The organism is Arthrobacter sp. BG3 (genome assembly GCF_056680185.1).
Genome location: NZ_CM155270.1, coordinates 974,542 through 1,032,212 on the forward strand (window position 1 = coordinate 974,542; position 57,671 = coordinate 1,032,212).

50 protein-coding genes and 1 riboswitch (1 of these 51 running past the window's edge) are annotated in these 57,671 nt (G+C 67.7%); of the genes, 21 read left to right on the forward strand and 29 right to left on the reverse strand.

Annotation, left to right across the window (positions count from 1 at the left end):
* Positions 1–6 precede the first annotated feature (6 nt).
* The 12 genes from AC1MFL_RS04315 to AC1MFL_RS04370 form a co-directional block, all read right to left on the reverse strand.
* Complete coding sequence (locus AC1MFL_RS04315) at positions 7–642, reverse strand: DedA family protein (RefSeq protein ID WP_479813624.1); 636 nt, start codon at positions 640–642, stop codon at positions 7–9.
* Between the two features lie 133 nt (positions 643–775).
* A complete protein-coding gene (locus tag AC1MFL_RS04320) occupies positions 776–2,098 on the reverse strand; it encodes a thymidine phosphorylase (protein ID WP_479813625.1) in 1,323 nt (440 codons plus the stop codon).
* Positions 2,095–2,499, reverse strand: coding sequence for a cytidine deaminase (locus AC1MFL_RS04325; RefSeq protein ID WP_479813626.1), 405 nt, complete (start codon positions 2,497–2,499; stop codon positions 2,095–2,097). Before AC1MFL_RS04325 ends, AC1MFL_RS04320 begins: the two co-directional genes overlap by 4 nt.
* A 2-nt stretch (positions 2,500–2,501) precedes the next feature.
* On the reverse strand, positions 2,502–3,839 hold the full coding sequence (locus AC1MFL_RS04330) for an ABC transporter permease (protein WP_479813627.1): 1,338 nt from the start codon (positions 3,837–3,839) through the stop codon (positions 2,502–2,504).
* On the reverse strand, positions 3,836–5,254 hold the full coding sequence (locus AC1MFL_RS04335; RefSeq protein ID WP_479813628.1) for an ABC transporter permease: 1,419 nt from the start codon (positions 5,252–5,254) through the stop codon (positions 3,836–3,838). Before AC1MFL_RS04335 ends, AC1MFL_RS04330 begins: the two co-directional genes overlap by 4 nt.
* Positions 5,247–6,899: an ABC transporter ATP-binding protein gene (locus AC1MFL_RS04340; protein ID WP_479813629.1), complete on the reverse strand. Its 1,653-nt coding sequence runs from the start codon at positions 6,897–6,899 to the stop codon at positions 5,247–5,249. The genes AC1MFL_RS04335 and AC1MFL_RS04340 overlap by 8 nt, the downstream gene beginning before the upstream one ends.
* Positions 6,900–7,066: 167 nt before the next feature.
* On the reverse strand, positions 7,067–8,176 hold the full coding sequence (locus AC1MFL_RS04345; protein WP_479813630.1) for a BMP family lipoprotein: 1,110 nt from the start codon (positions 8,174–8,176) through the stop codon (positions 7,067–7,069).
* A gap of 282 nt (positions 8,177–8,458) precedes the next feature.
* A complete protein-coding gene (locus AC1MFL_RS04350) occupies positions 8,459–9,490 on the reverse strand; it encodes an NADP-dependent oxidoreductase (RefSeq protein ID WP_479813631.1) in 1,032 nt (343 codons plus the stop codon).
* Positions 9,487–9,918, reverse strand: a complete 432-nt coding sequence (locus AC1MFL_RS04355) for an organic hydroperoxide resistance protein (protein WP_479813632.1) — start codon at positions 9,916–9,918, stop codon at positions 9,487–9,489. Before AC1MFL_RS04355 ends, AC1MFL_RS04350 begins: the two co-directional genes overlap by 4 nt.
* Positions 9,919–10,060: 142 nt before the next feature.
* A complete protein-coding gene (locus tag AC1MFL_RS04360) occupies positions 10,061–10,510 on the reverse strand; it encodes a MarR family winged helix-turn-helix transcriptional regulator (RefSeq protein ID WP_479813633.1) in 450 nt (149 codons plus the stop codon).
* Positions 10,511–10,710: 200 nt separating this feature from the next.
* Entirely contained in the window at positions 10,711–11,910 is a 1,200-nt protein-coding gene (locus AC1MFL_RS04365) for an amidohydrolase (RefSeq protein ID WP_479813634.1), read from the reverse strand.
* A gap of 182 nt (positions 11,911–12,092) precedes the next feature.
* Entirely contained in the window at positions 12,093–13,238 is a 1,146-nt protein-coding gene (locus AC1MFL_RS04370; RefSeq protein WP_479813635.1) for a mannose-1-phosphate guanylyltransferase, read from the reverse strand.
* Positions 13,239–13,552: 314 nt separating this feature from the next.
* Between AC1MFL_RS04370 and sdhC the strand changes: the two genes are divergently transcribed.
* The 5 genes from sdhC to AC1MFL_RS04395 all read left to right on the forward strand — a co-directional run bounded on the left by sdhC (position 13,553) and on the right by AC1MFL_RS04395 (position 18,011).
* The gene (gene sdhC / locus AC1MFL_RS04375) at positions 13,553–13,933 is read left to right on the forward strand and encodes a succinate dehydrogenase, cytochrome b556 subunit (RefSeq protein ID WP_079553238.1); all 381 of its coding nucleotides are present in this window, start codon (positions 13,553–13,555) and stop codon (positions 13,931–13,933) included.
* A gap of 2 nt (positions 13,934–13,935) precedes the next feature.
* Positions 13,936–14,424: a succinate dehydrogenase hydrophobic membrane anchor subunit gene (locus tag AC1MFL_RS04380; RefSeq protein WP_479813636.1), complete on the forward strand. Its 489-nt coding sequence runs from the start codon at positions 13,936–13,938 to the stop codon at positions 14,422–14,424.
* A gap of 127 nt (positions 14,425–14,551) precedes the next feature.
* Positions 14,552–16,360 carry a succinate dehydrogenase flavoprotein subunit gene (gene sdhA, locus AC1MFL_RS04385; protein WP_479813637.1) on the forward strand — a complete coding sequence of 603 codons (1,809 nt, stop codon included), beginning with the start codon at positions 14,552–14,554 and terminating at the stop codon, positions 16,358–16,360.
* A gap of 1 nt (position 16,361) precedes the next feature.
* A complete protein-coding gene (locus AC1MFL_RS04390; RefSeq protein ID WP_024365819.1) occupies positions 16,362–17,144 on the forward strand; it encodes a succinate dehydrogenase iron-sulfur subunit in 783 nt (260 codons plus the stop codon).
* A gap of 96 nt (positions 17,145–17,240) precedes the next feature.
* Positions 17,241–18,011 (forward strand): alpha/beta hydrolase family protein, encoded by a 771-nt coding sequence (locus AC1MFL_RS04395; protein ID WP_479813638.1) that lies wholly within the window; start codon positions 17,241–17,243, stop codon positions 18,009–18,011.
* On the opposite strand, the gene AC1MFL_RS04400 is transcribed toward AC1MFL_RS04395, so the two are convergent.
* The 10 genes from AC1MFL_RS04400 to glyA form a co-directional block, all read right to left on the reverse strand.
* The gene (locus AC1MFL_RS04400; protein WP_479815311.1) at positions 17,968–18,975 is read right to left on the reverse strand and encodes a YihY/virulence factor BrkB family protein; all 1,008 of its coding nucleotides are present in this window, start codon (positions 18,973–18,975) and stop codon (positions 17,968–17,970) included. The genes AC1MFL_RS04395 and AC1MFL_RS04400 overlap by 44 nt on opposite strands.
* A 103-nt stretch (positions 18,976–19,078) precedes the next feature.
* The gene (locus AC1MFL_RS04405; RefSeq protein ID WP_479813639.1) at positions 19,079–19,735 is read right to left on the reverse strand and encodes a 2'-5' RNA ligase family protein; all 657 of its coding nucleotides are present in this window, start codon (positions 19,733–19,735) and stop codon (positions 19,079–19,081) included.
* 4 nt (positions 19,736–19,739) lie between these two features.
* Positions 19,740–20,873, reverse strand: coding sequence for a tryptophan--tRNA ligase (trpS, locus tag AC1MFL_RS04410; RefSeq protein WP_479813640.1), 1,134 nt, complete (start codon positions 20,871–20,873; stop codon positions 19,740–19,742).
* A 17-nt stretch (positions 20,874–20,890) separates the two neighbouring features.
* Positions 20,891–21,724, reverse strand: a complete 834-nt coding sequence (locus AC1MFL_RS04415) for an exodeoxyribonuclease III (protein ID WP_479813641.1) — start codon at positions 21,722–21,724, stop codon at positions 20,891–20,893.
* A 10-nt stretch (positions 21,725–21,734) separates the two neighbouring features.
* Positions 21,735–22,307 carry a hypothetical protein gene (locus AC1MFL_RS04420; protein ID WP_479813642.1) on the reverse strand — a complete coding sequence of 191 codons (573 nt, stop codon included), beginning with the start codon at positions 22,305–22,307 and terminating at the stop codon, positions 21,735–21,737.
* 113 nt (positions 22,308–22,420) lie between these two features.
* Positions 22,421–23,254, reverse strand: a complete 834-nt coding sequence (locus AC1MFL_RS04425) for an ABC transporter permease (RefSeq protein ID WP_479813643.1) — start codon at positions 23,252–23,254, stop codon at positions 22,421–22,423.
* Positions 23,251–24,072 (reverse strand): ABC transporter permease, encoded by an 822-nt coding sequence (locus AC1MFL_RS04430; RefSeq protein ID WP_479813644.1) that lies wholly within the window; start codon positions 24,070–24,072, stop codon positions 23,251–23,253. Before AC1MFL_RS04430 ends, AC1MFL_RS04425 begins: the two co-directional genes overlap by 4 nt.
* Positions 24,065–25,015 (reverse strand): ABC transporter ATP-binding protein, encoded by a 951-nt coding sequence (locus tag AC1MFL_RS04435; RefSeq protein WP_479813645.1) that lies wholly within the window; start codon positions 25,013–25,015, stop codon positions 24,065–24,067. The genes AC1MFL_RS04430 and AC1MFL_RS04435 overlap by 8 nt, the downstream gene beginning before the upstream one ends.
* A gap of 204 nt (positions 25,016–25,219) precedes the next feature.
* Positions 25,220–26,152 carry a bifunctional methylenetetrahydrofolate dehydrogenase/methenyltetrahydrofolate cyclohydrolase gene (locus AC1MFL_RS04440; RefSeq protein ID WP_479813646.1) on the reverse strand — a complete coding sequence of 311 codons (933 nt, stop codon included), beginning with the start codon at positions 26,150–26,152 and terminating at the stop codon, positions 25,220–25,222.
* 3 nt (positions 26,153–26,155) lie between these two features.
* The gene (glyA, locus tag AC1MFL_RS04445; RefSeq protein ID WP_479813647.1) at positions 26,156–27,457 is read right to left on the reverse strand and encodes a serine hydroxymethyltransferase; all 1,302 of its coding nucleotides are present in this window, start codon (positions 27,455–27,457) and stop codon (positions 26,156–26,158) included.
* A 172-nt stretch (positions 27,458–27,629) separates the two neighbouring features.
* A riboswitch (ZMP/ZTP riboswitch) is annotated at positions 27,630–27,715 on the reverse strand.
* A gap of 60 nt (positions 27,716–27,775) precedes the next feature.
* On the opposite strand from glyA, the gene purU reads away from it, so the two are divergent.
* From purU to AC1MFL_RS04460, 3 genes are all read left to right on the forward strand, one after another.
* Positions 27,776–28,636, forward strand: a complete 861-nt coding sequence (gene purU / locus AC1MFL_RS04450; protein ID WP_479813648.1) for a formyltetrahydrofolate deformylase — start codon at positions 27,776–27,778, stop codon at positions 28,634–28,636.
* A gap of 61 nt (positions 28,637–28,697) precedes the next feature.
* Positions 28,698–29,111 carry a class I SAM-dependent methyltransferase gene (locus AC1MFL_RS04455; RefSeq protein WP_479813649.1) on the forward strand — a complete coding sequence of 138 codons (414 nt, stop codon included), beginning with the start codon at positions 28,698–28,700 and terminating at the stop codon, positions 29,109–29,111.
* Between the two features lie 102 nt (positions 29,112–29,213).
* Entirely contained in the window at positions 29,214–29,732 is a 519-nt protein-coding gene (locus AC1MFL_RS04460; protein ID WP_301228728.1) for a gamma carbonic anhydrase family protein, read from the forward strand.
* A 14-nt stretch (positions 29,733–29,746) separates the two neighbouring features.
* On the opposite strand, the gene AC1MFL_RS04465 is transcribed toward AC1MFL_RS04460, so the two are convergent.
* Together AC1MFL_RS04465 and AC1MFL_RS04470 are read right to left on the reverse strand one after the other, a co-directional pair.
* Entirely contained in the window at positions 29,747–31,453 is a 1,707-nt protein-coding gene (locus AC1MFL_RS04465; protein ID WP_479813650.1) for a flavin monoamine oxidase family protein, read from the reverse strand.
* Positions 31,450–32,991, reverse strand: a complete 1,542-nt coding sequence (locus AC1MFL_RS04470) for an amino acid permease (RefSeq protein ID WP_479813651.1) — start codon at positions 32,989–32,991, stop codon at positions 31,450–31,452. Before AC1MFL_RS04470 ends, AC1MFL_RS04465 begins: the two co-directional genes overlap by 4 nt.
* 149 nt (positions 32,992–33,140) lie before the next feature.
* Here AC1MFL_RS04470 and AC1MFL_RS04475 point away from each other — a divergent pair, with 149 nt between their 5' ends.
* On the forward strand, positions 33,141–34,850 hold the full coding sequence (locus AC1MFL_RS04475) for a PucR family transcriptional regulator (protein WP_479813652.1): 1,710 nt from the start codon (positions 33,141–33,143) through the stop codon (positions 34,848–34,850).
* On the opposite strand, the gene AC1MFL_RS04480 is transcribed toward AC1MFL_RS04475, so the two are convergent.
* On the reverse strand, positions 34,829–35,620 hold the full coding sequence (locus tag AC1MFL_RS04480; protein WP_479815313.1) for a nitrilase-related carbon-nitrogen hydrolase: 792 nt from the start codon (positions 35,618–35,620) through the stop codon (positions 34,829–34,831). The two genes, AC1MFL_RS04475 and AC1MFL_RS04480, sit on opposite strands and share 22 nt — an antisense overlap.
* A gap of 299 nt (positions 35,621–35,919) precedes the next feature.
* Between AC1MFL_RS04480 and AC1MFL_RS04485 the strand changes: the two genes are divergently transcribed.
* From AC1MFL_RS04485 to AC1MFL_RS04525, 9 genes are all read left to right on the forward strand, one after another.
* The gene (locus tag AC1MFL_RS04485) at positions 35,920–37,110 is read left to right on the forward strand and encodes an ROK family transcriptional regulator (RefSeq protein WP_301228718.1); all 1,191 of its coding nucleotides are present in this window, start codon (positions 35,920–35,922) and stop codon (positions 37,108–37,110) included.
* Positions 37,111–37,240: 130 nt separating this feature from the next.
* Positions 37,241–38,797 carry a multiple monosaccharide ABC transporter ATP-binding protein gene (mmsA, locus tag AC1MFL_RS04490; protein ID WP_479813653.1) on the forward strand — a complete coding sequence of 519 codons (1,557 nt, stop codon included), beginning with the start codon at positions 37,241–37,243 and terminating at the stop codon, positions 38,795–38,797.
* A gap of 58 nt (positions 38,798–38,855) precedes the next feature.
* The gene (mmsB, locus tag AC1MFL_RS04495) at positions 38,856–40,124 is read left to right on the forward strand and encodes a multiple monosaccharide ABC transporter permease (protein WP_301228714.1); all 1,269 of its coding nucleotides are present in this window, start codon (positions 38,856–38,858) and stop codon (positions 40,122–40,124) included.
* Positions 40,125–40,187: 63 nt separating this feature from the next.
* The gene (locus AC1MFL_RS04500; RefSeq protein WP_479813654.1) at positions 40,188–41,288 is read left to right on the forward strand and encodes a substrate-binding domain-containing protein; all 1,101 of its coding nucleotides are present in this window, start codon (positions 40,188–40,190) and stop codon (positions 41,286–41,288) included.
* Between the two features lie 192 nt (positions 41,289–41,480).
* Complete coding sequence (locus AC1MFL_RS04505; protein ID WP_479813655.1) at positions 41,481–42,941, forward strand: ABC transporter permease; 1,461 nt, start codon at positions 41,481–41,483, stop codon at positions 42,939–42,941.
* Between the two features lie 2 nt (positions 42,942–42,943).
* Positions 42,944–43,651, forward strand: coding sequence for an ABC transporter ATP-binding protein (locus tag AC1MFL_RS04510; RefSeq protein ID WP_479813656.1), 708 nt, complete (start codon positions 42,944–42,946; stop codon positions 43,649–43,651).
* 91 nt (positions 43,652–43,742) lie between these two features.
* A complete protein-coding gene (locus AC1MFL_RS04515; RefSeq protein WP_479813657.1) occupies positions 43,743–44,813 on the forward strand; it encodes a Gfo/Idh/MocA family protein in 1,071 nt (356 codons plus the stop codon).
* A 2,235-nt stretch (positions 44,814–47,048) separates the two neighbouring features.
* Positions 47,049–48,314, forward strand: a complete 1,266-nt coding sequence (locus tag AC1MFL_RS04520) for a serine/threonine-protein kinase (RefSeq protein ID WP_479813658.1) — start codon at positions 47,049–47,051, stop codon at positions 48,312–48,314.
* Positions 48,311–48,826, forward strand: coding sequence for a mucin-associated surface protein (locus tag AC1MFL_RS04525; RefSeq protein ID WP_479813659.1), 516 nt, complete (start codon positions 48,311–48,313; stop codon positions 48,824–48,826). Before AC1MFL_RS04520 ends, AC1MFL_RS04525 begins: the two co-directional genes overlap by 4 nt.
* A 172-nt stretch (positions 48,827–48,998) precedes the next feature.
* Here the strand turns inward: AC1MFL_RS04525 and AC1MFL_RS04530 are convergent, their stop codons facing one another.
* Positions 48,999–51,218 carry an NADP-dependent isocitrate dehydrogenase gene (locus tag AC1MFL_RS04530; RefSeq protein ID WP_479813660.1) on the reverse strand — a complete coding sequence of 740 codons (2,220 nt, stop codon included), beginning with the start codon at positions 51,216–51,218 and terminating at the stop codon, positions 48,999–49,001.
* Between the two features lie 245 nt (positions 51,219–51,463).
* Between AC1MFL_RS04530 and AC1MFL_RS04535 the strand changes: the two genes are divergently transcribed.
* Entirely contained in the window at positions 51,464–52,468 is a 1,005-nt protein-coding gene (locus AC1MFL_RS04535) for a trypsin-like serine peptidase (RefSeq protein WP_479813661.1), read from the forward strand.
* 444 nt (positions 52,469–52,912) lie between these two features.
* On the opposite strand, the gene purH is transcribed toward AC1MFL_RS04535, so the two are convergent.
* Positions 52,913–54,598 (reverse strand): bifunctional phosphoribosylaminoimidazolecarboxamide formyltransferase/IMP cyclohydrolase, encoded by a 1,686-nt coding sequence (purH, locus tag AC1MFL_RS04540; protein WP_479813662.1) that lies wholly within the window; start codon positions 54,596–54,598, stop codon positions 52,913–52,915.
* A gap of 153 nt (positions 54,599–54,751) precedes the next feature.
* Between purH and AC1MFL_RS04545 the strand changes: the two genes are divergently transcribed.
* A complete protein-coding gene (locus AC1MFL_RS04545) occupies positions 54,752–56,104 on the forward strand; it encodes an MFS transporter (protein ID WP_479813663.1) in 1,353 nt (450 codons plus the stop codon).
* 157 nt (positions 56,105–56,261) lie between these two features.
* Here the strand turns inward: AC1MFL_RS04545 and purN are convergent, their stop codons facing one another.
* Positions 56,262–56,837 carry a phosphoribosylglycinamide formyltransferase gene (gene purN / locus AC1MFL_RS04550; RefSeq protein WP_479813664.1) on the reverse strand — a complete coding sequence of 192 codons (576 nt, stop codon included), beginning with the start codon at positions 56,835–56,837 and terminating at the stop codon, positions 56,262–56,264.
* A gap of 39 nt (positions 56,838–56,876) precedes the next feature.
* Here purN and AC1MFL_RS04555 point away from each other — a divergent pair, with 39 nt between their 5' ends.
* On the forward strand, positions 56,877–57,308 hold the full coding sequence (locus AC1MFL_RS04555) for a hypothetical protein (protein WP_479813665.1): 432 nt from the start codon (positions 56,877–56,879) through the stop codon (positions 57,306–57,308).
* A gap of 13 nt (positions 57,309–57,321) precedes the next feature.
* Here AC1MFL_RS04555 and AC1MFL_RS04560 read toward each other — a convergent pair whose 3' ends face one another.
* Positions 57,322–57,671: the end of a cell division protein PerM gene (locus AC1MFL_RS04560; RefSeq protein ID WP_479813666.1), read on the reverse strand. It continues 967 nt past the right edge of the window; only the last 350 of its 1,317 coding nucleotides appear in the window; its start codon lies off the right edge, out of view; the stop codon is at positions 57,322–57,324.

Below are 57,671 nucleotides of genomic sequence, written 5' to 3' on the forward strand. Positions count from 1 at the left end.
GTTGGTCTAGGGCTCCGCCGGCGGGGCGGGCTGTTCGGCCGCTTCCGGCAGCGGCCGGCGCAGCTTGCCGATGACGCGGTCCACGAGGATGCCCAGGCCGATCGCGCAGATGACGGCGACGATGACGCCGAGCAGATGGTTCTCTTCGAACCATTGGCCGAAGAAGAGGCCGATCGCGACGGAATAGCCTGCCCACAGCACAGCGGAAAGCACGGTCAGCCCGACGAAGCGTGACCGCTGGAAATTTGTGGCGCCGGCCGTGAGGTTGACCGCCACCCGGCCGATCGGGACGAAGCGTGCCACGAGGATCAGGGAGGCCGGGCGTTTGCGCAGCTCGGTTCCGGCCCAGCGGAAGGCCCGCTGCATGCGGGGGCCGCGCATCCAGGCCCAGCGCTGCGTGCCGGCACCCCGGCCGAGGAGGTAGGCGATGTTGTCGCCAAGGAAGGCGCCCGCCGCGGCCGTGGCGGCCAGCAGTGCCGGGTTGGGGATGTCGGCGGCGGCCGCTACTGCGGCGAGTCCGACCACCACCGATTCGCTCGGAATGGGCGGGAAGAAGCCGTCAATCACGCAGCACACGAACACGAGGAGGAGCACCCAGGGTTGCCCTGCGGCGGCCAGGATGAAGTCGTTGATTGCCTGCACGGTTTCCTAACAAACAACGGGTGGACGGCTGTCGTGCCAGTGTACTGCGGGGCCCTCGCCGCAGCTTGCCCTATCACTTGTGGCGGTCAAACCGGGCGGTTGGGGACCAAAAGTGATAGGGCAACGGGGGGAATCAGGCGATCCGGTCGATGATGAGCTGCTGCGCGGGGCGGGAGCCTTCCGGGGCAATCACCGCGGCGTGTTCCAGCACTGCCTTGGCCCGTTCGAACCTCTCCGGGGTATCTGTCAGGAGGGTCATGAGCGGCTCGCCGGCCCGGACCAGGGCGCCCGGCTTGGCGTGCATCCGCACCCCGGCGCCGGCCTGGACCTGGTCTTCCTTGCGGGCGCGCCCGGCGCCGAGCCGCCAGGCGGCGACGCCGACAGCCATCGCGTCGAGTTCCACCAGCACGCCGTCGGCCGGCGCGTAGATGACCTCAGATTCCCTGGCGACGGGAAGCTTGGCGCGCGGGTCCCCGCCCTGCGCCTCGATCATGCGGTTCCAGACGTCCATGGCGCGGCCGTCCCGGAGCGCGGCCCGGGGATCGGCGTCATGGACGCCGGCGCAGGCCAGCATCTCCTCGGCGAGCCGGACGGTGAGTTCGACGACGTCTTCCGGACCCCCGCCGGCCAGCACCTCCACCGATTCCTCGACCTCGATCGCGTTGCCCGCGGTGAGTCCCAGCGGCGTGTTCATGTTGGTCAGCAGGGCCACGGTGTTGACCCCGGCGTCCTTGCCCAGGGCCACCATGGTCTCGGCGAGTTCGCGGGCGCGTGCCTCGTCCTTCATAAAGGCGCCGCTGCCGACCTTGACGTCCAGCACCAGCGAACCGGTGCCTTCGGCGATCTTCTTGCTCATGATCGAGGACGCGATCAGCGGGATGGCCTCGACCGTCCCCGTGACGTCCCGGAGGGCGTAGAGCTTCTTGTCGGCCGGGGCGAGTCCGGCGCCGGCGGCGCAGATGACCGCGCCGACGTCCTGGAGCTGGGCCAGCATTTCCTCGTTGCTCAGCGCCGCGCGCCAGCCCGGGATCGCTTCGAGCTTGTCCAGGGTGCCGCCGGTGTGGCCGAGGCCGCGGCCGGAGAGCTGTGGAACGGCCACGCCGAAGACCGCCACCAGCGGTGCCAGCGGCAGCGTGATTTTGTCGCCGACGCCGCCGGTGGAGTGCTTGTCGGAGGTGGGCTTCACACTGCCGTCGGGCCGGCGCAGGCTGGAGAAGTCCATCCGTTCACCGGAGGCGATCATGGCCGCCGTCCAGCGCGAGATCTCGGCCCGGTCCATGCCGTTGAGCAGGATCGCCATGTTCAGGGCGGCCATCTGCTCGTCGGCGATCGCGCCGCGGGTGTACGCGTCGATCGTCCAGTCGATCTGGGCGGGGCTGAGCACGCCTTTGTCCCGCTTGATGCGGATGATGTCGACGGCGTCGAACGCTTCGGTCTTGTGCGGGGTTGGTGTCACCGGGGTTCCTCCAGGTGTTGGGGGCCAAAGGCATCGGGAAGGACCTGGTCCATGGTCTTGATTCCCTGGGTGGTCATGAGCTCCATGTCGGGAGCCCGGAATTCGTAGAGCAGCTGCCGGCAGCGCCCGCACGGCATGAGGACGTTGCCGCCGGCATCGACGCAGTAGAAGGCGCGGAGCAGGCCGCCTCCGGTCATGTGCAGGTTGCCGACCAGCGCGCACTCGGCGCACAGGGTCAACCCGTAGCTGGCGTTTTCGACATTGCAGCCGCTCACGATCCGGCCGTCCGCGGTGAGGGCAGCTGCCCCCACCGCGAACTTCGAATACGGCGCATAGGCATTCTTCATGGCGGCGGCCGCGGCGGCCTCGAGGGCGGCCCAGTCGACGGTGGTGCGTGCCATGGTCAACCCTTCACGTACGGTATGCCGTCGGCGGCCGGCGGCCGGGACCGGCCGACCAGTCCGGCGACGGCAAAGACGGTCACGAGGTAGGGCAGCATGGCCATGAACTGGCTCGGCACCGGGGTGCCGATGATCGTCACAATGCTCTGCAGGTTGTCGGCGAAGCCGAACAGCAGCGCGGCGAAGAACGCCCCGATCGGATTCCAGCGCCCCAGGATCATCGCGGCGAGGGCGATGAAGCCGCGGCCGCCGGAGATCTCCTTGGTGAAGCTGTCTATCGCCACAAGCGTGAAGAACGATCCGCCGATCCCGGCGACGGCCCCGCCGAGGGTGACGTTCCAGAACCGGGTCGCGTTGACCTTGATGCCCAGCGTGTCGGCGGCCTGCGGGTGCTCGCCCACAGCCCGGACACGCAGGCCCCACTTCGTCTTGAACAGCCCGATCCACACCACAACCACGGCCACGTACATCAGGTAACCCACCACGGACTGCTTGAAGAGGATGGGGCCGAGGACCGGGATGCTGGACAGGACCGGGATTTCGATGATGGGAAGCCGGCCCGGCGAGTTGAACATTTCCTTGTTGGCCTGCATCACGGTGCTGAACAGGAACCCGGTGAGGCCCGAGATCAGGACGTTGAGCACCACACCGACGATGATCTGGTTCACCACGTACTTGATGCTGAACACCGCCAGGACCATGGACACGAGGGCGCCTGCAACGGCCGCCGCGAGCAGGCCCAGGTACGGGTTGTCCGTCAGGCTGGCCACGATCGCTGCCGTGAAGGCGCCGCCCAGGAGCTGGCCTTCGATGGCGATGTTCACGACGCCGGCGCGTTCGCACAGGACACCGGACAGGGACCCAAAAACGATCGGCACGGCCAGGGTCACGGAGCCGGCGATGAGGCCGGCCAGCGAGATGCTGGGGGTCCTGGCGCCGCCCACGACCCAGATCAGGAAGGAGACCACGAAGAGGACTGTAAACACGACCGGCAGCCAGCGGGGCGGCCGGGCGTTCTTCGTCTTCAGGAACATGGCGTAGCCCGCGAGGCCCAGCATGATCACGGAGAGCAGCATGCCGGCGAGGTAGGCGGGCACTTCGATCGCGGGCAGCTGGAAGAAGTCCCCGCCGGAGGAAATGCCGAACTTGGCAGTCCCATGGGGGCCCAGCAGGCCAAAAACGATGAATGCGACGACGGCGAGCACGGCCAGCGTCACCGGCAGCTTCCAGGTGACCGGCTTGGCGGACACCGCCGGTTTGCGGTTCCTGTCCGGGTGCGGTGGCCCCTGCTGTGGCTTGAGGGGTTTTCCCGGAACGGGAGAGGTAGCTGTTGTGCTCATGCTGCACCTCCGGTGGTTGCTGCCTTCGGGGACTTGCCGGCGGGTGCGGCCTTCTTCTTGCGCGGGTTGAGTCCGAAGATCGCCCGGACCAGCGGCGGCGCCGCGATGAACAGCACGATCAGCGACTGGACCACCAGGACGATGTCGATCGGGGTTCCGGTCTGGATCTGCATCTGGACCGCGCCGGCGCGGAAGGCGCCGAACAGCACACCGGCGGCGAAGGTGCCCCACGGCGTCGAACGTCCCAGCAGCGCGACGGTGATGGCGTCAAAACCGTAGGTCGCCGCGACGCCGTCGGTGAGGACCTTTTCGGTCCCTGCCACCTGCGCGACGCCGGCCAGCCCGGCCAGGCCGCCGGCGATGGCCATCACCAGGATGGTGGCGCGGGGAACATTGATGCCGGCAGTCAGGGCCGCTTTGGGGTTGGCCCCGACGGCGCGGAACTCGAAGCCGAGGGTCGAGCGGTTCAGCAGCCACGAGACGAACACTGTCGCGGCGATGGCCAGCAGGAAGCCGATGTGCAGCCGGTACTGGCTGCCGAAGATCTGCGGGTACACCGCTGTCGGGTCCAGGATCGGGGAGATCGGGGTGGTTTCGCCAGGCCGCTGGAACGCCTCCGAATCGAGGAGGTACCGGACGAAGTAGAGGGCGATGTAGTTGAACATGATGGTCAGGATGACCTCATGGGCCCCGGTCCTCGCCTTGAGCACGCCCACCAGGCCGCCCCAGACGGCGCCGCCGATGACGCCTGCGAGCAGGACCAGCAGCAGGTGGAGCCCCACCGGCAGGTGCAGGGCGAAGCCCACCCACGAGGCCAGGATGCCGGCCATGATGATCTGGCCCTGGGCACCGATGTTGAACAGGCCCGCGCGGAAGGCCAGGGCGACGCCGAGGCCGGCGGTGATCAGCGGGGTGGCGATGGTGAGGGTCTCCATCAGCGGGGCGAACTGTCCGCCCACCCCGCTCCCCCGCGGGTTGAAGACCGAGCCCTGGAAGAGCGCTACGTAGGAGCCGGTGGCGGCCGACCAGACGGCGGACAGGAAGTCGGCCGGCCGGGCGAAGAAGTAGCTTGACGTGGCCGCGACCACCTTGTCCGTGCTGGCAATGAGCAGTCCGCCCAGGATCAGGGCGAGGAGGACGGCCAGGATGGTCACCACGCCGTTGCCGGTGAAGATCTTGCGCAGAACCGAGTCCGGCTCCTCGGCTCCGGGGAGGGTTCCGCTCTGCGCCGAGACCGGAACCGCCGACGGCTGCATCGCCCCGCCGGCGGTGTCCAGCGCGGTGACAAAGGCGGCGTCCTCCGCGTCGGGGGTCTCAATGTCCGCGTCGGTCGCCAGCGATTTCGGGGACTGAGCTGCCGGAATCCGGTCCGGGCCCGGTTCAGCCGTGCGTCGCGGCTCGTTGTTCTCACTCATGGTCGTCTCCTACGGCGCCGGAGCGGGACTCCTGCACTGGCTGGGCGGCGGGCGCTTGGTTTGTTGCCTGGGGTGCGGCGGGGCTCCCCGCGGTGGTGTCCGCGGTGGGTACCGCGTGGCTGCCGGCGGTGTCGCCGAGGGCGTCCTCCGGGGACAGCCCGGCCATCATCAGGCCGAGGACGCCGCGCCCGGTGCCGGCCGGGACGATGCCGACGAGTTTGCCCTTATAGAGGACGGCGATCCTGTCGGCGAGGTCAATCACCTCGTCCAGTTCGGTGGAGACGATCATCACCGGGGTGCCGTGGTCGCGCTCTGCGACAATGCGCTTGTGCAGGAACTCGATGGATCCGACGTCCACGCCGCGGGTGGGCTGGGAGGCGATGAAGAGCCGCAGCGGCCGGGAGAGCTCCCGGGCCATCACTACTTTCTGCTGGTTGCCGCCGGAGAGGGTGCCGGCCGCCAGCGAACCCGACGGGGTGCGCACGTCGAACTCATCGATCCTCGTCTTGGCGTTCTCCAGGACCTTTGCCGGGCTCATGCTGATGCCCTTGGCGAACGGGGCCTGGTCATAGCGGTCCAGGATCAGGTTTTCGGCGATCGAGAAGGTACCGATCAGCCCGTCGACGGAGCGGTCTTCCGGCACGAAGCCGACGCCGGCGTTGAGGACTTCCTTGACGCTGCGGCCCAGGAGCTCCTCGCCGTCGAGCAGGATGGAGCCGTGGACGCGGTCCTGGAGGCCCAGGATGGCCTCGGTCAGCCCCGTCTGGCCGTTGCCCTGGACGCCGGCGATGGCGAGGATCTCGCCGCGGGCGATGTCGAAGCTGATGCCGTCCACAACGTGCTGGCCGCTGGGCGCGATCACGGTCAGGTCCTTGACCTCGAAGGTGGTCTCCTGGGGCTTGGCCGGGGCCTTGTCCAGTGTCAGGTTCACGGCGCGGCCCACCATCATGGAGGCCAGTTCCGTCGTCGAGGCGCCGGGATCTGCAGTGCCGACCACCTTGCCGCGCCGGATCACCGTGATGGTGTCGGAAACTGCCTTGACCTCGCGGAGCTTGTGCGAAATGAAGACGATCGAGGTTCCGTGGCTCTTGAGCTGGCGCATGATATCCAGCAGCTCATCGGTGTCCTGCGGGGTGAGCACCGCCGTGGGCTCGTCGAGGATGAGCACCTTCGCGTCGCGGACGAGGGCCTTGATGATTTCCACCCGCTGCTGCACCCCCACCGGCAGGTCCTCGATCAGCGCGTCGGGGTCGACGTCGAAGCCATACCGGTCGGAGATCTCCTGGATCTTCCGGCGGGTGTCATCGAGGTTGAGGAATCCTCCGGCCGTGGTGGTTTCCGCCCCCAGGGCGACATTTTCGGCAACCGTGAAGACCGGGACCAGCATGAAGTGCTGGTGCACCATGCCGATGCCCGCGGCCATGGCGTCGCCCGGGCCGCGGAAAGTGACGGGTTTGTCGTCGACGAGGATCTGGCCCTCGGTAGGCTCGTACAGCCCGTACAGGACGTTCATCAGCGTGGACTTACCCGCGCCGTTTTCGCCGAGCAGACAGTGAATCTGCCCGGGTTCAACAACCACATCGATGTGATCGTTGGCTACCAGGGAGCCGAAGCGTTTGGTGATCCCCTTGAGTTCAAGTTTCAAAACCCTGACCAATCTCGAGGTGTCCGGCTGGCCTTGCCCGGACGGATGATGGGGCTGCAGGAACAGCCTAGTGCCTGCAACCGGAAGCGGAGTCGGTCCGCTCAACGAAAAGCGCCACAGCCCGTGCGGTGGATGACCGGACGGGCCGTGGCGCTTGGCGGAGGGAGTTAGACCTTCGGGCTGGCTTCGGATTCAACCTTCAGCTTGCCGTCGGCGATGTCCTTCTTGATCTGCTCCAGCTGGGTCTTCACTTCGGCCGGAACCGCGGAATCCATGTCGTGGAACGGGGCCAGCTGCACGCCGTCGTTCGCGAGGGTGCCGACGTACGGCGTGTTGCTGAACTGGCCGTCCTTGTCCTGCTTGACGACCGTCTCGACGGCCTCGCCCATCAGCTTCATGACGGAGGAGAGCATGATGTCCTTGTAATCCGGAGCCGTGAGGAAGCCGTCGGAGTCAACCCAGATGAGCTTGACGTCCTTGCCTGCTGCCTTGGCTTCCTTCAGGGCCGCGCCCGCACCCTTGCCCACCGGACCGGCGACGGGCATCACGATGTCCGCGCCCTGGTCCAGGAAGTTCTGGGTGAACTGCTTGCCCTTGTCCTGCTTTTCGAAGTCGCCGGTGAAGGAACCGTCCTGCTTGGCCTTGTCCCAGCCCAGCACCTTGACGTCCTTGCCGTTCTTCTCGTTGTAGTACTTGACGCCGTCGGCGTAGCCGTCCATGAAGATGGTGACGGTGGGGATCTTGATGCCGCCGAAGGTGGCGACCGTTCCGGTCTTGGTGGTGCCGGCCGCGAGGTAGCCCGCCAGGAATGCAGCCTGGGCCGTGTCGTAGATGATCGGCTTGACATTGCTGATCGGGGTCTCGTAGCCGAAGTCGATGATGGCGAAGTGCTTGTCCGGGTTCGCCGTTGCCTGGGCCTTGGTGGCGTCACCGAGCAGGAAGCCGACCGTGACGGTCAGGTTGCAGCCTGCAGTGACCATCGCGCGCAGGTTGGGCTCGAAGTCGTTGTTGGTCTTGGACTCGGCCTGGTTGACCTTGATGCCCAGATCCTTCTCGGCCTTCTTCAGACCCTCGTATGAGGACTGGTTGAAGGACTGGTCGTCGAATCCACCGGAGTCGGAAACGATGCAGCCGGTGTAGTTGCTGGCCGACGGCGTGGCGCTGCTGCTGGCGGTCGGGGCGGCTCCGCAGCCGGTCAGCAGAAGGGCAGCCGCACCCGCGGTGGCGACCCCGGCCATGGAACCGCGCTTGAAGGTTGCACGCAGAGAGTTCTTCAATTTTCCTCCAGGAAGAAAGAGTAGGCGCTACGACGGAGCTCAATGAGTGTCTGTTGGCGGGGTTGCCGCTGAAACGCTGTTTTCACTGATGGATTTCGCAGCACTGCGCCAAGGCGCACTGATGGAAGCAACACTAGTGTCCTGCGACACATCTAAGTAGCACAGTTCACAGCAATTCCACAGATTGTTGAGAACTTGTTACCAAGCGGTAGGGACGGCAAACCCCGCCCCGGATTCACCGGGGCGGGGTTTGCAGCTGTCAGCCTTTTTGGGCGAGGCGCCTTAGACGCGGACCAGCATCTTGCCGGTGTTGGCGCCGTCCAGCAGATCCATGAAGGCCTGCGGGGCGTTCTCCAGTCCGTCCACAATGGTCTCGTCGTACCGGACGGTGCCGTCGGCGAGCCAGCCGGACATGGCCTCCACGAACTCGGGCATGTACTGCCAGTAGCCGCTGACCAGGAAGCCTTTGAGGGTCAGCTGCTTGCCGATGGCCTGCATGAGGTTCCGCGGGGCCGGTGTGGGCTCGGTCGAGTTGTACTGCGAAATGGCTCCGCACATCGCCACCCGGCCACCGACGGTAAGCGCCGACAGCGCCGCTTCAAGGTGTTCCCCACCGACGTTGTCGAAGTACACGTCGATCCCGCGTTCGCCTGCGGCCGCGGCGAGCTGCTCGGCAACCGGGCCATCGTGGTAGTTGAACGCCGCGTCGAAGCCCAGCTCCAGCAGCCGCGCCACTTTTTCCGGAGAGCCGGCGCTGCCAATGACCCTGGACGCGCCCATGGCCTTGGCGATCTGGCCGACCAGGGAGCCGACCGCCCCGGCGGCACCGGAGACGAAGACGACTTCGCCGGGCTTGTTGCCGGCGACCTTGATCAGGCCGGCGTAGGCCGTCAGGCCGGTCATGCCAAGCGCGCCGAGGAAGGCCGTCGCGGGGGCGAGGTCGGTGCGGGCAGGGGTGGTGGCACCGGCGTCGAGCACGGCATATTCGCGCCAGCCCAGTGAATGGACCACCGTGTCGCCCACTTTGCGGTCAGCGGACCGGGAGGCGATGACCTCGCCGACGGCGCCGCCGTCTAGCGCGGCGTCGAGGGCAAACGGCGCCGAGTAGGACTTGACATCGTTCATCCGGCCGCGCATGTAGGGGTCCACCGAGATGAAGAGGTTGCGGACCAGGACCTGGCCGTCCTCGAGTTCGGGCAGGGCCGTATCGGCAAGGCGGAAGTTCTCCGGCACGGGGCGGCCGTGCGGGCGGGATGCCAGCTGGATCTCGCGGGTGGTGGCGGGAAGGGTGGCGGTTTCGGTGATGGTGCTCATGCGGCGACCTCCAGGATCGTAATGTCGACAGTGATGTTGCCACGGGTGGCATTGGAGTAGGGGCAGACTTCGTGCGCCTTGGCCACGAGGGCCTCGGCCGTTTCCCGGTCCACGGCGGGCAGGGCAATCTCGAGTTCCGCGGCGATGCCGAAGCCGGGTCCGTCGGCGAGGGCGCCGAGGTGGATCCTTGCGGCGACGGCGGAATCCGTCAGGTCCGCCTTGGCCTGGCGGCCGACGAGCCGCAAGGCGGAGTGGAAGCAGGCCGCGTAGCCCGCCGCGAAAAGCTGCTCGGGGTTGGTGCCTTCGCCGTTGCCGCCGAGTTCCACGGGGCTGGCCAGGGTCACCTTGAGCTTGCCGTCCTTGGTGACGGCGGTGCCGTCACGGCCTTCGCCCGAGGCCAGCGCCTCAGCCGTGTAAAGGGTTTTCATGGGATCCAATCTGTTGGGAAAATCTGGTGGCCCGCGGCGAACTCGCCGGACGCCTGCGCAGGCGCCGTAAACTTCCGGCGAGCTGGCGCGCCTCCCGCGATTCCGACGTCGGCGGCGTCCGCCACCCCGACGCGGGGGGGCTTCAGCGGGAGCCGTGCAGCGCGGCGGTGAGCCGGGCCAGGGTCTCGCGGAGCTGGTCTAGCTCCGCGGGCGAGAGCCCGGCCGCGTCGGCGAGCCGTTGCGGGATGCCGGTGGTCCGGGCGCTGAGAGCGGTGCCGGCCTCGGTCAGGAAGACCTCAACCCGGCGTTCGTCCTCGGCCGAGCGCCGCCGTTCCACAAGGCCCAGGGACTCAAGCCGCTTGAGCAACGGGGACAGCGTGCCGGAGTCAAGGCCCAGCTCCTCCCCCAGTTCGCGGACGCTGCGCGGCTCCTCTTCCCAGAGCACCAGCATGACGAGGTACTGCGGGTAGGTCAGGCCGAGCTCGTCGAGCACCGGCCGGTACGCCGCGGTGGCGGCGCGGGAGGCCGAGTACATCGCGAAGCAAAGCTGCCGGTCCAGCCGGGGGGCGTTAAGCGGGAAACCATCGGTCATAGCTATACGATAGTCCACAATTAAGTTGTGCACAACTCATCTACGTCCCGACACCCCCGCCGAGGTCAGAGTTCGCGCCCATGAAGCGCCCGACGACGGGCACGTGCTCTCACCTCGGCGGGAGCGGGCCGGCTGGGGGTGGGAAGTACGAGGGCGAGCCGGGCGCGGCGCAGAACGGCGGCGCCGCTGGCGGCAGGGGCCTAGAGGTCGCGGAGGGTGCGCAGGGCCGCGGCGGTGAGCACCTTGATGCCCAGGCCCAGGGCGCGTTCGTCAAGAATGTAGTCGCCGCGGTGCAGGTCGTACTCCTCGCCGCCGGGCGTCTTGGTGCCCAGGCGCATCATGGCGCCGGGGAGGTCAGCGAGGAACCACGCAAAGTCTTCGCCGCCCATGGACTGCGGCGTCAGGACCACTGCGCCTTCGCCGATCTCGGCGCGGGCCGCGGCTTCGATCAGGGCGGTCTCGTGCTCGGAGTTCACCACGGGAGGCACGCCGCGGGTGTGTTCCAGGTGGACATCGACACCGTACGGAGCGGCGATCTGCTGCACGACCTCGTCGAGGATGACCCCGGCGCTGTGCCAGGCGTCGCGGTCCAGGCAGCGCATGGTGCCCGCCATGTAGCCGCTGGCCGGGATGGCGTTGGGCGCGGAGCCTGCGGAGATGTGGCCCCAGACCACGGAGACGCCGCTGCGGACATCGACGCGGCGGGAGAGCACGGCGGGAACGTTGATGGCGATCTGCGCGAGGGCGAAGACGAGCTCTTCGGTCAGGTGCGGCCGTGAGGTGTGGCCGCCGCGGCCGGTCAGTTCGATCTTGATCGTGTCCGAGGCGGAGGTGATGGCGCCGATCCGGGTGCCGATCTTGCCCACTTCGATCCGGGGGTCGCAGTGCAGGGCGAAGATCCGGGGAACACCATCGAGGACGCCCTGCTCGATGCAGCTCTGGGCGCCGCCGGGCATGGTTTCCTCGGCCGGCTGGAAGATGATCCGCACGGTGCCGCGCAGCGGCGACTCCTCGTGCATGCGCTGCAGGACCAGGGCCGCGCCGAGCATGGTGGCGGTGTGCACGTCGTGACCGCAGGCGTGCGTGACGCCATGGTTCTTCGAAGCGAAGGGAAGACCTGTTTCCTCGATGATGGGCAGTGCGTCGATGTCGCCGCGCAGGGCGGTGGCGATCGGACCGTCCCCGATGTCCACCGTCAGGCCTGTGCCTTCGAGGCGCCGCGGCTTTAGGCCCGCTTCCTCAAGCCGTTTCGCGAGCTTGTCCGTGGTGCGGAACTCCTTGAACGACAGTTCAGGGTGCGCATGCAAGTCCCGGCGGAAGGCGATCAGTTCCGGCAGCAGGGGCTCGAGCCACGGCCCCACCAATGTGGTGGGGTCAGTTTCAGTGGAGTAGTTGCGCACGGGACAACTCTAGCGAGCGCACAAAAAATAGCGGCATCGCGTACGGCGCGTTACGGATCGGGAAACACTCCGGGCCCCGCCGAAGGTCAGGGCAGGGCCCGAAATCCCGCACGGCTCCGCAGATTAAAGGACGCCGGACGCTGACTCCGGAAACTGACGCCGCCGGACGCCGTCTCCGGAAACTACAGCACGTCCGTGTCGCCGCTGGCCTTGAGTGCATCGACGGCCTGCTTCACGCGCTGGGAGTGTTCCTTGTGCATGACCAGCAAGGCGTCAGGGGTATCGACAACGACGACGTCCTTGATGCCGATCAGCGCGATCACCCGTTTGGTATCGGAGACCACCACGCCGCTCGCGTCCTCGGTGAAGACGCGGGCGCCCTCGCCGATCACGGTGACGTCCTTGACTTCCTTGGCGCTGTTGAGCCGGCCCACCGAGGCGAAGTCCCCGACGTCGTCCCAGCGGAAGGTGCCGGGAACGACGGCGACGTCGCCGGCGGCCGCTGCCGGTTCGGCCACGGCGTAGTCAATCGCAATCTTGGGGAGGGTGGGCCAGATACGGGCCTTGACCTCGTCGCGCTGCGGGGTGTCCCAGGCCCGGGCGATTTCCTGCACGCCGGCGAAAAGCTCGGGCTGGTTGGCTTCGAGGTGCTTGAGCATCAGCGCGACGGGGGCCACGAACATGCCGGCGTTCCAGACGTATTCGCCACTGTCGACATACTCCTGGGCGACCTCTTCGCTGGGCTTCTCCACGAACTCAACGACGGCCTGGGCGCTGGGGGCACCGTCAACGCCGAGGTTCTTCCCGGCCCGGATGTAGCCAAAGCCGGTGGAGGGGTGGGTGGGCTTGATGCCGATCGTGACGATCTTGCCGGCCGCCGCGGCGTGGATGGCTTCCCTGACGGCCGCGTGGAACAGTGCGTCCGGGCTGATGACCTGGTCCGCCGCGAAGGAGCCCATGATGGTGTCCGGATCGCGTTCGTGCAGGATCGCGGCGGCCAGGCCGATGGCGGCGCCGGAGTCCTTGGGCTCGCTCTCGAGCACCAGGTCCGCGTCGTCGATCTCGGGGAGCTGGCGGCAGACCGCGTCCCGGTGCGCCATCCCGGTAACCACGAGCATGTGTTTTCCGGCGAGCGGCTCGAGCCGGTCGTAGGTGGACCTCAGCAGGGTACTGCCCGAGCCCGTGAGGTCGTGAAGGAACTTGGGGGCTGCAGCACGCGACAGGGGCCAGAGGCGGGTCCCCACACCGCCTGCCGGAATCACCGCAATAAATCGGCCCAGGGCCGAGCCTTGAAGTGAGTCCTGGCTTGTCGCTTTGTCTGTATTCATCACGGCTACTTTAGCTGAACGGACCGAAACAGTCCCCGACCCGGCGGCGGACACGACACATCACGGTCTTCCGGGGCCGCAGACCGGAAGCAGACCGGAAGCGGTACGGGCGCTTCCGGCGGACAAGGAAATGTGGCGTTCGTCTCAAAACTGGACGAAAACCGCGCCGGGCGCCGTCACCAAGCGGTGGCTGAATTGAATAAGCTGTGGGCGAAGCCTAGATTTAGGCTTGAGCTTACGAGTGCTCTCGCAGCAGGCGTTCCCCCCGCGTGGATCCCATGCCAGCGCCGCTGTGTTGCAGGGAGGTTTATTCAGTGCCGACAAAACCAGCTGGCACCTTGTACCGCGGCCGTGAAGGCATGTGGTCCTGGGTTGGACACCGCATTACCGGTGTAGTGATCTTTTTCTTCTTGTTGGTCCATGTGCTGGACACCTCATTGGTGCGTGTGTCCCCCGAGGCCTACACCGCCGTGATTGGTGCCTACAAGAACCCCCTGATGGCCCTGGGTGAAACGGGCCTTGTCGCAGCGATCGTGTTCCACGCCTTTAACGGCCTGCGGATCATCGCCGTCGACTTTTGGAAGAAGGGCGCGAAGTACCAGCGCCAGATGCTGTGGACGGTGCTCGGTCTCTGGGTAGTCGTCATGGTGGGCTTCTCCATCCGCCACCTTTCCCTCGCCCTTGGAGGTCACTAGCCATGAGTGCAACGCAGATTAAGAGCCCACGAAGTGGCGGCGCCAAGGTCGGCAGCGACCGGATCGCTCCGCAGTACCGCCGCACCGGCGGTTCCAAGGGCAACTTCGAAATGCTTGCCTGGCTCTTCATGCGGCTTTCCGGCGTCGTCCTGGTCGTCCTGATCTTCGGACACCTGACCGTGAACCTGCTGGTCGGCGAAGGCATCCACGCGATCGACTTCGGCTTCGTGGCCGGCAAGTGGGCGGACCCGTTCTGGCAGGTGTGGGACCTGGCCATGCTGTGGCTCGCCATGCTGCACGGAACCAACGGTGTGCGCACCATCATCAACGACTACGCCGAAAAGGACGCCACGCGCCTGTGGCTGAAGGTCGTGCTCTACGCAGCCACCACCGTCATCATCATCCTGGGCACCATGGTCATCTTCACCTTTGACCCGTGCCCCGTGGTCAACGGGGTCCAGCTGCCCGGCGGCTTCTGCCCCTCCCCGTAGCGGCGCAGCCCCAGCGGCAACCGATCCGGTGCCTGCCCGGGGCAGGCACCGGATTTCCACGAGGTTTCACCGGGCTGGCTCCGCCGGCCGGTGTTGTTAGCGAATTTTGAGAGAAAGAGCGTCTGGTATGCAGGTCCATAAGTACGACGTCGTCATCGTCGGTGCCGGTGGCGCCGGGATGCGCGCGGCGATCGAATCAGGTCAGCGCGCCAAAACAGCGGTACTGACCAAGCTGTACCCCACCCGCTCCCACACCGGTGCGGCGCAGGGCGGCATGTGTGCGGCCCTGGCCAACGTCGAGGAAGACAACTGGGAGTGGCACACCTTCGACACCATCAAGGGCGGCGACTACCTGGTTGACCAGGACGCCGCCGAGGTCATGGCGAAGGAAGCGATCGACGCCGTCCTGGACCTGGAAAAGATGGGCCTGCCGTTCAACCGCACGCCCGAGGGCCGCATTGACCAGCGCCGTTTCGGTGGCCACACCCGCGACCACGGCAAGGCCCCGGTCCGCCGCGCCTGCTACGCCGCAGACCGCACCGGCCACATGATCCTGCAGACCCTGTACCAAAACTGCGTCAAGCACAACGTGGAGTTCTACAACGAGTACTACGTGCTGGACCTGCTGACGGTCGAGGAGGACGCTGTCCGCGAGGACGGCACCACGTACAAGCAGAAGCGCGTCGCCGGCGTCGTCTCCTACGACCTCGCCTCCGGCGAACTGCACGTCTTCCAGGCCAAGTCCGTGGTGTTCGCCACCGGCGGCGCCGGCAAGGTCTTCAAGACCACCTCCAACGCCCACACCCTGACCGGTGACGGCATGGGCATCGCGTTCCGCCGCGGCATCCCGCTGGAGGACATGGAGTTCTACCAGTTCCACCCGACAGGCCTGGCCGGCCTGGGCATCCTCCTCTCCGAGGCCGCCCGCGGCGAAGGCGCGATCCTGCGCAACTCCGAGGGTGAGCGCTTCATGGAGCGCTACGCCCCCACCATCAAGGACCTCGCCCCCCGCGACATCGTGGCCCGCTCCATGGCCAACGAAGTCCGTGAGGGACGCGGCTGCGGCCCGAACAAGGACTACGTCCTGCTGGACCTGACGCACCTTGAGCCCGCGCACATCGACGCCAAGCTGCCGGACATCACCGAGTTCGCCCGCACCTACCTGGGTGTCGAGCCGTACACGGAGCCGGTACCGGTCTTCCCGACGGCGCACTACGCCATGGGCGGCATCCCCACCAACATCACCGCCCAGGTGCTCCAGGACAACGACACGGTTGTCCCGGGCCTCTACGCCGCCGGTGAGGTCGCCTGCGTCTCCGTGCACGGTTCCAACCGGCTGGGCACCAACTCGCTGCTGGACATCAACGTCTTCGGCAAGCGCGCCGGCATTGCCGCCGCGGAGTACGCCAAGACCGCAGAGTTCGTGGACCTCCCCCTTGACCCGGAGGCCTACACGCTGGACCTGCTGGACCACGTCCGCACCTCCGACGGCACCGAGAAGGTCGCTGCAATCCGCAAGGAACTGCAGGACACGATGGATGCCAACATGCAGGTGTTCCGCACCGCCGACACGCTGAACCAGGTCCTGACGGACATCGCGTCCTTCGAGGAGCGGTACCAGCGCATCAGCGTCCAGGACAAGGGCAAGCGCTTCAACCTGGACCTGCTCGAGGCCGTGGAACTGGGCTTCCTGCTGGAGCTCGCCAAGGTCATGACCGTGGCGGCCCTGCACCGCGAGGAATCCCGCGGCGGACACTTCCGCGAGGACTTCCCCGAGCGCGACGACGAAAAATTCATGAAGCACTCCATGGCGTACAAGGAAAAGCATGCTCCGGCGGATGGCACTGCGGGGACCGCAGAAACAACAGCCGGCATCCGGCTTGCCACCAAACCGGTGGTCTTTACGCGTTACGAGCCGATGGTGAGGAAGTACTAAGATGACCGCTGAACTTGCTGAGCCAGCCTCCAAGATCGAACTGCCCGCGCACATCGGGGGTGGCGGGGACATCCCGTCCTTCGACGTCCACCTGCGGGTGCGCCGCTACAACCCGGAGGTCTCCGACGAGTCCACCTGGGATGACTTCCACGTGACCATGTACGGCACCGACCGTGTCCTGGACGCCCTGCACAAGATCAAGTGGGAGATCGACGGCAGCGTCTCCTTCCGCCGGTCCTGTGCCCACGGTGTCTGCGGCTCCGATGCCATGCGCATCAACGGCCGCAACCGCCTCGCCTGCAAGACCCTGCTGAAGGACCTGGACACGTCCAAGCCCATCACGGTCGAGCCGATCAAGGGCCTCCCGGTGGAGAAGGACCTGATCGTGGACATGGAACCGTTCTTCCAGTCCTTCCGCGAGGTCATGCCGTTCCTGATCAACCGGGGCCACGAGCCCACGAAGGAACGCCTGCAGTCCGCCGAGGACCGGGAGCGTTTCGACGACACCACCAAGTGCATCCTCTGCGCCGCGTGCACCTCGTCCTGCCCGGTGTTCTGGACCGACGGCCAGTACTTCGGCCCGGCGGCAATCGTCAACGCGCACCGCTTCATCTTCGATTCCCGGGATGACGCCGGCGACATGCGCCTGGAGATCCTCAACGACAAGGAAGGCGTGTGGCGCTGCCGCACCACCTTCAACTGCACCGAGGCCTGCCCCCGCGGCATCCAGGTCACGCAGGCCATCGCCGAGGTCAAGCAGGCCATCCTGTCCCGCAAGATCTAGCAGCTGCTCCAGAACCTAAAGAACAACGACGACGGCGCCTCCCACCTTCCAGGTGGGGGCGCCGTCGTCGTCGTACCGCTGAACGAAAGGGCCCACGTGTCCCGCTCCGAAAAAGTCTCCTTCCAGGGTTCCACCGGCGAACTGCTCTCCGGCATCGTCGACGTCCCGGAGGGGCCGGTGAAAGGCTGGGGGGTGTTCTCGCACGGCTTCACGCTGGGCAAGGACAGCCCGTCGGCCTCGAGGATGTGCAAGGCGCTGGCGGACAGCGGGGTGGGCATGCTCCGCTTCGACAACCTGGGTCTCGGCGAATCCGCCGGGCTCTGGCCGGAGGGCTCCTTCAGCCACAAGGTCGCGGACACCGTGAAGGCGGCCGAATTCATGCGCGAGTCAGGCCGGCCGGTCTCGCTGCTGGTGGGTCATTCCTTCGGCGGGGCCGCGGTGCTCTCGGCCGCGCGGCAGATCCCGGAGCTCGACGCCGTCGCCACCGTGGGGGCCCCGTTCTCACCCAAGCATGTGGCCCACGTCTTTGACGCAGCCCTGGACCGGATCCTCAGCGAGGGCAGCGCGGAAGTGGACCTGGGCGGCAAACGGGTGGAGATCCGCCGGCACTTCGTGGAGGACCTGGAGAACGCCGACCTCACGGACTGCATCCGGCAGCTGGGAAAGCCGCTCCTGGTGCTCCACTCCCCCACCGACAACACCGTGGGCATCGAGAACGCCAGCACCATCTTCCAGACCGCACGGCATCCGCGCAGCTTCGTCTCCCTCGAGGGCAGCGACCATCTGCTGACCGCCAAGGGACAGGCCGCCCGTGCCGCGAAGATTATTTCAGCGTGGGCCGACCAGTACCTCGACGCCACCGCGTAGCCGCGGCCGGCGGACGGACCTCGCCGGCGTCCACCGGGGTCTTGCCCGGCTGGACCTGGCGGGCGCCCCAGCCGGTCTTTTTGTTCCCCGGCTCCCGGTTGAGGTCCTCCTCGCGGATCGCCACCCACGAGGCGCTGACCAGGTAGACCTGGCTGACCAGGTTGAACCAGATCAGCAGGCCGATGATGATGGCGAAGGGCGCCAGGATGGGGTTCCGTCCGGCACTGGCCAGCAGCTGGGTGCTGAAGATCTGCAGCACGGTGGTCCCCACCGCAGCAAGGATGGTCCCTTCCAGGAGCGAGCGGCGGGCCAGCTTGAGCCCGGCGGCCACCCGGAACATGATCAGGGCGGTGCCCCAGCCGAGCAGCAGCGGCACGATGATCGTGACCGACGTCGTCAGCGGACCGGCCAGCAGCGGATCCAGGTTCAGCTTCTCGGTCACCCACCCCGCCGCCGTGCCGAACACCAGGGAGGCAGCCGCGCTGACCACCAGGGCCGCGCCGAGCAGCAGGAGCGTGCCGGCGTCGCGCAGGATCTGCAGAACCGGGTTCATCCCCCGCGGGCCCAGCCGCATCATGCCCCGCACGCCGTCACGGATGCCGCTGATCCAGCCCAGGGCCGTAAAGACAGTCACCGCGGCGGCGATCACAGCAGCCCAGCCAAGGCTGGAAGGGTTCAGCAGCTGGTAGGGATCAACCAGCCCCTCGCCGCCGTCGACCTGCAGGAGACCGGGCGCGGTCTTGGCCACGCTCCTGATGATCTGGTCCAGCAGGGCCGGCTGTCCGCTGAGGACAAGACCTGCCAGGGAGAGGCCGGTGGCCAGCAGACCCGTGATGGAGAAGAACATCCTGAACCCGATGCCGGCGCTCATCAGGGGACCGTGCTGGAGGTTGTAGTGCTGGAAGGCGCGGAGCGGACGGAAGGTGTTGGCCCGGGCCAGCAGCCACGGCACCATCGCCATCATCGACGCCATCCGGCCGCCGCCGGAGCGCCGGACCTTTCCCCATTCAACCCGTTTCCGGATGACTTCCAGTTTCAGCCGGGCCAGCTCGGTGGGAAGCGGCGGCTCAGTGGGCGCCTGCTGCACCGTCCTGGCCCCCGTCGTCGTCAGGTTCGGTCCCAAAGTCAAGCTCTTCCCGTAGCTGCCAAATGCCGTTGTCGTCGTGCTCGTAAAGTCCCATGCTAGCCACCGGGAACGTGGCCCGGTAATCCTTGAGCACCGTTTCGGCCTCATCGAGGCTTTCCGGGGCGACGTCGTGCGCGACGGTGACGTGCGGATGGTAGGCAAAGGGCAGTTCCCGCTCCAGCGGCCCGGTCTGGAGCTGCTGGTGCAGGCTGACACAGTCACCGAAGCCGTCTTCAACGTTGAGGAAGACCACCGGGGACACGGGCCGGAAGGATCCGGTGCCGGCGATGGTCACGTTGAAGGGCTCCTGCTTGCTCGCGATCTCACGCACGTGGTTGCGGGTGGCTTCCCAGTCCTGCGTCATGGTGGTGGTCACGAGGGTGATGTGCGCCGGGATGACGGCCGCCATCGGGTCGCCGAAGGAGGCGCGCCAGCGCTGGAGTTCCTCGGCGATTTCGTCCGGGAACCCCAGGATCACGCCGATGCTGACGCCGTCGGTGCGCTGTCCGCCGTCCGGATGGGATTCCTGGCCGGCGCTGCTGACGGCACGCGCGCTGCGTTTTGGCTCGTTAGCGGTGACTTTGCTGACGGAGGACATTGGCCTAGCGGGCCCCGTGGGTTCCGGCGTAGGGCAGGAAACCCACCTTGGCGTAGACGTCCCGCAGGGTGACCGAGGCGATCTCGCGGGCCTTGTCGGCGCCGAGGGCCAGCAGCCGGTCAAGTTCCGCGGGGTCGTTCAGCAGCTCGTTGGCCCGGTTCCGGATGGGGGTCAGCCGTTCCGCCACGACCTCGGCGAGGTCGACCTTGAGGTGGCCGTACATTTTGCCCTGGTAGGCGGCGACGATGGCCTCGACACTTTGCCCGGTGATGGCGGAGTAGATGGTCAGCAGGTTGGAGACCCCCGGTTTGGCCTCGCGGTCGAAGCGGATCTCCGTCTCCGCGTCCGTTACCGCGGATTTGATCCGCTTGGCGATGACCTTGGGATCGTCCAGGAGGTTGATCAGGCCCGCCGGTGATTCCGCCGACTTGGACATCTTGGCGGTGGGGTTCTGCAGGTCGTAAATCTTCGCCGATTCCTTCTGGATGAAGGGCGCCGGGACGTTGAAGGTCTCACCGAAGCGGCTGTTGAACCGCTGGGCCAGGTCGCGGCTGAGTTCGACGTGCTGGCGCTGGTCCTCGCCCACCGGCACACCGTGGGGCTGGTAGAGGAGGATGTCCGCGGCCTGCAGCACCGGGTAGGTGAAGAGCCCGACGCTGGCCTGCTCCGAGCCGTGCCGGGAGGCTTTGTCCTTGAACTGGGTCATCCGGGAGGCCTCGCCGAAGCCGGTGATGCAGTTCAGGACCCAGGCCAGCTGGGCGTGCTCGGGCACCTGGGACTGGACGAAGAGTGTGCACTTGTCCACGTCGACACCGCCGGCGATGTACTGCGCGGCAGTGACCCGGGTGCGGTGGGCCAGTTCGGCCGGGTCCTGCGGAACGGTGATCGCGTGCAGGTCCGGGATGAAGAAGATCGCGTCGTACTCGTCCTGCATCCGGACCCAGTTCACCAGGGCGCCGAGGTAGTTGCCCAGATGCAGGGAGTCCGCGGAGGGCTGCATGCCGGAGAGGACGCGCTGGCGGACCCCCAGGGGGACAGCAGAGCCGTGGGTGGCAGGGGTGGCGGCGGTGACGGTTCCGGCGGCAGGAGATCCGGCGGCGGCGTCGGTCACGGGGGTCACAGTGGAAGAAGAGGTCATTCGTGGGGGCCTTAAGGCTAGAGCCGGTAGTCCACTACCAGCGGGGCGTGGTCGGAGAAGCGTGTGTCCCAGGACGGCGCCCGGTCTACAACGGCTGACACTGCGGCAGCAGCGAGAGCGGGCGTGGCCATGTGGTAGTCAATGCGCCAGCCGGTGTCGTTGTCGAAGGCCTGGCCCCGTTGCGACCACCAGGTGTAGGGGCCCTCGACGGCGCCCGCCAGGCCCCGGTGAACATCCTTCCAGCCGATGTCCTCGCCGAAGAAGCGGTCAAAGTAGGCGCGCTCCTCGGGCAGGAAGCCGGCACGTTTGACGTTGCCCTTCCAGTTCCTGATGTCCAGTTCCGTGTGGCCGACGTTGAGGTCGCCCACCACGAGGGCGTGGTCGCTGTGCTTGGTCAGCTCGGGCAGCCTGCTGGCCATCACGTCGAGGAATCGGAACTTGTCGTCCTGTTTCGGGGTGCCTGCCTCCCCGGAGTGCACGTAGGCGCTCACGACGGTCAGCTGGGAGGCCTCGCCCTCGGCGTTGCGGACGGTGTAGTCGGCTTCGACCCAGCGGCCGGCCGTGGCGAAGTAGTCGTCGCCGATGCCCACGCGGGTCTGCAGCGGTTCGGTGCGGGAGGCGATGGCGACGCCGGCGCGGCCCTTGGCCTCGGCTTCGGCGTGCAGGATGTACCAGCCCTCGCCGAGCAGCTCATGGACGATCGCATCGGGCGCACGGACTTCCTGCAGGCAGAGGATGTCCACTTCGCGCGGCTCAAGCCATTCCGCCATGCCCTTCTTGTAGGCGGCACGAAGGCCATTGACGTTGACTGATGCGATGCGAAGGTTGTCCTTCTTCAATGCCGAGCTCACCCGATCCACTCTAGTCGACAATGGTTCCGGAGACGGGCTCGTCGCCGCCGGCGGACCTGATCATGTCCCGTGCGTTGGTGGCGGTAATCTCGATGGTCTCGAGCGCCCGGCGGATCGTTTCCTGGTCCGAGGCGCTGCCCTTCGCCCGCTCTTGTTCGACGACGCGGACCTGCACCTGCACGATCTTGAACGAGTGGTCCAGCTTCAGGTCCCGGACCTCGTCCGCTTCCCGGCGGACCTCCATGAGGCGGGTGCTGCCGTGGTCCACACTGCCCGACGCCGGCGCCCGGCCGGCCGCCGCGTTGAAGGCGTTCTGCGCTTCGGCGAGCTTGGCACCGGCCTTCCTGGCCGCCTTCTGGATGCTGAAGACCACGAAGGAGGCCAGAGCCAGCCAGAAGCCCGCGATGATCGCCACGATCCAGCCCACGACGTCGTTCTGGTTCGCAGCAAAGATGACCGCGACGACGAAGGCGATGATGAACACCATCATCCCCGGTCCGCTGATGCGGAACATGGAGAACTTGCCCGTGGCGGTGTTGTACGCGGACGGCTTGGAAGACGCGGAGTTGCCCAGAGATTGCATGAGCCTATTATCGCAAACCCTCGCGGCGCGCCCGCCCGCTTCCACCCCGGGCGAACGCTCCGGGGCGAACGCTCCCGGGCGAACGCCCGCGGCGGGGACGGCCGGGTCCGGCCCTACTTGAGGAACAGCTTGCGGAGCCGGCCGGTGGTCAGCAGCATGCCGAGGGCGATCATCGCGAGGTAGTAGCCGACGTGGATGGCGGTCGCCGGGCTGAAGGCTCCCACGCTGATCTGCCGGAGCAGGTCCACGCCGTGCCACAGCGGCATCGCCTGGATGAACCACTGGATGTACTCCGGATAGACGGTAAGCGGGTAGAAGGTGGCGCTGAACAGGAACATCGGCAGCATCACGAAGTTGATCCAGTCCATCTGCTGAAACGTCTTCATGAAGCTGGTGATGCCCATGCCGAAACTGGCAAATCCGAAGGCGATCAGCACCGCGGCCGGGATCATCAGGATGGCCCACGGCGTGGTGAGCAGCCCCATGAGGCCCATCACGGCAGTGAAGCCGGTGGCGTACATCAGGCCGCGCAGCAGGGCGAGGAAGATCTCCCCCATCGCGACATCCAGCGGGCCCAGCGAGGTGTAGAGCATGCCCTGGTACAGCTTGGAGAAGTTCATCTTGAAGAAGACGTTCCAGGTGGAGTCGTAGACGGCACCGTTCATCGCGGACACGGCCAGCAGTGCCGGGGCGATATAGGCGGCGTAGGAAATTTCCCCGCCGCCGGGCCCCTGCACCGTACCGACGATGGCGCCCAGCCCGACGCCCATCGCGATCAGGTAGAGCACGGGCTCAAAGAAGCCCGAGAGCATGACCATCCAGTTGCTGCTCTTGGTGGCCATCAGCCCGCGGGCGACGACGGCGCGGACGTTCCGGGAGTACAGCGGCCCGAACTTCCGGTTGCGCGCGGCCTCGGTGTCGCTGTGGCTGGTGGCGGCGGCGCTCATCCGGCCATCCTTTTGATGAACTGGCGTTTGGTCAGGACCCAGCCGAGCACCGCGAGGGCCAGCAGGTACACGACGTGCGCGACGGTCAGCAGCGGGGCCTCCTGGTAGCCGTAGCTGAAGACCCTGCCCAGCTCGGTGCCGTGCCAGATCGGGGATATCCAGCCGATCCAGCGCACCGTCAGCGGCAGGGTGTCCAGCGGGAAGAAGGTGCCGGAAAACAGGAACAGCGGCATCACGAGGAAGCGCATGACCATGGCGAACTGGCCTTTGTCCTGCGTGATCGAGGCGGCATAGGCCATCAGCGGCAGCCCGAAGGAGAGCCCGGCGAGGGTGGCGACCAGGATAGCCACCCAGCCCCAGGGGCTCGGCGACGCCCCGAACAGCGCCACCACACCGAAGTAGATCGCGGACTGCAGCAGGAAGCGCACCGTGACGGCGATGACCTGACCGAGCGCGATCTGCTGGGGCGTCAGCGGCGAGGCGTGCGGCCCGTAGTAGACCCGGCGCCACTTGAACCCGTCCATGATCGGGAAGGTGAACTCGCTCGCCGCGGACATCACCGCGGCCGAGATCAGCAGCGCCGGCGCGATGAAGGTCAGGTAGCTGACCCCGCCGAAGACGGCCCCGCTGCCGGTGTCGACCAGCGTCGCCAGGCCCACCCCCATGGCGAAGAGGTAGGCGACCGGCTGCCCCACGCCGTACATCACGATGGTCCAGCCGTAGCTCTTCATCACCCGGAGCACATGTTCCGCGAAGTAGAGCGAGCCCCAGCGCCTGGCCCGGGCCGCCGAGACCTCGGGGGAATGGGCGCTAGTCAACGAGGCTCCTGCCGGTCAGGCGCAGGAAGACGTCCTCGAGCGAGGACCGGCGCACCAGCGAGGTCACCGGGCGCAGCCCGCGGGCGGAAACCTCCTCAAGGGCTGCCTCGCCGTCGTGCGCGTAGATCAGGACCCGGTCGGGCAGGGTTTCCACCCGTTCGCCGATGCCCTCCAGTTCGGCGCCGACGGAGGCGTTGCGTTCCGAGCCGAAGCGCAGCTCAAGGACCTCCCGGGTGGAGTACTCACGGATCAGGCTCGCCGGGGATCCCTCGGCCATGATCCTGCCCTTGTCCACCACGATCAGGCGGTCGCAGAGCTGCTCGGCCTCGTCCATGTAGTGGGTGGTGAGGATCAGGGTGACGCCCTGCTCCTTGAGCCGGAACAGCCGGTCCCAGAGAATGTGCCTCGCCTGCGGGTCCAGGCCGGTGGTGGGCTCGTCCAGGAGCAGGATCCGGGGTTCGTTGATGAGGGAGCGCGCGATCGTGAGGCGGCGCTTCATGCCGCCGGAGAGCGCGTCCACCTTGGATTTCGCCTTGTCGGTGAGCTGCGCGAACTCCAGCAGCTCGTCGGCCTTGGGCCTGAGGTAGCTCATCGGCAGGCCGAAGTAGCGGCCGTAGACCAGCAGGTTGTCCCGGACCCTGAGTTCCTCGTCCAGGTTGTCCTGCTGCGGGACCACGCCCAGGTGCGCCCGGACTTCCGGCCCGTTCAGGTCGGGGTCCAGGCCCATGATGCTGAGGCTTCCGGAGGTGCGCTGGGACACCGCGCCGATCATTTTCATGGTGGTGGATTTGCCGGCGCCGTTGGGGCCAAGCAGGCCGAATGCCTCGCCGGCGGGGACGGAGAAGGAGATCCCGTCGACCGCGGCCACGTCGCCGTAGCGCTTCGTCAGGTTCTCGGCGGTGATCACATACTGCGGCGGGCCGGTTTCAGCGGGGCTGCTCACGTGAGCTTCCTTGAGGGAGAATTCTTTCGAGTCGAGTTCAGGCACCCGAATCACGGTAGTTGAAACCGGCGAACTATGAAAGAGTCTTTTCGTAAAAAATCCGGGTGTTTGCCGTTCCCTGCTGTCGGGGAATTAAAGCTGTCCCGGGCTTAAAACCGCAAGGGCGCCACCCCCGTACGGAGTGGCGCCCTGGCGTCCGGAGACTCAGGCCGCGCCGGAGGCGCCCGCATCGGCTAAGTGGCGTTCCGCGGTTTCCACCACGTTGGCCAGCAGCATGGCGCGGGTCATCGGGCCGACTCCCCCGGGGTTCGGGGACAGCCAGGCGGCGACGCCGGCCGCCGCCGGGTCCACGTCCCCGGTGACGACGGCCTTGCCGGAGCCGTCATCGACGCGGCTGACGCCGACGTCGAGGACAATGGCGCCCGGCTTGAGGTCGGCCGCCTTGATCATGTGCGGCTGGCCGGCCGCGGCGATCACGACGTCGGCCTGCCGGAGTTCGGCGGGCAGGTCCACGGTCCCGGTGTGGGCCAGGATGACCGTGGCGTTGACGTCCTTGCGGGTCAGCAGCAGTCCCACCGGCCGGCCGATGGTGACGCCGCGGCCCACCACGAGCACGCGTTTGCCGTTGAGGCTGATGCCGTGCCGGGTGAGGAGTTCCACACAGCCCTTGGGGGTGCACGGCAGCGGGGATTTCATCGGGCCGCTGACGTTGGCCACCAGCCGGCCGAGGTTCATCGGGTGCAGGCCGTCTGCGTCCTTGTCAGGGTCCATGGCCTCCAGGATGACGTCCTGGTCGATGTGCTTGGGCAGCGGGAGCTGGACGATGTAGCCGGTGCATTCCGGGTTCTCGTTCAGCTCCCGGACCACGGCCAGGAGCTCCTCCTGCGTGGTGTCCTCCGGCAGGTCGCGGCGGATCGAGGTGATGCCCACCTCGGCGCAGTCCTTGTGCTTGCCGCCGACGTACCAGGTGCTGCCCGGGTCGGAGCCGACCAGGATGGTGCCGAGGCCCGGGACGATGCCTTTGGACTTGAGGAGGGCGACGCGTTCAGTCAGTTCGGCCTTGATCGCCGCGGCGGTGGCCCGGCCGTCGAGGATCTGTGCGGTGGCTGCCGTTTGTGCAGTCTCAGCGGAAGTCATGGCCTACCACTGCTCGTGCTGCGGGTACAGCGGGAAGTCCGCGGCGAGCTTGTCCACACGGGACTGGAGCGCCTCGATGTCCGTCGCGGACCCTGCCTTCAGCGCGGTCGCGATGATCTCGGCGACCTCGGTGAACTCCTCGGCGCCGAAGCCGCGGGTGGCCAGCGCCGGGGTGCCGATGCGCAGCCCGGAGGTGACCATCGGCGGGCGCGGGTCGAACGGCACGGCGTTCCGGTTGACGGTGATGCCGACCGAGTGCAGGAGGTCTTCCGCCTGCTGGCCGTCGAGCTGGGAGTTGCGCAGGTCCACCAGGACCAGGTGCACGTCGGTGCCGCCGGTGAGGACGGAGACGCCGGCGTCGGACACGTCGGCCTGGTTCAGGCGGTCGGCGATGATCCGGGCGCCCTCCAGGACGCGCTCCTGGCGCTCCTTGAATTCCTCCGTGCCGGCGATCTTGAACGCGACGGCCTTGGCGGCGATGACGTGCATCAGCGGTCCGCCCTGCTGGCCCGGGAAGACGTTGGAGTTGATCTTCTTGGCCCATTCCTTCTTGGCCAGGATCACACCGGAGCGGGGGCCCGCGAGGGTCTTGTGCACGGTGGAGGTCACGACGTCGGAGTGCGGGACCGGGCTGGGGTGCAGTCCGGCGGCCACGAGGCCGGCGAAGTGCGCCATGTCCGTCCAGAGCAGCGCACCGACCTCGTCGGCGATCGAGCGGAACGCGGCGAAGTCCAGGTGGCGCGGGTAGGCGGACCAGCCGGCGATGATGACCTGGGGCTTCTCGGCGATGGCCTGGGCGCGCAGCTTGTCCATGTCGATGCGGAAGTTGTCTTCCTCGACCTGGTACGCGGCGACCTGGTAGAGCTTGCCGGAGAAATTGAGCTTCATGCCGTGCGTCAGGTGGCCGCCGTGGGCCAGGGACAGGCCGAGGATCTTCTCGCCCGGGGTGATCATCGCGGAGAGCGCCGCGGCGTTGGCCTGGGCGCCGGAGTGCGGCTGGACGTTGGCGTATTCGGCTCCGAAGAGCTCCTTCACCCGGTCGATGGCGAGCTGCTCGGCGATGTCGACGTACTCGCAGCCGCCGTAGTAGCGGCGGCCCGGGTAGCCCTCGGCGTACTTGTTGGTCAGGACCGAGCCCTGGGCTTCCATGACTGCGCGGGGGGCGAAGTTTTCGGAGGCGATCATTTCCAGGGTGCCGCGCTGGCGGCCCAGCTCCTGGGCAAGGACGGCGGCGATTTCGGGGTCAAGTTCGGCCAGCGGCTGGTTGCTCACGGCGGCGGAAGAAAGGCTAAGGGAGGTGGTCACGGGGAACTCCTGGCTAGGCAACGGGCACTGCTTAAGGTCAGGTTACCGGCTGGCCCGCGGCGGCGCCCCTAGATTACGGCCCACGGAAACCCGGGACGCGACAAGGGCACCGGCACCCGGGACCGGGTGCCGACGCGGGCCGGCAGCGGGCGCTGCCAACCGGACAAACATGACCCTCGGCCCAGGCGTACGATCCGTGGTCTTCGTGAGTGCCGCTCCCTGGTGGTTAGCCACCCAACGCCAGTTGCGACTGCTCCAGACTACCCCAGGCCGGCGGCCCGGCCCCAGCCGGTGCGTACCCGCGGGTAGGCTGTCTTCGTGACTGACGACCAGCTGACTGCTTCCTATATCCTGACCTTTTCCTGCCCGGACCGCCCCGGAATCGTGCACGCCGTCGCGGGTGCCCTGCTCGTTGCGGGCTGCAATATTACGGACTCGCAGCAATACGGCAGCCAGAGTACCGGGACGTTCTTTATGCGCGTCGAGGCCACGACGGCGGCCTCGCCCTTCGAGCTTCAGGCCGCCCTCGAGCCGGTGGCCCAGGCCTTCGGCATGCAGTGGAGCCTCAACCCGGTCGGCCGGAAGGTCCGCACCCTGTTGATGGCCAGCACCTCGGCGCACTGCCTCAATGACCTGCTGTTCCTGCAGCGCTCCGGAACACTGCCGATCGAGATCCCGGCTATCGTGTCCAACCACCGGGACCTGGCGGGCCTGGCCGAGTTCTACGGCATCCCGTTCCACTACATCCCGGTCACCCCGGACACCAAGGTCCAAGCCGAGGACGAGCTGCGGGCGCTGATGGCCGAGCACGACGTCGAACTGACCGTCCTGGCCCGCTACATGCAGATCATCTCCAACGAGCTGTGCCAGGAGCTGACCGGCAAGGCCATCAACATCCACCACTCCTTCCTGCCGTCCTTCAAGGGCGCCAAGCCCTACCACCAGGCGCACGCCCGCGGCGTGAAGCTCATCGGCGCCACTGCGCACTATGTGACGGCGGCCCTGGACGAGGGCCCGATCATCGAGCAGGAAGTCATCCGGGTGGACCACCGGCGCACGGCCGAGCAGTTCGTCCAGATGGGCCGTGACGTGGAGGGCCGCACCCTGGCCCAGGCCGTGCAGTGGCACGCCGAGCACCGGGTTCTGCTGGACGGCAACCGGACGGTTGTATTCAACTGAACCCAGTTGTTTTCAACTGAACCCGGTTGTTTCCAGCCGGCGGCGGTCATTGAATAGAGGTATGGCACTTTCCCCGGAAGACCCGCTGACCGATTTCGTCGCCCTGCTCAAAGCGGAGGGCCGCAGGGGCGTGCTGGGCCTGGCCTGCGGCCAGGGTACGGACGGGCTGCTTTTCGTGCAATCCGGCATCCACTTCACCGGCGTCGACCCGTCCGAGGAGAACATCCATGCGGCGCGGGCCCGGGGCCTGGAAGCCTCGGTCGCGGCGGCCGCCGCCCTGCCCTTCGCCGATTCCGTGTTCCCTTCGGTGTGGGCGGTGGACGCCCTCGCGGGACTGCCCCCGGAGGACTGGGACGACGTCGTCCAGGAACTGGAGCGGGTGGCCGCGCCCGGGGCGCCGATCGCCGTCGTCCTCCCCGAAGACCGCCAGGCCGAACGGGGCGCAGGCTTCACGGTGCTCCGCTCCCCCGCGTGACCTCCCCCCTCCCGTTGCCCTATCACTTGTGGTTGTCATCAGCGCTGGTGACAACCACAAGTGATAGCGCAACGGGGGTGCGGGGTGTCCTAGGCTGGGGGGATGGCTCCCATTTACGCTTTCGCCGGCGACACCCCGGCTGTCCACGAATCCGCCTTCATCGCACCGAGCGCCTCGGTGATCGGTAAGGCCACGCTCGCCGAGAACTCCAGCGCCTTCTACGGCGTCTCCGTCCGGGCCGATACCGCCGCGATCACCGTCGGCGCCGGTAGCAACCTGCAGGACAACGTGGTGCTGCACGCGGACCCGGGCTTTCCCTGCACCGTCGGCGCCCGGGTCAGCGTCGGGCACAGCGCCGTCGTGCACGGCTGCACGGTCGAGGACGACTGCCTGATCGGCATGAGCGCCACCATTCTCAACGGCGCGGTGATCGGCGCCGGCTCCCTCGTCGCCGCCGGCGCCGTCGTGCTGGAAGGAACGGTGGTCCCGCCGCGCTCACTGGTCGCCGGGGTGCCCGCCAAGGTCCGGCGCGAACTGAGCGATGAAGAGTTCGCCGGCGTCCAGCAGAACGCCGCGCACTACCAGGACCTGGCCCGGGCCCACCGCGAACTGCACGCCTGAGCACGCTGGGAGGATCAGTCCAGCGAGATCGGGCCCAGCTCGTCCAGCACATCGCCCGGGCCCGGGTTGCCGGCCGCCGATGACCCGCCCAGGTGGTTGACGACTCCCCAGACCGCGTTCAGCCCCGTGGTCACGGCACCGTCGGCCCACCCCGCGGTGAAGGACACGTCGTCGCCGGCCAGGAAGATGCCGCGCTGGACGTCCGGAAGCTTGTCCTGCTTGAAGTGGGTGAAGAGCCGCTGCTGATAGCGGTAGTGTCCGGGCAGGTTGGCCTTGAAGGCGCCCATGAAGTTGGGGTCCGCCTCCCAGGAGACGGTGATCGGCTGGCCGACGATGTGGCTGGCGATATCCACGTCCGGGTAGATCTGCGCGAGCGAGTGCAGCATCAGCTCAACCCGCTGGTCCGCATCCAGGGCCAGCCACTTCAGCGCGTCGTCGTTCCAGGTGTAGGAAAGCAGGATCACCGCGGGCTGGTCCGGTCCGTTGTCCAGGAGGTAGGTGGCGCGGTTCAGCCGGTCCGTCAGCGTCATGGACATGACCTCCCGGCCCGTTGCCGGATCGATGTCCTTCCAGAACGGCCGGTCGACCATCACGAAGGTCTTGGACGACTGCATGTAGTGCGAGCGTTCGATCGCGGTCCACAGCTGCGCCGGGAACAGGGTTTCTTCAGTGTGGATCCGGGTCGACAGGAGCCACGACTGGCACGTGGTCACGACGGCGGGATAGGCGGCCTCGCGGCCCCACCGCTCCCGGATGCGGAAGTCGCCGCTGCCGTCGCGGGCGATCCGGTCCACGGCGCCCCGCGGGGCGCCGGCGTGCAGTGAGGCCAGGGACGTGCCCTCGGGCCAGTGGGCCATGCCCGACGGCGCGTGCTGCCAGAGCGCCTCCGGAAGCCGCTGCGCCCCGCCGGCAATGAACCGGTGTGCGTCGTCGGCGTCGGTGTAGACCACGCGCAGGATTTCGAGGATGGAGTTGGGGAAGTCCGTGTCCCAGCCGCCCGTGCCGAAGCCCACCTGCCCGAACGCCTCGCGGTGGGCGAAGCCGGCCTGCTTGAACGCGTCGCTGCCGGCGATGAAACCGTAGAAGGTCTGCTCATCAAGCAGGGGAAGCAGCGCGTTCCAGAGCTCCTTGATCCTGGCGGTGTCCCGGGCGCGGATGGCTTCCTGCATCTCGGCGAACTTGGCGCCGTCGTTGACGGCGGCCTTCCACGCCTCGGCGACTTCCCGGAAGAACGGCGGGAGGTCCGCCGGCGTGCGGGCGTAGTACTTCTCGCCGGCAAGCTCAATGACTGTGCTGGAGGTGGCGGCCGCCAGCGGATTGGGGAACTCCTCGGTCGCCAGCCCGAGCAGCTCGACGTAGTGGTAGAAGGCCTTGCCGGAGACCGGAAAGCGCATCCCGCCGAGGTCCGCGACGACCCCGGTCGCGGAGGGGAAGCTCGCGGTCCGCAGCCGGCCGCCGATCTGGTCCGCTTCGTAAAGAACCGGGCGCAGGCCCAGCTTCATCAGCTCGTAGGCCGTTACCAGCCCGGAAAGTCCGGCCCCGACCACGGCCACTTCGGTCCCGTACAGGCCGGCCGGGACGGAGCCCAGGCCGTCGGGGTGGGCAAGGTAATGGTCGTAGCTGAACGGGAAGTCCGGATTCAGCATGGTGATGGGCGCCTGGGCGCCGGCGCCCGGCGTCGTCGTCGGCCCGGGAGCCGGGAGTTCTGTTGCGGTCGTCATGAGCGGTGTGCCTTCATCGGTTCGGGGGCGGTTGCGGTGCCGGAGGGGGCTGCTCCGGATAGTTCACGGTATTCCTCGTTGCTGAGCGCCGCTACCCGGGAGTTCCTGCGGCCGTAGCCGAAGTAGACCGCCAGGCCCACCAGCATCCACAGTCCAAAGACCACCCACGTCTCGGCGCCGAGGTTGAGCATGAGGTAGCCGCACATGACGGCGCCAAGGATGGGCGTCAGCGGAAACAGCGGAACGCGGAAGCTCCGCGTGAGTTCCGGCCGGCTGCGCCGCAGGTAGATGACCGCGATGTTGACCAGCGCGAACGCGAAGAGCGTGCCGATGCTGGTGGCGTCGGCCAGCGCGCCGAGCGGGACAAGGCCGGCCGTGAGGGCGACGGCGGTGCCCACGATCAGGGTGCCCGCCACTGGGGTGCCGGTGCGGGATGAGACGCGGCCGAAGATCTTGGGGACCATGCCGTCCCGGGCCATCGAGAGCAGGATGCGGGTCTGCCCGTAGAGGACCGTCAGCACGATGCTGGCGATGGCCAGCACGGCCCCGACGGCGAACACCAGCGCAATCCAGGGCTGCCCGGTGGTCTCTTCCAGGATTTTCACGAGGGCCGCTTCGGTGCCGTCGAACCAGCCCCAGGGCCGGGCGCCGATCGCTGCGACCGCGACGAGCACGTAGATGGTGGTCACGATCAGCATCGAGAGCAGGATGGCCCGGGGCAGGTCGCGCTTGGGATTGCGGGCTTCCTCGCCGGCCGTGGAGGCCGCATCGAAGCCGATGTAGGAGAAGAACACCCGGGAGGCGGCGGCGGAGACGCCGGCGGCGCCCATCGGCATCAGCGGCTCAAAGTGTGCGCCGTTGAAGGCGGTGAAGGCCACCGCGCAGAAGAACACCAGGATGCCGACCTTGACGAGCACAATGGCCGTGTTGATCCAGGCGCTTTCCCTGGCGCCGCGGACCAGCAGGGCCATTGCCAGGACCACGATCACGATCGCCGGCGCGTTGAGCACCCCGCCGTCGCCGGGTGGCTGCGAGATGGCGTCCGGGAGTTCCAGCCCGAAGACGGCAAGCGCCTCGTTTACGTACTGGCCGGCACCGACGGCGACGGCGGCCACCGAGACGGCGTATTCCAGAACCAGGCACCAGCCGCAGATCCAGGCCATGCCCTCGCCCATGGTCGCGTAGGTGTAGGAGTAACTCGATCCTGCCGCGGGCACCAGCCCGGCCATTTCGGCGTACGAGATGGCCGAGAGCAGCGCGGCGAGTCCGGCGATCGCGAAGGAGATCCAGATGGCCGGACCGGCCAGCGGCACGGATTCGCTCAGGATCACCAGGATGCCGGTTCCGAGCGTGGCGCCGACGCTGATCATGGTCAGGTGCAGCACGCCGAAGCTGCGGACCAGCCTGGTGCCGCCGTGACCGGTTTCGGCTTCGCTGACGAGCTGTCCGATCGGCTTGCGGCGGAGCAGTTGCGCGGTCAGTCCGGGACGGCCCGTGGTGGCCGGTGGCCGTTCTCCAATAAGCGTTGGCGCAGTCATCGTTGACGTCCGTTCTTCAGTAGTGGTCTTTTCCCCGCGTCCAGCCTAGGCGTGTGAGCCAGCTCTCACGGTTGTGCAAAATGACCTATAGTCTTCATTCATGAGACGTAATGCACTGAATCCCGCCGTTCCGGACACCGCTGGCCGCCGTGGCTGCTGACGACGGCGAGCGGCTGGGTTTCGTCACCCTGGCCCAGTTCCTGCGCCAGCTGCCGCCGGAACTGTCCGTGCTGCACGACGGCGGCAACGGGGCGGAGCGGCTGCGCTGGGTGGAGCCGAGTGAGCTGGAGGATCCCACCCCCTACCTGCTCGACGGCGAGTTCCTGCTCACCGCCGGCCTGCCGTTCCAGGGTGCCGGCGGCCGCGGGGAGTTCGTGGATGCCTACGTGCAGCGGCTGGTCGCGGCGCGGGTCTCGGCGCTGGGCTTCGGCCTGGAACCCTATTTCGACGAGGTGCCGGAAGCCGTGGTCCTGGCCTGCCGGCGGCACAACCTCACGCTCGTGGCAGTCCCGAAGACCGTGCCCTTCGCCGCCGTCGGCCTGGCGTTCTCGCAGCTGCTGGAGTCGGACAACGCCACGACGTTCCGGCAACTGGCAGACACCAACCGGCAGCTCATGCGCGCCGTGCTGTCGGCGCGGCCGGAACACGAACTCCTGGCCGCCCTCGTGCAGCGGGTTCCCGTCTGGGCCGTGCTCGTCGGTGCCGACGGGCGGTTGCGCGCCCGCGGAACCGCCGGCGCCCCGGCGGAACGCGCCACGCCCGGCGTGGAGCTGGCTGCGCTGCAGCCCCTGCTGGCGAGGCTGCTGTCCGGCAGCGGCCCCCGCGTGGAGATGGACTCGTTCGGCACGGCCGGTTCGGCGCTGGTCTTCGGACATCCGCTGCGCAGCACCCGGGACGCCAACCTCGGCGCCCTGATCATTGGCACGGACGCGCCACTGACCCCGGCGCAGAACAGCGTCGTGTCCACCGCCGTCGGACTGCTGGAGCTGCTGGTGCGCCAGCGCACCAGCGGTTCACTGGCACCCAGCCAGCTCGCCACCGCGCTGTTGCTGCATCCGGACAGCCTGGCGACGGGAGGCACCCGACACCTCAACGGGCTCAAGGACCTGCTGGCGCAGAGCGTCTCCACCACCCGGTCCGGGCCGCTGCGCGTGCTGCTGGGCCTCCGCCCGGAGCCTGCCGGGCGCCCGGACGGCCCGGCAGGCACTCCCGGCACCGGCTACACTGCCCGCTCGGGCGAAAGTCCCGTCCGGGAGCTGCTGGAGTGGCGCCGGATGTTTGATACCAAGCTGGTGGAGATCACCGACTACGGCTTTGCCGCGATTACCAGGCTGAAGGTCGACGACGCCCTGCTGGCCGGCGTCGAACGGCTCGGCTGGCGCCTCGTGATCGGGAGCGCCACGGAACTCTCCGGCCTGGCGGACGCCTACCGGCTCGCCTCGTCGCTCCGCAGCCGCGTGGGCACCACGGGCCACAGCGTCCGGGTGGATGACGTGACGTGGTCCGTGGCCGGGCTGCTCGGCCAGGAGGCCGGCGCCATGCTGGCCGCCCGGCTGCTGGCCCCGGTGCTGGCGCTGGAACCGGAGCGGCGGGATGCCCTGCTCGGAATCCTCCGGTCCTGGCTCGGCGAGAACGGCAGCTGGGACGCCACGGCCAAGGCCACCGGCCTGCACCGCAACAGCGTCCGCCGGCAAATCGGCATGCTCGCGGAGCTGCTTGAGCTGGATCTCAACCAGGCCCAGGCCCGGGCGGAGCTGTGGATTGCGCTGCAGTACACTGGCGCGCTGGCCGGGCTGCCTGGCCAGGCGCCCGGCCAGGCGCCCGGCCAGCTGGCCGGTCAGTTGCCCCAGGAGCGGTAGACCTCCGGCCGGAGATCGTCCAGATACGCCACCTCGGGCCCGGAGGTGCCCCGCGCGGGCAGCTCCGCGAACAGGAGTTCGGCGCCGGCGCCGGCGGCGGCCAGGAGCGAGCCGTCCGGCGCCGCAACGACGCTCCCGCCGAGGAAATTACAGCTGTCCTCGGTTCCGGAGTGGTTGGCGTAGGCGAGTGTGAGGTGGTTCTCCAGCGCCCGCGCCCTGACCAGCAGCTGCGGGACGGTATCGAAGCCCGCGGCGAGGGCGGTCGGGACGAGGAGCAGTTCGGCGCCGCGCACTGCGGCGGCGCGGACGGCCTCGGGGAACTCCACGTCGTAGCAGATCACCATGGAGGTCCTGATTCCGTGGAAGTCCACGACGCCGGGAGCGGCCCCGGCCGGGACAAACGCCTGGCGCTCCTCCGGGCCGAAGAGATGAACCTTGGCATAGCTGAGCAGCTCGTCCCCGGCCTCATCGACGAGGGTGGCGGTGATCTGCCACTCCCCCGCCGGGGTGACGGCTGGCAGGCTGTAAACCAGCGCAATGCTGTTCCGGCGAGCGATCCCTGCCAGGGCCTGCCGGATGGAGGGCAGGGCCGCGGGGTCGAATTCCGCCCGCAGCCGCAGGGGCGCGTACCCCACCGGAAAGAGCTCGGGGGTCAGGAGCAGCCGGGCACCGGCAGCCGCAGCCTTACGCGCGGCGGCCTCCACGGCAGCACAATTGGCGTCAACGTCCAGCACGGCGGCGTTCGCCTGCATCAGGGCCAGTAGCACCATTACCACCTCAGCATCCAGGGGAACGCCCTTGGCGGCGGACCCTCGCCCCTCCAGCGTAGCCACGCCGCGCCGTCGCCGTGCCGGTGCATTTCCGCCCGGCGCCCGCGCCGCCGGGGCGGATCGCCCCGGCATGCCCCTCAGGCGCTCACCGCAGCGGTCCGGAACGCGCCGGCATTCCCCGCCAGTGCGCCCCCCACGGGCCTGCCGGCGGGAGCGCCGCCGGTCCTTCCGGACGACATCCCCACCCACCTTGCGTTAACTTCTTGACTACAAGACGGGAATGCGGCACTCTTCATTGCATGCCCTCACCAACGCGCTCAACGAGGAGCCGAACGAAAAACCCGGGATCCCAATCCGCACTCCGGCATCTGAACCAGCAGCGGATCATTGAATGCCTGCTCGCCGGGCCGTCCACGCAGGCGGAACTCGCCCGGCAGACCGGCCTCTCCACGGCCACGGTTTCCAACATCGTCAAGATCATGCAGGACGCGGGGCTGGCCTCCACCGAACCGATCACCAGCTCCGGCCGGCGGGCCCTGAACGTCCGGCTCAACAGCAACGGCGCCGTCGCCGTGGGCATCGACTTCGGCCGCCGGCACCTGCGCGTCGTCCTGGCCTCACTGAGCTACCACGTCATCGCCGAGGAATCGGTCCTGCTCCCCCTGGGCCACCACGCCGAGGAGGGCATCAGCGCCGCCGTCGCACTGCTGGACCGGCTCCTGGCCGGCAGCGGTGTGGAACGCAGCGCCGTCGTCGGGGCCGGCGTCGGCATCCCGGGCCCCATCGACCGCCGCACGGGGACGGTGGCGCAGGGCGCCATCCTGCCCGAATGGGTGGGCATCAATATCCTGCAACGCCTCGAGGAAGCGCTGGATCTGCCGGTGTTCGTGGACAACGACGCCAACCTGGGCGCCCTGTCGGAAGTCACCTGGGGCCCGCACACCGGGATCAGCAACCTGATGTTCCTCAAGATCGGATCCGGCATCGGCGCGGGGCTGATCCTGAACGGGATGCCCTACTACGGCAACGTCGGAATCACCGGCGAAATCGGCCACGCGACCATCCATGAACACGGGCTGGTTTGCCGCTGCGGGAACCGCGGCTGCCTGGAAACCATCGCCTCGACCACCACCATGATCGAACTCCTGGGCCGCGGCGAGGACAAGCCGCTGACCCCGGAGGACATCGTCCGCAAGGCCCTCGCCCGGGACTCCGCCACGCTGCGCGTGGTGGACGACGCCGGACTCGCCGTCGGCCGCGCGCTGGGCAATGTGGCCAACCTGATCAACCCCGAGGTGATCGTGGTCGGCGGCCCGCTGGCCGGACTCGGGGAGCTGCTGCTGGACCCGATCCGGCGGGGCCTGGTCCGGCACGCGGTGCCCGTGATCGGCGAGACGACGACGCTCACGATGTCCTCGCTCGGCGACCGGGCCGAGGCCCTCGGAGCCACGGCCCTGGTGTTCCAGCACGCCGGAATCCGGCGGAACTAGATTTTCGTTATCGGGCCGTTGCGTTAAAGACTTGACGACAAGGCCTGTGATCCAGTTTACTTTTCCATCAGACGGCCCTGCGGTTTGCAGGGGCGGACAACGAAGTCATGCATTGGAGGCGTAAGGGCAGATGACGTCCCTCAACACGCACAGCGATCCGATTATTCTCGAGATGCGCTCCATCACCAAAGAGTTTCCCGGCGTTAAAGCATTGGCCGAGGTGAACCTGCGGGTGAAGGCCGGTGAGATCCACGCCATTTGCGGTGAAAACGGCGCCGGCAAGTCCACCCTCATGAAGGTGCTCTCCGGGGTTTACCCGTACGGCACCTACACCGGGGACATCGTCTACCAGAGCGAAGTCCAGCAGTTCAAGGACATCCGGGCCAGCGAGCACGCGGGCATCGTGATCATCCACCAGGAGCTCGCGCTGATCCCCGAGCTGTCCATCATGGAGAACATCTTCCTCGGCAACGAGCCCACCAAGCGCGGGGTGATCGACTGGGCCGAGGCCCGTGTCCGTTCCACCGAACTGCTGGCACGGGTGGGGCTGCGGGAGGATCCGGAGACCCCGATCAAGGAAATCGGTGTCGGCAAGCAGCAGCTCGTCGAAATCGCCAAGGCCCTGAACAAGTCGGTAAAGCTGCTCATCCTCGACGAGCCCACGGCGGCGCTGAACGAATCGGATTCCCAGCACCTGCTGGACCTGATGCTCGGCCTGAAGGGCCGCGGCATCACCTCCATCATCATTTCCCACAAGCTGAACGAGATCGAGCAGATCGCGGACTCCATCACCATCATCCGTGACGGCAAGTCGATCGAGACGCTGGACGTCAAGGCCGACGGCGTCGACGAGGACCGCATCATCAAGGGCATGGTGGGCCGGACCCTGGAATCCCGCTTCCCGGACCACGAGCCGACGATCGGCGAGGTCTTCTTCGAGGTCAAGAACTGGAACGTAGGCCACCCGCAGATCCAGGACCGCTTGGTCTGCAAGAACTCCAACTTCTTCGTCCGGCGCGGTGAGATCGTCGGCTTCGCCGGCCTGATGGGTGCCGGACGCACCGAGCTGGCCCGTTCTGTCTTCGGCCGCTCCTACGGCCGTTTCCTTTCCGGGCAGATCTACATGAACGGCAAGGAGATCGAGCTCAAGTCCGTCAAGCAGGCCATCGATGCCGGGCTGGGCTACGTCACCGAGGACCGCAAGTCCCTGGGGCTGAACCTGCTCGATGACATCAAGGCCACCACGGTCTCGGCCAACCTCAAGAAGGTCAGCAAGCACAACGTGATTGACGCCAACAAGGTCTTCACCGTCGCTGAGCAGTACCGCAAATCGCTGCGGACCAAGGCTCCGTCGGTGGAGGAGGGCGTCGCCAAACTTTCCGGCGGCAACCAGCAGAAGGTGGTGCTGGCGAAGTGGATGTTCACCGACCCGGAACTGCTGATCCTGGACGAACCCACCCGCGGAATCGACGTCGGCGCCAAGTATGAGATCTACGGCATCATCCAGCAGCTCGCCAACCAGGGCAAGGGCGTCATCGTGATCTCCTCGGAGCTGCCCGAGCTGCTGGGCCTCTCGGACCGCATCTACACCATCTTCGAAGGGGCCATCACCGGCGTGCTCAACAAGGACGAAGCAAGTCAGGAAAACCTCATGAAGCTCATGACCTCCGCACGCAAGAGCGCCTGACCCGCCGGGGCCAGCTGCACCGAAGACTCCGAACACTCCGGAAACAAGGACTGAAACAATGAACGCGCTCAAGAAGCTCCTTGGCGGCAACACCCGCCAATTCGGCATGATCTTCGCCCTGGTGGCATTGATCATCTTCTTCCAGGTCGCCACCGGCGGAAACACCCTCACGCCCGGTAACGTCATCAACCTCTTCAACGGCAACTCCTACATCCTGATCCTTGCCATCGGCATGGTCCTGGTGATCATCGCCGGACACATCGACCTCTCCGTCGGCTCGGTCGCGGCATTCGTGGGCGTCAGCGTGGCCCTCATGATGCGCGACTGGGATATCCCCTGGTATCTGGGCATCCTCTTAGGGCTGCTGCTGGGCGTCCTGATCGGCGCGTGGCAGGGGTTCTGGACCGCGTATGTCGGTATCCCGGCGTTCATCGTCACGCTGGCCGGCATGCTGATCTTCCGCGGCGCCAACCAGTACGTGGGCAAGTCCAACACCATCCCGGTGCCCGCCGACTTCCAGAAGATCGGCTCCGGTTACCTGCCCGAAATCGGGCCGACCACCGGGTACAACAACCTCACCGTGCTGCTGGGTCTGCTCGGAGTGGCCTTCGTGATCTTCAGCGAGATCCGCTCCCGCCGGAACGCCAAGGCCCTGGGCGCCGAGGTGCCCGAAGCCTGGGTCAGCATCACCAAGCTGGTCCTGGTCTGCGGCGCCATCCTCTACGCGACCTACCTCTTCGCCACCGGACGGCCGGGCACGTCCTTTCCGATCCCGGGCCTCATCCTGGCGGCCCTCGTGATCATCTACGGCTTCATCTCCTCCAAGACCGTCATCGGCCGCCACATCTACGCCGTCGGCGGCAACCGGCACGCCGCCGAGCTCTCCGGCGTCCAGTCCAAGAAGGTCAACTTCCTGGTGATGATGAACATGTCCGTCCTGGCCGGACTCGCCGGCATGATCTTCGTGGGCCGTTCCACCGCTTCGGGCCCGTTCGACGGCGTCGGCTGGGAACTGGATGCCATCGCGGCCGTGTTCATCGGCGGCGCCGCGGTGACCGGCGGTGTCGGCACCGTGATCGGCTCGATCGTCGGCGGCCTGGTGATGGCCGTGCTGAACAACGGCCTGCAGCTCCTCGGCGTCGGCGCCGACCTCACCCAGATCATCAAGGGCCTCGTGCTCCTGATCGCCGTCGCGTTCGACGTCTACAACAAGACGCAGGGCAAGAAATCCATCATCGGCCTGATGTTCAAGAACTTCGGCCGGAGCAGCGAGATGAAGGCCGATGAGACCACGTCCACCAAAGAGGTCATCTCCAAGGGCGCCTAGTTCGCCCCCTGATCCGTTCCATCGCGATTCTCCGCACACCACCTAAAGAAAGTGAACCAAGCAATGCGAATGATTGGTAAAGCAGGAAAGGCAGCAGCAATCGCTGCTATTGCGGCACTGGCGCTGACAGCCTGCGGCCGTTCCGACACCGGAACCACCAGCGGCTCGTCCTCCGGGGGCGAAGCATTCCCGAAGAACTCCACCATCGGCGTCGCACTTCCCCAAAAGACGTCCGAAAACTGGGTCCAGGCGGAGACACTCTTCAACGACGGCCTCAAAAATGCCGGCTTCACGCCGGATGTGCAGTTCGCCAACGGCGGCGTTTCGGAACAGCAGAACCAGATCAGCGCCATGATCACCAAGGGCGCCAAGGTCATCATCGTCGGCGCCATCGACGGCGCGCAGCTGGGCACCCAGCTCCAGCAGGCCAAAGACGCCGGCGCCACGATCATCGCGTATGACCGGCTGCTCCTGAACACCGCCAACGTGGACTACTACGTGGCCTACGACAACTTCAAGGTCGGTGAACTCCAAGGCCAGGCGCTGCTGGAAGGCATGAAGGCCAAGAAGCCGTCCGGGCCGTACAACATCGAACTGTTCGCCGGTTCCCCGGATGACGCCAACGCGAAGGTCTTCTTCAACGGTGCCATGAGCGTGCTGAAGCCGAAGATCGACGACGGCACCCTCAAGGTGCTCTCCGGCCAGACGACGTTCGAGCAGGCGGTGACCCAGGGCTGGAAGGCAGAAAACGCCCAGAAGCGCATGGACACCCTGCTCGCCGGGACTTACGGCAGCGCAACGCTCGACGGCGTGCTGTCCCCGAATGACACGCTGGCCCGCGCGATCATCACCTCGGTGAAGGCTGCCGGCAAACCGATTCCGGTCGTCACCGGCCAGGACTCCGAAGTTGAGTCAGTGAAGTCCATCATGGCCGGTGAGCAGTACTCCACCATCAACAAGGACACCAGCAAGCTCGTGGAGCACGCAATCACGATGGTCAAGGACATCCAGGCCGGCAAGAAGCCTGAGATCAACGATGACAAGTCCTACAACAACACGGTCAAGGTTGTTCCCGCGTACCTGCTGGAGCCCGTCATCGTGACCCAGGCCAACGTCAAGACGGCCTACGTCAACGATCCGGTACTCGGACCGATCACGAAGTAATTCCTGTCTGAACAGCACTTCGAAGAGCCCCGGTTCCGCCTCCTGGCGGGCCGGGGCTTTTTGCTGCCCAGGTGCCCGGGGCGCACCTTCACAGCGGATCCATAGCTTCGGATGGCGATCCGCACAGCAGCCCGTACCAGTGTGGTGTCAGCCGCCGGCCATTCCGGCCGGCCTGAGATCCCTAGGAGTCACGTGAGCGTCCTTGCCCGGAGTATAGGCAACGCCTTCAGAAACAAGGTCCGAACAGCGGCCGTCGTGGCCGTATTGGCGGTTGCCATCGGCCTCGCGCTGGCCATGCTGGTGGCCAACCAGGCCGTCGCGGGGAAGGTCGCGGAACTGAATGCCTCGGTGGGCACCGTCCTCACCGTGAACCCGGCCGGCGGCCAGGGCTTCGAGGGCGGCGGCGAGCCGCTGACTGCGGAACAGGCCGCGACGGCGGCCGCCGTGCCCAATGTGAGCACCGTCGTCGGCACCAAGGCCCTCCGGCTGCGCAACGCCGCCGCGGTCGCGGCCCAGACCGGCACCCAGGCCGGCCAGGGCGGCCCGGGCGGCCAGGGCGGCGCAGCAGGTCCAGGCAGCCAGTCCGCCACTGCCGTGACCACAAGCCTCACGGCCGCCGTCGACGCGGGCACGCTCGGCAACCGCAACCAGGCCGGCACCGGAACATCCGGGACCTCCGGCAGCAGCACCGCACCGGCGTTTTCCGTGCCCGTCACGGCCACCGGGATCGGCGCCGAGGTGGACACCACCGGCAAGGCACTGGCGCTGACGCAGGGCACGGGCCTGGGTGACTACACGGCCGCCTCCACCGGCGCCCTGCTGGGCACCACCCTGGCCGAGAAGAATGGCCTGTCCGTTGGCTCAACCTTCACCATCAAGGACCAGAGCTTCACCGTCACCGGCCTGTTCGATGCCGGCACGGCCTTCGGCAACAACGCCCTCTACCTCACGCTCCCCACGGCCCAGACCCTGGCGGACCTCCCGGGCGAGCTGTCCACGATGGTCGTCACGGTCAATTCCATGGAGAACGTCGACGCCGCCAAGACGGCGCTGCAGGCCGCGCTCGGCACCGACAAGGCCGACGTCAGCCAAGGCCAGCGGAACCTCCAGACCGCCGTCAGCTCGCTCGGCAGTGTCAAGAACATCTCCTTCATCGCTTTCGTGGCCGCCCTGGCCACCGCGGGCCTGATCATCCTGCTGATCATGGTCATGCTGGTCCGTGAGCGCCGCCGCGAGATCGGTGTCCTGAAGGCCATCGGCGCCCCGAACCGCACCATCGGCCTGCAGTTCGTGCTCGAGGCCCTGGTCCTGGTGGCCATGGGCAGCGTGGTGGGTGCCGCCATCGCGTCCTTCGCCAGCGGCGGCATCGCCTCCGCCCTGATCAGCTCCAACACCACGACGGCGGCGGCCACGGCCGGCCCGCGCGGCCAGGGCTTTCCCGGCGGAATTCCCGGCGGACTTCCCGGCGGACTTCCCGGCAGGAACCCGCTTGGCGGGGCCAGCCAGTTGCTGACCTCCGTGACCGCGAGCGCCTCCCCCGGCGTCATCGCCGGCGGGATTGCCGCAGTGTTTGGTGTCGCCATCATCGGGGCGCTGGTTCCGGCCCTGCTCACCGCCCGCATCCGTCCCATCGAAGTCCTCCGAGGAGAGTAGCCATGATCGAAGTCAAGAACCTGGTCCGCACGTTCAAGTCCGGCGACCGCACCATCACCCCGGTCAACGATGTGAGCTTCGAGCTCGAGCAGGGCACCCTGGCCTCGATCGTAGGCAAGAGCGGAAGCGGCAAAAGCACGCTCCTGTCCCTGCTCGGCGCCCTCGACAAGCCCACGAGCGGGGATGTGCTCGTCAACGGCGTCAGCCTGGCCGGCATGCCGGATGGCAAGCTCACCGAATACCGCCGTCGGGACATCGGCTTCGTGTTCCAGCAGTTCAACCTGATCCCGAACCTCTCCGCCCTGGACAACGTCATGCTGCCGATGGAGTTTGCCGGGATCCGGAAGGCGGCACGCCAGGAGCGGGCCCGGCAGCTGCTGGAGCAGGTGCAGCTCGATCCGGACAAGCATGTCCGCCGCATCAACCGGCTCTCCGGCGGCGAACAGCAGCGGGTGGCGATCGCTCGCGCGCTGGCCAACGCCCCGAAGCTGATCCTCGCGGACGAGCCCACAGGCAACCTGGACGAACAGACCGGCGAACACATCATCGAGCTCCTCAGTTCGCTGAGCCGGAACCACAACACCACCATCCTCGTGGTCACGCACGACCGCTCGCTGGCCAACAAGACCGATCGGCGGTTCCGGCTCCAGCAGGGCCAGCTGACCGAGGAGGCGGCACGCAGCCGGGCCGCCGCAGGATCACCCGCCTAACCCCCGGCCCGGGAGCGGCGCCACACACGCCGCTCCCGGCTTTCGGCGTGCGCAACCTGGGCACGCCACGCCCGGGTGAGAGGATGACTCCATGAGCGCACACATCGCCACGCCCTGGTTGTTCAGCCAGCAGGACCCCGATCCCCGGACTGCCACCGGCGCCAGGCTGCGCTGGGGCGTCGTCGCCACGGGAGGCATCGCAGCCGCCGTGACCCGGGACCTGGAACTCCTTGCCGACGCCGAGCTTTACGCGGTCAGTTCCCGCACCCAGGCGGCGGCGGATGCCTTCGCCGCCGATTACGGCTTCGCCCGCGCCTACGGGGACCTGAACGGCCGGTTCGGCTACGACCGGCTGCTCGCCAACGACGCGGTCGACGTCGTCTACGTCGCCACCCCGCACGCCCACCACCACGAAATCGCCATGGCGGCCCTGAACGCGGGCAAGCACGTGCTCTGCGAAAAGGCACTCACTGTCAATGCGCGGGAAGCGTCCGAGCTGGTGTCGCTGGCGCGCGCCAAGGGCCTGTTCCTGATGGAGGCGATGTGGAGCCGGTTCCTGCCGGGTATGCAGCGGGCCTTTGAGATCGCCGGCTCCGGCGAGATCGGGGAGGTCAAGTGGGTGGGAGCGGACTTGGGCTTCCCGGCGCCGTATTCGCCCACCTCGCGCCTCTGGGCGCCGAAGGATGGTGGCGGCGCGCTGCTCGATCTCACCGTCTACCCCCTGCTGTGGGCACTGGGCACCCTGGGCTTCCCGCAGAGCGTCAGCGCCACCGGCTGGCTGAACGATGACGGCGTGGACGCCCAGAACGCCCTGACGCTCGGCTACCACCACGGCGCCCAGGCGCAGCTGACCTCATCCCTGCTGGCGCACGGCCCCCGGACCGCCACCGTGGCGGGCAGCGGCGGGTTCCTGCAGTCCATCGGCTCGATCAACAACCCTAAGGAACTCCTGGTCCGCGTCGGCTTCGACGAGCCCCGCAGCGAGTCCTTCAACGTCGTGGGACGGGGCTACAGCTACGAGCTGCGCGAGGTGACCCGCTGCATCCAGCAGGGGCTGACCGAGAGCCCGGTGATGCCGCTCGAGGACTCCCTGAACACCATGCGGCTGTTCGACGGCGTGCGCGCCCAGCTGGGAGTCAGCTACCCGAACGACGCCCGGTGACCCCGGTTTCCGGCGCCTGAATCCGCCCAAGTTTACGACGCGCTCTGGACTCACGCCCGCGCGCGGACTTACCCTATAGGCAACCGTCCAGCTTTCGGGGAAATGGGGTGTGCGCGTGGACCCAGCATCAGTCCCGTTACGCGCACGCCGCCGGCTCGGCCGGGTTCTTCTGGGAAGCGTCGCCGGCGTCGCATGGCTGGCGCTGTCCGCGACGGTCGCCAGCGCTGACGACGCCACCACTGCCCCTCCGACGGCCGACGGCACGGTCGCAGCCGTCACCATGGCTCCCCCGGGCTCCAACCCCGCCCTGACACGTGCAGCGCCGCCGGCTGCCGCCGTGGTCGAGGCCGCCATCGGGGCCGGCCACGTGCCCGCGGGAACGCCCTGGGCTGGTGTCCCGGTGCCCGTCCCCACGGTGGTACCGGCCCCGGCACTCACGGTGGCCCCAGTGGCGCCGGTGGACACGGAGCCCGTGGCTGAAGTAGCCGCCCCGGCACCCGCGCCCACAGCCACGGCACTCCCGACAACCACACCGGCACCCCCGCCCGCCACAGCAGTCCCCGCCCCGGCACCCGAACCAGAACCAGAACCCACGGCCCTCCCGACAACCACACCGGCTCCGCAACCCGCTCCCGAGCCGGTCACCGCGCCGGCACCAACTCCCACACCAACGCCGACACCAATCTCAACAACGACCCCGGTCCCGAGCCCGACACCCACGCCGACTGGCTCCAGTCCCACTCCATCGCCGACTCCGGTCGCTACGTACCCGGCGCCCGCCCCGGGCTCCACTTCACCAGTAGTGGCCCCGACGCCAACGCCGGTCGTAACCGACCCGGCGGATCTCACGCTGCCGGTGATAGATCCAGCTCTCCCGGTTACGGGGCCTGCCGACCCGCTGGTGACAGACCCACTGGTGACGGACCCGCTTCAGGCAGTGCCAGTGGCCCCGGTTGGGGTACCGACGGCTGGTCCGGCGGCCCCGGATCTGGCGGTCCTTGACGTGGTGGTGGCGGTCGATGCAGTGCTGCCTGGACCGGTCGGCGCACCACCGGACCCTGTCGGGGCCGTGTCGGACACCCCTCCGGACTGCAAAGCCACCCCCGCAGCCTTAGCCGTGGTTCAGGGGGCGTCCCCGGCGCCCGGCACTGGGTTCGTTGGCACGGCCCTGTACCTGCCTGCCCTCGATAGCAGCCCCGTGCATCTGACCGGGACGGCCCAGCCCTCCGCCAACGTGCCCCCGGCAGGTTCTGCCCCGGGAGGCACTGCGCCACCAGCACCAACCGGCCACAACAACCCCAGCCCCTGGCCCAATGGGACAGGTCTGCCTGCTCCCAATGCCCTGCCGGCGGCCCCCGGTTCTGGATCCGGAAACACCGTCTCGTCCGGTGGACCCGGCGGCGGCGCTGCCTGGCTCCCAAGCCCGTATCTTGTCATTCCCACCGCCGGCTCCGATCCAATCAGCGGTCCGCTGCAGCACGTGCATTCAGCCGACGCAGCCGATCCCGGTTCATCTCCTGACTAGTTAGCCGTCTCTGCCCTCCACAGAGCACGGCCAATCGGGCTGCCTTGAGCGCCCGCCAACAGTCATCAGGAGACCCCCAATGGACGCCACCGTCCGCTGCCGTCATTCCGGCACCCCTCTTTCCGCCGCAGCCTCCCCCGCCGCCGTGCTGGCGCCTGCAACCCCGCACCGCGGAGCTGACCGCCCGGCCGGACCGCCGGCGCGCCGCAAACCGACAACTCGCCATGAGGACCGCCCACCGTAGTCCCGCGCCCGCCCTCGCAGAGGTCTTGTGAGGCCGGAACGACGTCGTTGGGTCCGCTGGGGGACTCAACGGCACACGCTCCGGCAAGGCATTCCGTCGTTGGGTCCGCTAGGGGGACTCAACGCCGCACCCGCCCGGCAGGGCATACCGTCGTTGGGTCCGCTGGGGGACTCAACGGCACACGCTCCGGCAACGCATACCGTCGTTGGGTCCGCTGGGGGACTCAACGGCACACGCTCCGGCAACGCATACCGTCGTTGGGTCCGCTGGGGGACTCAACGGCACACGCTCCGGCAACGCATACCGTCGTTGGGTCCGCTGGGGGACTCAACGGCACACGCTCCGGCAGCATCCAACCCGCACGGCGGCCGTCGGTCCGCGGCCGCCGTGCAGGCAGCAGATACCCGTCCCGGTATCATTCTTGAGGGGCGCCGCCTTGGCGCCCGGGGAAGGGACGGGGACAAGCGTGGACAGTTCGCCCAATAGCAACACGGCACAGCTCCTGGGCGGCCGCTACCGGCTGGGGGAAGTGATCGGCCGGGGCGGAATGGCGTCCGTTTACAGCGCCAAGGACATGAACCTGGGCCGCGATGTGGCACTGAAGCTCTTTGCCCCGCAGTCCGCCGACCCGGACGAACTCCGGCGTCAGGAAGCCGAGATCGAACTGCTGGCAACCCTGAACCATCCGAGCCTGGTGACACTCTTCGACGCCGGCACGGACAGCCGCATCCCCGAGGAACCACGGCCGTTCCTAACCATGGAACTTGTGGACGGGCAGGACCTCCGGGCCCGGATCCGGCACAGCCCGCTGCCGCTGGATGAGATCGCGGTCATCGGGGCCGGGGTCTCGGATGCCCTGGCCTATGTGCACTCGCTCGGCATCATCCACCGGGATATCAAGCCGGCCAACATCCTGCTTGTACCGGTCCGGCCCGGGGAACCTTTGCGGCCGAAACTCACCGACTTCGGGATCGCCCGCCTTGTGGACGGGACCCGGCTCACCGCCACCGGCACCATGGTGGGAACCGCCGCGTACCTGAGCCCGGAACAGTCCCGGGGCGCCGACCTGGGTCCGGCAAGCGACATCTATTCGCTCGGACTGGTCCTGCTCGAATGCATCAAGGGCGACGTCGAGTATCCCGGCAGCGCCGTGGAATCCGCCGTCGCGAGGCTGCACCGGACCCCGGCCGTCCCCGACACCGTGCCCGCCGAATGGGCCCAACTCATCCGGGCCATGACCGCCCTGGATCCCCTGGACCGCCCGTCCGCCGCGGACCTCGAAGTGGCACTGAGGCATGCCCTGGTCTCCCCCGCCTCCCTGCCCGGCCTGCCCGCCGAGGAGCGCGCCCGTGTTCTGCCTGCCCCGCCGGCCCGTCCCCCGCGGCAATCCCCAGCCGCCTTGGGCACCAGCCACGGCACGGTTGTAGCCCCGGATCACAGTGGCAGCTTGAACCACGTCACGCGGGCCCTGCCTGCCCTGGACCCCGACGCGGCCACCTCTGCGCAGGCAGACCGCGGCCCGCTGCTGGCCCGGGCCGCCTCGCGTTTCCGGCAGGCCCGACGCCGCACCCGGATCCTGCTGTCCCTCGCGCTGCTGGCGGTCGTGACGGGTGCCGTCGCAGCCGCCGTCACCCTCGCAACCCCGGAACCACCCGCCGTCGCTCCTTACCCGGCAGTGACCGGGGACGTGGGCATCCACCTGCAGGAGCTACAGAAAAGCGTGGAACCATGAGCCGACCAACGCGTCCCTCGCCCGGGCCGGCCTTTGGCAGCCCCCGTCGGATCCTCGCCGGCTGGCTCCTCGGCACGGTGCTGCTCACCGGCACCCTGGCCGGCTGCGCCGCGGCTCCGGAGCTGGACCCCGCTGCCGCCCGGGAACTTCAGGCCCAGGTCCTTTCCGTGACCGAGGCTGCCGCCGCCAATGATCCGTCGGCGTCGCTGAAGCACCTCGACGAGCTCGCAGTGAAACTGGACGAAGCGGCCGCCCGTGGCGAGGTGTCCTTTAAGCGGCACCAGAGCATCAGGAAGTCCGTCGACGCCGTCCGCGTGGACCTCAGCGCCCAGCAGGCCGAAGCTGCCCGGGTTGCAGCCGAACAGGAGGCGGCAGCACAGGCCGCCGCGACTGCCGCAGCCCAGGCCAAGGCCGCCGCCGCGGCGGCAGCAGCAGCTCCCCCGCCCGCCGTTGCGCCGGCTCCGCCGGCCGATAGCGGCAAGACCAAAGCTAAGGGCAAGGGCAACGGCTAAGGCCGTACCGATCCACACCGACCGCCAGGACACTTGAGCCATGGCGGCGCCTAAACCGGAACGTCTCCGACAGCAAAAACGCCGAACGGCGCACCGGAAATCTCCGGTGCGCCGTTCGGCGTAACGCCATGCGGGGCCAAAGCAGTGCCGGCAGGACGCCGGCTCAGCGGAACTAGCTCAGCATGGACAGCACTTCGCTGAACTTCGCCGAGGGCCGCATCACTGCGGTGACCTTGGCCTCGTCCGGGCGGTAGTAGCCGCCGAGGTCCACCGGGGAGCCCTGGACGGCGAGGAGTTCGCCGATGATGGTCTGCTCCGCGGAATCCAGCGCACCGGAGACGGCGGCGAAAGCCGCGGCCAGCTCGGCGTCGTCGGTCTGGCGGGACAGTTCCTGGGCCCAGAACTTGGCCAGGTAGAAGTGGCTGCCGCGGTTGTCCAGTTCGCCGGCCTTGCGCTTCGGGGACTTGTTCTCCAGCAGGAAGGTGCCGGTGGCGCGGTCCAGCGTGTCGGCAAGGATCTGCGCGCGGGCGTTGCCGGTGGAGGTGGCCAGGTGCTCGAAGCTGACGGCCAGGGCCAGGAACTCACCCAGGCTGTCCCAGCGCAGGTGGTTTTCCTTGAGCAGCTGCTGGACGTGCTTCGGTGCGGAGCCGCCGGCGCCGGTTTCGAAGAGGCCGCCGCCGTTGATCAGCGGGACCACGGAGAGCATCTTGGCGCTGGTGCCCAGTTCCAGGATCGGGAACAGGTCCGTGAGGTAGTCGCGGAGCACATTGCCGGTCACCGAGATGGTGTCCTCGCCCTTGCGGATGCGCTCCAGGGTGAAGGCCGTTGCCTCGTCCGGGGACATGATTCCGATCTGGAGTCCCTCGGTATCGTATTCCTTGAGGTATTCCTCGACCTTGGCGATCATCTGGGCGTCGTGGGCCCGGCCCTTGTCCAGCCAGAAGATGGCCGGCATGGCGGAGGCACGGGCGCGGGTGACGGCCAGCTTGACCCAGTCGCGGATCGGCACGTCCTTGGTCTGGCAGGCGCGCCAGATGTCGCCCGGGGCAACCTGGTGTTCGATCAGCACGGTGCCGGCGTCGTCGACGACCTGCACGGTGCCGGCCGACTGGATCTCGAAGGTCTTGTCGTGGCTGCCGTATTCCTCGGCGGCCTGGGCCATCAGGCCGACGTTCGGGACGGTGCCCATGGTGGTCGGGTCGAAGGCGCCGTGGGCGCGGCAGTCGTCGATGACGACCTGGTAGATGCCGGCGTAGCTGCTGTCCGGCAGGACGGCGAGCGTGTCGGCCTCCTGGCCGTCGCGGCCCCACATGTGGCCCGAGCTGCGGATCATGGCCGGCATGGAGGCGTCCACGATCACGTCGGACGGAACGTGCAGGTTGGTGATGCCCTTGTCCGAATCGACCATGGCCAGTTCGGGGCCGTCGTTCAGTCCCTGCTTGATGGCGGCTTCGACGTCCCCGCGGATCTCCTCCGGGAGGTCCTCAAGGCCGTTGAGGATGGAGGCGAGGCCGTTGTTCGGGCTCAGGCCGGCGGCGGCGATCTGGGCGCCGTACTTGTCGAAGAGCTCGGAGAAGTACGCCTTGACGACGTGGCCGAAGATGATCGGGTCCGAGACCTTCATCATGGTGGCCTTGAGGTGGGCGGAGAACAGCACGCCCTCTTCCTTGGCGCGGGCAACCTGTGCGGCGAGGAAAGTGTCCAGGGCGGCGGCGCGCATCACGGTGCCGTCGATGACCTCGCCGGCGAGGACGGGGAAGGCCCGCTTGAGGATCTTGACCGTGCCGTCTTCCTTGACCAGCTGGATCTTGATGTTCCCATCGGCCTTGATGACGACGGACTCCTCGTTGGCGCGGAAATCATCGGAGTCCATCGTGGCGACGTTGGTCTTGGAGTCGGGGGTCCAAGCGCCCATGCTGTGCGGGTTCTGGCGGGCGTAGGCTTTGACCGAGAGCGGTGCGCGGCGGTCGGAGTTGCCTTCACGCAGTACCGGGTTGACGGCGGAGCCCTTGATCTTGTCGTAGCGGGAGCGGATGTCCGTCTCCTCGTCCGAGGAGGGGTTGTCCGGGTAGTCCGGGAGGGCGTAGCCCTGGCCCTGGAGCTCCGCGATGGCAGCCTTCAGCTGCGGCGTGGAGGCGCTGATGTTTGGCAGCTTGATGATGTTGGCTTCGGGCTTCTTGACGAGGGCGCCAAGTTCAGCCAGGGCGTCGCTGACGCGCTGCTCTTCGGTGAGGTAGTCGCCGAACGCGGCGATGATGCGGCCGGCCAGCGAAATGTCGCGGGTCTCCACTTCCACACCGGCCGTCGAAGCGAAGGCTTCGACAATCGGCAAGAACGAATAGGTGGCCAGCATCGGCGCTTCGTCGGTGTGGGTATAGATAATCTTTGCCATTGCTCGGGCGTCTCCCTGAAGGTCTGGGTATTTCCGGAATTTTTTTGCCATTTCAACACCCCTAACTTACCCGAGGGAGCAGGGTTGCCGCCTACCGGCGTCCTATGGTGTGATCTCCATGACGCCAGCAGCATGCCATGACAAGAATTGACAAAACGCTTTACATATTCGTCAAAGTCCCGTAGTTTCGTTCCCATCACGGCGGCCACCACCGGGCCAGCCCGCCTTCCACCGGTTAGGACACCATGAGAACACCCAAGACTATGGCCGCCAGCCTCCTCAGCCTTTCCGCAGCGGCACTGCTGGCCCTGGGCGCCGCGGGCGCAGCAAGTGCAGCCCCGGCACCCGGCAATACCCCGGCGGAAACGTCGGGGGTCAGCAGCCACACCGTCGTCGAGACCGGCGGCGCCGAGTACTGGACGGCCGAGCGGATGCGCAATGCCATCCCCGGGGACGTCCTGGCCGACAAGGCCAAGCAGAGGAGCACCAACTCCACGGCCGCGCTGAACCGCCCGGCGGAAGCGGCAGCGCCGAGCACCGTCGAGGCCCTGGCGCCCAGCCTGCAGGCGAAGCAAGTCCAGACCAAGACAAACGCGAGCGAGACTCCGGTCAAGCACATCGGCAAGGTCTTCTTCACGCTCGGCGGCACCAACTACGTGTGCTCGGGCAACTCGGTCTCCTCCACCAACAGGAGCACCGTCTCCACGGCCGGGCACTGCGTCAACGAGGGCCCCGGCGCCTTCGCCACCAAGTTCACCTTCGTCCCGGCCTACCTCAACGGCTCCGCACCCTACGGGATGTGGACGGCCAAGGCCCTCTACACCCCGACCCAGTGGAGCTCCGGCGGTGACATGACCTACGACACCGGTTTCGCGGTCATGAACACGCTCAACGGCCAGAAACTTGCGGACGTTGTCGGCGGCTCGGGCGTGCAGTTCAACGCCGCCCGCGGCCTGAGCTACAAGTCCTTCGGCTACCCGGCGGCGGCACCCTTCAACGGCGAGTCTCTGAAGAGCTGCAGCGGCACAGCCACGAACGACCCGTACAACCCGCAGTTCAACACCCAGGGAATCCCCTGCAACATGACCGGCGGCTCCTCGGGGGGCCCGTGGTTCATCGGTTCCAGCTCCACCGGCTACCAGAACTCGATCAACAGCTATGGCTACGGCAGCAAGTCCACCACGATGTACGGCCCGTACTGGGGCTCCGTCATCCAGCAGGCCTACACCACTGCGGCGGCCGCCGCCTAGCCGGGCCACCAGCGCACCAACACAGCGCGGGGTCACGTGTGGTCCATCTCCAGCAGCGGGGATGGGCAACAAGTGGCCCCGCCTTGGCGTTAACCCTGGTTTCGCACCCTGCTGCGCTTCCCGACCTCCGCACGGGGCATGCTGTGGCATCTGCCCACGGGACATGCCCTCCGCTCGGACCGGGCATTGGACATAGTCCCCTTATGTCCAGTCGTAGGCGCCAGGACTGGACATGTCCACCACACGCCCTCGCGATCCCGGGCTTGGTCCTCCCCGCCATCGCTGGACATGCCCTCCGCACGGACCCGGCACTGGACATAATCCCCTTGTGTCCAGTCGTAGGCACAAAGAATGGACATGTCCTCCGGAAAGGGAGGGCATGTCCATTCTTGGTGGGGCCGGCCGCGCGGGGCCCGCGCGAGCTGCTTGGTGGGGCCGGTGGAACTAGTGGAAGAAGTGCCGGGCGCCCGTGAAGTACATCGTGATGCCTGCGGCGTTGGCTGCGGCGATGACTTCCTCGTCCCGGACCGAGCCGCCGGGCTGGACGACGGCGCGGACGCCGGCGTCGATCAGGATCTGCAGGCCGTCGGCGAACGGGAAGAACGCGTCCGACGCCGCCACGGCGCCGCGGGCCCGCTCGGGGGCTCCGGTCGCGTCGGCGTTCGAGGCGCCGCCCGCGCCGTCGACCTCGGAGTCCACGCTCACACCGAGCGAGTTGGCCCGCTCGACGGCGAGCTTGCAGGAGTCGAGCCGGTTTACCTGGCCCATGCCGATGCCGACGGCGGCACCGTTGTCGGCGAGCAGGATGGCGTTGGACTTGGCGGCGCGGCAGGCGGTCCAGGCGAACGCGAGGTCGGCCAGGGTCGCGGCGTCGGCGGCGTCACCGGCGGCGAGGGTCCAGTTGGCGGGGTTGTCACCCTCGGCGTCGACCTTGTCCGTGGCCTGCACCAGCATGCCGCCGGAGACCTGGCGGAACTCGGTCGGGTAGCGGCCGTAGCCATCGGGCAGGGCCAGGAGCCGGATGTTCTTCTTCTTGGACAGGATCTCCACGGCCTCGTCCTCGAAGCCCGGCGCGATGACGACCTCGGTGAAGATGCCGGCCACGGTCCTGGCCATGCCGGCGGTGACGGTGCGGTTGGCAGCGATCACGCCGCCGAACGCGGAGACCGGGTCGCAGGCGTGCGCTTTGGCGTGGGCGTCGGCGATGGGGTCCGCCGCGGCGGCCGACCCCACGGCCACGCCGCAGGGGTTGGCGTGCTTGATGATCGCGACGGCGGGCTCGGCGAAGTCGAAGGCCGCGCGGAGGGCGGCATCGGCGTCGACGAAGTTGTTGTAGCTCATGGCCTTGCCGTGCAGCTGGTCGGCCTGCGCGATGCCGGCCGGGGCGGCATGGTCCACGTACAGGGCGGCCTGCTGGTGCGGGTTTTCGCCGTAGCGCAGGACCTCGGAGCGTTCCAGCGCCAGGCCAGCGTAGGCGGGCCAGTCGATCACGCCGTCGCCGTCCTCGTCGAGGAACTGGCCCGCGGTCCAGGTCGCCACGGCGGTGTCGTAGCTGGCGGTGTGCGCGAAAGCCTTGGCGGCGAGCCGACGCCGGGTCTTCAGGTCAAAGCCGCCCGAGGCGGCGGCAGCAACGACGTCGTGGTAGGAGGACGGGTCCACCACAATCGCGACGGCGGCGTGGTTCTTCGCGGCGGAGCGCACCATGGCGGGGCCGCCGATGTCGATCTGCTCGACGACGTCATCCTGCGCGGCACCGGACTTCACCGTTTCCACGAACGGGTAGAGGTTCACGACCACGAGGTCGAACGGCTCGATGTCCATTGACGCGAGCGTGTCCATGTGGGCCGGGACGCGGCGGTCGGCGAGGATGCCGCCGTGGACGCGCGGGTGCAGGGTCTTGACCCGGCCGTCCAGCATTTCCGGGGAGCCGGTGACTTCCTCGACTTCCTGCACCGGGATGCCGGCGGCGGCGATCTTCTTGGCGGTGGAGCCGGTTGAGACGATCTTGACGCCGGCCTCGTGCAGGCCCCTCGCGAGCTCCTCCAGACCGGTCTTGTCGTAGACCGAAATCAGCGCCCGGCGGATGGGGACACGGTCGATGGATACACGGTCAAGCTGCGTGAAGCTCACAAAAGTCTCCGTCTTATATCGCGGCGGGGCCGCGGGTGGTGGGGATGGGGCCAGTTTATCGTGTCAGCGCACCGGGCCTTTCCGCGCGCCGGAGTATGAAGCGCACCGAACCGGTGCGCCCGGCCACGTAGAGTTTTCCCAGGAGGCTGAGAGATGAATACGTACACCACTGTGCCCAGCGGCGAACAGGTGGTCCAGGAACTGCCGTGGCGTTGGAAAGTGCAGGGCCGGATCTTCCTGATCGGCGGCCTGGGCTTTATGTTCGACGCCTGGGACGTGACGCTCAACGGCATCCTGATTCCGCTGCTGTCCAAGCACTGGTCGCTCAGCCCGGGCGACGCCGCCTGGATCGGCGCCTCGAACCTGATCGGCATGGCCCTGGGCGCCTTCGTCTGGGGCACCATCGCGGACACGATCGGGCGCAAGAAGGCCTTCACCGCCACCCTGCTGATCTTCTCGGTCTTCACCGTGCTCGGCGCGTTCTCCCCCGACTTCCTCTGGTTTGTGGCGTTCCGCTTTATGGCCGGCTTCGGCCTGGGCGGCTGCATCCCGGTGGACTACGCGCTGGTGGGCGAATTCACGCCCCGCAAGCAGCGCGGCAGGGTCCTCACCGCGATGGACGGCTGGTGGCCGATCGGGGCCGCACTGTGCGGTTTCGTGTCCGCCGGGCTGATCGCCCTGTACGGGGACTGGCGGCTGACCATGCTGGTGATGGTGCTCCCGGCGCTGCTGGTGTTCTGGATCCGCCGCAGCGTCCCGGAATCCCCGCTGTTCCTGATCCGCAAGGGCCGCCGCGACGAGGCCGCCAAGGTGATCGACGACCTCGTCGCGGCCACCGGGGCCGAGCCCCGCGTCTACAGCCTGCCCGAGGCGCAGGAGGCCCCGCGGCTCTCCGCCGGCAGCGCCTGGACCCAGCTGCGCGCCCTGTGGCAGTACGACTGGAAGATCACGACGGCGGCCTGGTCGCTGTTCTTTTCCATCCTGCTGGTCTACTACCTGTCCCTGACCTGGATGCCGCGGATCCTGATCGGCGCCGGTTTCGAGGAGTACAAGGCCTTCCTCACCACCGCCTCCATGGCCGCCGTCGGGCTCCTGGGCGTGGTGGTTGCCGCCCTGCTGGTGGAGCGCGTGGGCCGGAAGTGGGTCCTGGCGATTACCGGCCCGCTGTCCGCGCTGACCCTGGTGATCGTGGCGATTGTGGTGGACATCCCGACGGCGGCCGTGTTCTGGCTGCTGGTCTTCGGCTTCGTGGTGCAGGTGGCCATCCCGGTGCTCTACGCGTACGTCTCCGAGTTGTACCCGACGGAGCTGCGCGGCTCGGGCTTCGGCTGGGCCTCGACGTTTTCCCGGCTCGGGGCGGGCTTCGGGCCGCTGGTGTTCGCGGCGTTCCTCTGGCCGGAGCTGGGCCTGGCGACCTCGTTCGCCCTCGCCGGCGGCCTGGTGCTGCTCAGCGTGCTGTGGACGGCGTTCTTCGCGCCGGAAACGAAACAGCGCCGGCTCGACTAGCCGCCCCACCTCCGCCCCTCCGCTCCCCGCCGCTCCCCTCCCCTCCCCCGGATGCGCTATCACTTTTGGTGCTCACCGACCCCTGGAGAGCACCAAAAGTGATAGCGCAACGGGGCGGAGGGGGTGGATGCACGGGGTGGATGGTCGTACGGGCAGGTCAGGCGGGCTTCTCTGCGGCGGCGAGGGACGCCAGCGTCGAAACCAGCAGCCGGCGCTCCACGACCTTGATCCGTTCGTGCAGGGACTCCTCGGTCTCGCCGTCGCCGACCGCCACGGCTTCCTGCGCGATGATCGGGCCGGTGTCCACGCCGGCGTCGGCCCAGTGCACCGTGCAGCCGGTGACCTTCACGCCGTAGGCCAGCGCGTCGCGGACCCCGTGGGCGCCGGGGAACGACGGCAGCAGGGCCGGGTGGGTGTTCAGATATTTGCCGCCGAACGCGTCGATGAAGTCTGCGCTGACGATCCGCATGAACCCGGAGGACACGACGACGTCGGGCGAGTACGCGGCCACGGCCTCGGTGAGCGCCGCGTTCCAGGCGGCCCGGTCCGGGTAGGCCTTGAAGTCCACCACGAAGGTCGGGATTCCGGCAGCGGCCGAGCGCTCCACTCCGTAGGTTCCGGGCCGGTCCGCGCCGACGGCGGCGATCTCGACGTCGAGCCTGCCCGCTTGCACGGCGTCGATGACGGCCTGGAGGTTGGAGCCGGTGCCGGAGACGAGGACTACGATGCGCATTGTCCTAGCTTATGGGGCCGCTCGCGTAGGCTGGAAACCATGAATCCCCCGAACGACTCCGCCGGCAGCCCGGGCGGACAGCACCCGCACAGCGACGCGGCCAAAGCCTCGCAGGCGAAAACCCACAATCTGTTCCGCAGCTTCGTCGTGGCGGTGCTGGGCTCGTTCTTCGTCTACCAGCTGGACATCAGCTACCTCTGGCTCAGTGCGCTCCTGACGGCGATCGCCATCGTGCTCGGCATCATGGTGCTCGTCCGGTACGCCAAGCTCAAGGAATCCAAGTTCGTGCTGTTCGGGACGATTTCCGGGCTGGTGGTGGTGGCCGTGCAGGTGCTGCTGCTCGTGTCCTCGGCGCTGTTCTTCAACCAGGTCCGGGACTACCAGCAGTGCAGCCGTCAGGCCCTGACCGAGCAGGCCGCGTCCATGTGCCGGACCCAGCTGGAGAAATCGATGCCCGTGCAGCTGCGCTAAGCAGCCTGCCGGATCACAGGGACGACGCCGGCTCGAGGTCCGCTTCGCGCAGCGTCTGCTGGCGTTCCAGCCACGGACCGGCGGCGTAACCGACCACGACGCCGACCGCCACTTCCACAGCCACGAACAGTGCCGTCCGGAGCGGGTCGGGCCCAATCTCCGTGAGCCGCCCGATGCCGGCGGATCCCCCGGCCATCCAGGCCAGGGCCGCCGCGAGCAGCCCGGCGACACTGCCGACCATGACGCCGAGCGCAAGCGTGGAGGCGGCGGCGGTGAACCAGCGGGCGTGGATCTTGATCGAGAGCCATTCGTCGAAGTGGTTTTCGCCCTCGCGCAGGAACCACCAGCCGGCCAGGGTCCCGG

Bases quoted from the DNA above. Each gene is read 5' to 3' on its own strand.
- AC1MFL_RS04325 (WP_479813626.1), bottom strand. From the start codon at position 2,499: ATGGCACGCACCACCGTCGACTGGGCCGCCCTCGAGGCCGCCGCGGCC.
- AC1MFL_RS04330 (WP_479813627.1), bottom strand. From the start codon at position 3,839: ATGAGCACAACAGCTACCTCTCCCGTTCCGGGAAAACCCCTCAAGCCA.
- AC1MFL_RS04335 (WP_479813628.1), bottom strand. From the start codon at position 5,254: ATGAGTGAGAACAACGAGCCGCGACGCACGGCTGAACCGGGCCCGGAC.
- AC1MFL_RS04350 (WP_479813631.1), bottom strand. From the start codon at position 9,490: ATGAGCACCATCACCGAAACCGCCACCCTTCCCGCCACCACCCGCGAG.
- AC1MFL_RS04355 (WP_479813632.1), bottom strand. From the start codon at position 9,918: ATGAAAACCCTTTACACGGCTGAGGCGCTGGCCTCGGGCGAAGGCCGT.
- AC1MFL_RS04360 (WP_479813633.1), bottom strand. From the start codon at position 10,510: ATGACCGATGGTTTCCCGCTTAACGCCCCCCGGCTGGACCGGCAGCTT.
- AC1MFL_RS04370 (WP_479813635.1), bottom strand. From the start codon at position 13,238: ATGAATACAGACAAAGCGACAAGCCAGGACTCACTTCAAGGCTCGGCC.
- AC1MFL_RS04380 (WP_479813636.1), top strand. From the start codon at position 13,936: ATGAGTGCAACGCAGATTAAGAGCCCACGAAGTGGCGGCGCCAAGGTC.
- sdhA (WP_479813637.1), top strand. From the start codon at position 14,552: ATGCAGGTCCATAAGTACGACGTCGTCATCGTCGGTGCCGGTGGCGCC.
- AC1MFL_RS04390 (WP_024365819.1), top strand. From the start codon at position 16,362: ATGACCGCTGAACTTGCTGAGCCAGCCTCCAAGATCGAACTGCCCGCG.
- AC1MFL_RS04400 (WP_479815311.1), bottom strand. From the start codon at position 18,975: ATGATGGCGATGGTGCCGTGGCTGCTGGCCCGGGCCAACACCTTCCGT.
- AC1MFL_RS04405 (WP_479813639.1), bottom strand. From the start codon at position 19,735: ATGTCCTCCGTCAGCAAAGTCACCGCTAACGAGCCAAAACGCAGCGCG.
- trpS (WP_479813640.1), bottom strand. From the start codon at position 20,873: ATGACCTCTTCTTCCACTGTGACCCCCGTGACCGACGCCGCCGCCGGA.
- AC1MFL_RS04420 (WP_479813642.1), bottom strand. From the start codon at position 22,307: ATGCAATCTCTGGGCAACTCCGCGTCTTCCAAGCCGTCCGCGTACAAC.
- AC1MFL_RS04425 (WP_479813643.1), bottom strand. From the start codon at position 23,254: ATGAGCGCCGCCGCCACCAGCCACAGCGACACCGAGGCCGCGCGCAAC.
- AC1MFL_RS04440 (WP_479813646.1), bottom strand. From the start codon at position 26,152: ATGACTTCCGCTGAGACTGCACAAACGGCAGCCACCGCACAGATCCTC.
- AC1MFL_RS04455 (WP_479813649.1), top strand. From the start codon at position 28,698: ATGGCACTTTCCCCGGAAGACCCGCTGACCGATTTCGTCGCCCTGCTC.
- AC1MFL_RS04460 (WP_301228728.1), top strand. From the start codon at position 29,214: ATGGCTCCCATTTACGCTTTCGCCGGCGACACCCCGGCTGTCCACGAA.
- AC1MFL_RS04465 (WP_479813650.1), bottom strand. From the start codon at position 31,453: ATGACGACCGCAACAGAACTCCCGGCTCCCGGGCCGACGACGACGCCG.
- AC1MFL_RS04470 (WP_479813651.1), bottom strand. From the start codon at position 32,991: ATGACTGCGCCAACGCTTATTGGAGAACGGCCACCGGCCACCACGGGC.
- AC1MFL_RS04480 (WP_479815313.1), bottom strand. From the start codon at position 35,620: ATGGTGCTACTGGCCCTGATGCAGGCGAACGCCGCCGTGCTGGACGTT.
- AC1MFL_RS04485 (WP_301228718.1), top strand. From the start codon at position 35,920: ATGCCCTCACCAACGCGCTCAACGAGGAGCCGAACGAAAAACCCGGGA.
- mmsA (WP_479813653.1), top strand. From the start codon at position 37,241: ATGACGTCCCTCAACACGCACAGCGATCCGATTATTCTCGAGATGCGC.
- mmsB (WP_301228714.1), top strand. From the start codon at position 38,856: ATGAACGCGCTCAAGAAGCTCCTTGGCGGCAACACCCGCCAATTCGGC.
- AC1MFL_RS04500 (WP_479813654.1), top strand. From the start codon at position 40,188: ATGCGAATGATTGGTAAAGCAGGAAAGGCAGCAGCAATCGCTGCTATT.
- AC1MFL_RS04510 (WP_479813656.1), top strand. From the start codon at position 42,944: ATGATCGAAGTCAAGAACCTGGTCCGCACGTTCAAGTCCGGCGACCGC.
- AC1MFL_RS04515 (WP_479813657.1), top strand. From the start codon at position 43,743: ATGAGCGCACACATCGCCACGCCCTGGTTGTTCAGCCAGCAGGACCCC.
- AC1MFL_RS04525 (WP_479813659.1), top strand. From the start codon at position 48,311: ATGAGCCGACCAACGCGTCCCTCGCCCGGGCCGGCCTTTGGCAGCCCC.
- AC1MFL_RS04530 (WP_479813660.1), bottom strand. From the start codon at position 51,218: ATGGCAAAGATTATCTATACCCACACCGACGAAGCGCCGATGCTGGCC.
- AC1MFL_RS04535 (WP_479813661.1), top strand. From the start codon at position 51,464: ATGAGAACACCCAAGACTATGGCCGCCAGCCTCCTCAGCCTTTCCGCA.
- AC1MFL_RS04545 (WP_479813663.1), top strand. From the start codon at position 54,752: ATGAATACGTACACCACTGTGCCCAGCGGCGAACAGGTGGTCCAGGAA.
- purN (WP_479813664.1), bottom strand. From the start codon at position 56,837: ATGCGCATCGTAGTCCTCGTCTCCGGCACCGGCTCCAACCTCCAGGCC.
- AC1MFL_RS04555 (WP_479813665.1), top strand. From the start codon at position 56,877: ATGAATCCCCCGAACGACTCCGCCGGCAGCCCGGGCGGACAGCACCCG.